The sequence below is a fragment of the Rhodoluna sp. KAS3 genome (assembly GCF_026000575.1).
Classification (GTDB): Bacteria; Actinomycetota; Actinomycetes; order Actinomycetales; family Microbacteriaceae; genus Rhodoluna.
In genome coordinates, this window is record NZ_AP026910.1 from 1,032,331 (window position 1) to 1,089,452 (window position 57,122).

The window sequence follows — 57,122 nt, forward strand, 5'->3', positions numbered from 1 at the left end:
CCTAAGTAGCAGGAGCACACTGGCTTCGCGAAGCTGATCGGCAATACCAAAGCGTTTTGGATCAAGCTGGTGAATGATTTCGAGGAACATCTTTTGCGAGTCCTCGAGAGCGTCTGGACCCTCAAGGCCTTTAGCCAATACCGCGGTTGCGGCCGAGATCTGCTCGAATAGGTCGGCTAGGTAAGGCCGTGGAACTCCATCACGAATCAAAAAATCAACGCGGCGAACAACAACGCGCAGATTGCGAGTCGCTAAATCCATGCCGCGCATTAGGCGCATCTGATCTGAGAGCTCGCCGCGGTGCTTGCGCAGCAATGGGGAAATTCGAGAAATCGAGACCGCGCTATCGAGGCTCATGCGCCAGTTATCGACCAGTGGCTGCGATCGGCGAACCCTAACCAATGCGGCATCGACGACCTTGACATCGACATTCTTAACCGCCGCGGCGAGCGCATCCACTGCGTCAAGGAAAACTGCAAAAAGTTTGCCCGCATCTTTAGAAGCCATGCCAATTGGGTCTCGCGGAATAAAGGCCGTGAACACTAACGCGGTGACACCACCCAAAAGACCATCGAGGCTGCGAACAAACGCACCCCCGTCAGGATCCGGCATGATTTGAACCAGCATCGCCTGGATTCCAACGGTCAACGAAAAAGCTGCTGTACCTGAAAGGAAGCGCGCCGAAACCAGTGCGACGAAGAGCACTATTGCCATTTGCCAGGCGCCCTTGCCCAGGGTCAAAACAAACACTTCACTCAGGGCAATTCCTACGACCATTCCCAAGGCGGTCTCAAAGACTCGCCTTAGTCGTGCATCTCGCGTAAAACCCAAAGCGGCGATGCTCACGGTAACAGCAAAAATAGGGTTCTGGTGGCCGAGAACAAAATATGCGAATAGGTAGGCCGTAGTTGCCGCGGCTACTATCTGGGTAATTGGCGGCAGCGATTCAAGCACCCGCTGGACTGAAGCGCGAAGTGTCCAATTGATTTTGGGCGCCCTGATACTCATTAGTGCTTGCCACCCATTAGCAAGTTGCGCTTTGGCAGATTCGCGGCCTTGCCGGCCGATGCCGGGACTATGACCTCTTGGCTGGCAGCGATTGGCCCGGTTGATGAATGCACGATCAAAGCGGCATCTTCAGGGACAGATCGACTCAGGATTGCCAGCGCAATTGGCCCCATCTCATAGTGATTTACAGCGATGGTGATCTTGCCGCGCGCCGATTCGGCATCGCCAATAAAAACCCCATCACCTGATTCTGGAAGAGCGTGCCCCGACCCATCGAGGTGCAAAAACGCTAGGCGTCGAGGCGGGTGGCCGAGGTTATGCACTTTTGCCACAGTTTCTTGACCCCGATAACAGCCTTTAGAAAGGTGGACAGCCGTTGACATCCAGTCATATTCATGCGGCAAAGACTTTTCATCTACTTCGGTCAACTGGCGCGGGCGGTGAGCCGCTACCCGAAGGGCATCAAACGCCATGGTGCCGGCTTGACCGTATTTTGCCAAGGTAGCTTCTAGCTCTTGGACCTCAACCAGGCACTCAAACCATGGCCATTTTGCCGGCCAGGTCAGTGCATACCGAACGCCGCCGGAGACCACACCAGGCCAAGGGTCCTGCCAAGCCAACGGGATGCCGTTTGAAGTGGCAACCCCATCAACCGGACTAACCATGTGGCCAACCAGTGCGTAGTCTTCACTTCTATCTGTAATGACAACCTGCATCCGGAAGACCATTTTGTTCAGCCAGTTCAGCAACGGCTCGCGAGATTCTGCCTCAACAATTAGCCACGCGGTTTGCCCGTCATCGATGAAGTGGATTACGTGCTCGATGTGCCCATGTGGATCCAGGAGCAATGCCTCGGCCGATTGGCCCGGTTCAAGATTCTTTAGATTCTGACTCAGCAAACTGTGCAGCCAGGTCAGTCGATCTGGGCCCACCACAGTGATGACTCCGCGTGGGCCGAGGAAGGTTGCAGATTCACCTTCGGCAAGCTCGCGCTGCTCAATCATCGGATTCGAAAAATGAAAAGCAGCCTGAATCAAAACTTAACCTACGCGTTCAAGGCGTGCCGAAGCGTGTGGCTTGAGGTCGGCACCTGGCAAAGCAATTTCCCACACCCACAGCAAGGCGTTTTCAACCAGGCCGTAAAGGCGGGTTGAATGGCGGTAGGTCTTTGATCCTTCAAACGCGATGCCGCTTGCCGAGGCTAGGTCGACTCGAGCACCTTTGATTTTTCCGTTGTAAAGCTCGGCGGCGCCACCCGGGTGCAACATTGACACCTGGATATCAAAGCCACCCTCTTTGTTTCGGAGCTTCTCGAGATCCTCGTGAGTTTTTAGTGATTTGTCACCGGTTCCAACCATGAGCCCCGGGCCGTGGTCGGCGCTTTCAGCCGGGCGGGCCATGCGCCAATAGCCAATTTCGCTGGGTAAGATTGTGCCCGCTTCATCGATAAGTTCAGCAGACGATACGTAGGTCATGGCATTGGAGCCGTCGTGGGCAAACTCCACGCGCTGCTTGAATTCGTATTCCACCGGAGTCTCGTCAGACTCGTTTAGCTTGTAGCTAATTACGCCGGTGCCCTCCCACTTGCCTACCAAAAAGGCAAATGGAGTGAGCTCCAGCGGAAGACCCTCTGGAAGAACGAACAACTACTTTTGCCCCTTGAACAGCTTGTACAGCACGAGTGCTGACACGCCAGCAATGGCAAGTGAGGCCAAAACGAGGAGGCCGGTAAAGAAGATTTCTAGAGCAAGAATCATGCTAAAAGTCTAACCCCTGACCACTAAGTACAGGGTTGCCACCGCGAGAATCAGATAACTTCCGCCGCCTACATAAACCAGCCTGCGCACGAAGCCTTCGGCCTGGGCTCGGAACAATTGAACCAGCGATACAGTCGCAATCGATCCAGCCAATATGGCCCCAAAGCGCGCTTCAATTTGATTGTTGTCGAGCTGCGGTTGCAGCAGTGAAATCACTGTCAGGCCGGCAACGGCAAGCCAGATGAGCAGAATTTCAGTCCAGTTAGATTTCACAAAACAATCATGCCCTATTCACTCGTAAGTAAAGGTCTAGACTTGACCTTGGGAAATGGAGAGAGACATGGCTCAAATCTTGGTTTTGTCGGCGTCAGCCGAATCCGAGATTTTGCCTGCCCTTGGGTTTCTAAGTCATCGAGTTCGCCAAATTGCGGCTGAGCCAGCAAACCTTGTTAACGCTCCGGGACACGACCTAATTTTTCTCGACGCTCGACGCGATCTGGCCAGCGCAAAATCCCTCTCAAAAATCTTGCAGACCACCGGGATCAGCGCTCCACTGATTTTGGTAGTGACCGAAGGTGGCCTTGCAGCGGTGACCGCTGAATGGGCCGCGACAGACATCATTCTTGAGAACGCCGGCCCAGGCGAAATCGATGCGCGCATTCGACTTGCAATTGGCCGCCAGACCCAGACCGAGAAGGTTGACAAGATCCATGCCTCAGGTGTGGTCATTGATGAGGGCAACTACTCGGCCAAGGTTCACGGTCGACCATTGGACCTTACTTATAAAGAATTTGAATTGCTGCGCTTTTTGGCTCAGCACCCGGGCCGCGTTTTTACCCGTGAACAATTGCTTAGCGAAGTTTGGGGTTATGACTACTTTGGTGGTACCCGAACCGTGGATGTTCACATTCGGCGCCTGCGCGCCAAACTCGGAGATCTTGAGGCGCTCATCGGAACCGTTCGAAATGTTGGTTACCGATTCAATTTGCCTGAAGACTCTGACGCCATGTCTTCAAGCATTCGTTAACTCTCTCTTTACCCAACCGTGGCAGGATAAAGAGTATGTCTTCTGAAGAAACCATGGCCATTGCTGTTCCTGACCTAGGCACCGAACTGCGCGCGGACCGCTTTTTAGACCGCGAGCTTAGCTGGCTGGCATTTAACCAGCGTGTACTGGAACTTGCCGAAGACCCAAACCTGCACCTGCTTGAGCGGGTTAACTTTCTGGCAATTTTTGCCTCTAACCTCGATGAATTCTTCATGGTTCGAGTTGCCGGCCTAAAGCGAAGAATTGCCACTGGTCTTGCTGTGACCTCTAGCTCAGGGCTTTCTCCTCAAGATGTATTGAGTGAAATTAGCCGCGAGGCACACCTACTGCAGAGCCGCCACGCAAGCCTATTTATCGACACCATCAAGCCAGCCATGCGCGAAAAGGGCATCCGGATTGTGCGCTGGGCTGCCCTCGATGAGGCTGAGAAATCTTCGCTCCACGATTATTTCCAGAACCAGATTTTCCCGGTACTAACCCCGCTTGCCGTTGATCCAGCCCACCCATTCCCTTACATTTCTGGTCTTTCGCTGAACCTAGCGGTCGTAGTGCGCAACCCTGACAACGGCAAGGAGCACTTTGCCCGCGTGAAGGTCCCGCCACTACTCCCGCGCTTTGTGCGCATTCCGGGCAACACCGGTGTTACCGATGCACGATTTGTGCCGCTCGAGGACGTCATCGGTGAATTTATGGGTCTGCTTTTTCCGGGCATGGATGTTCTTCAGCAGCACACCTTCAGGGTTACTCGAAATGAAGACCTTGAGGTTGACGAGGACGAGGGCGAGAACCTATTGGTTGCCCTTGAGAAAGAACTTTTGCGCCGCCGCTTTGGCCCACCGGTTCGACTCGAGGTGGCCAACGACATCAACCCTCAAGTTCTCGAGCTGCTGATTCGCGAACTTGATATCTCAGATGAAGATGTTTACCACCTACCGTCTCCGCTTGACCTGACCGGTCTTTTTGAGATCGCATCGCTCAAGCGAGCCGACCTGCACTATCCACCTCACCCGGTAATCACCAACCGATTCTTGCAGCCGGTTGAGGACAAAGATGTAAGTATTTTTGCGGCTATGCGCCAGCGGGATATTTTGGTTCACCACCCTTACGAGTCATTCTCAACCTCGGTGCAGGCGTTCGTCGAGCAGGCAGCGGCCGACCCTAAGGTGCTTGCAATCAAGCAAACCCTTTACCGCACCTCAGGTGACTCACCAATTGTTGACGCGTTGATTGATGCAGCAGAAGCCGGCAAGCAGGTCTTGGCACTGGTCGAGATCAAGGCCAGATTTGATGAGCAAAACAACATTGCCTGGGCACGCAAGCTCGAACAGGCCGGCGTTCACGTGGTTTATGGAATCGTTGGCCTCAAGACCCACTGCAAGCTTGCGCTGGTGATTCGCCAAGAAGGCAACCAACTCAAGCGCTACTGCCACGTTGGTACCGGAAACTACAACCCAAAAACCGCGCGTTTCTACGAGGACTACGGCCTATTCACTTCGCGCGATTCCGTGGGCGAAGACCTAACCAAGTTGTTCAACCAACTTTCAGGGTATGCACCTGACTCACAGTTCAAGTCATTGTTGGTTTCTCCGAACGGTGTGCGCCAGGGACTGCTCGAGCGCATCCAACGTGAGATTGATTTCAAGGCGGCTGGGCACGATGCTCGCATCCGTGTGAAGGTCAACTCACTGGTGGACGAAGAAATCATTGATGCTCTGTATCGCGCGTCTAACGCCGGGGTAAAAGTTGAAGTTCTGGTGCGCGGAATGTGCGCCCTTCGACCGGGTGTACCTGGATTGAGCGAGAACATCACCGTTCGGTCAGTTTTGGGTCGGTACCTCGAACACTCACGCATTTTTGGCTTCAATGGCGGGGGCGACCCAGCATTGTTCATCGGATCAGCCGACATGATGCACCGAAACCTTGACCGCCGCGTCGAGGCCTTGGTGCGAATTTCTCAGCCTGACCACATCAAAGAGCTCAACGGCTTCTTTGATTTGGCGATGGATGACAACTCGGCATCTTGGCACCTTGGCGCCGACGGCAAATGGTCTCGCCACCAGTACACCCTCGAGGGCACTCCCCTCACCGACGTTCAGGACCACATCATGGCGGACGTCTATTCAAAGCGAAAGTCGCGCGTATAGTGACGATTTTTGCGGCAGGCGCCGTTCTTTGGCGCGAGGTAGACGGCAAAATTTCGGTCGCAGTGATTCACAGGTCACGCCACAATGACTGGAGCTGGCCAAAGGGCAAAGTTGACCCAGGTGAGTCGCTTCTTGAGACCGCAGTTCGCGAGATCAAAGAAGAAACCGGCCTAAGCGTAAAACTCGGTCAGCACCTAAAGGTGGTTAGGTACAACGTTCCATCTGGCGCACCGAAAGAAGTCCACTATTGGGCAGCAAGGGTCACGGATTCTGCTTTGGCAAAATCAACTTTTGAGCCTTCAGAAGAGGTTGCCAAGGTTGACTGGATGTCGCCGAGCGAAGTCATGGGCTTACTGACCTACCAATTTGACCGAGACGTGCTTGAAGTGTTTCTAAAACAGCACGAAGCTGGCCTTTTGCATACCAAACCAATTCTGGTTTTACGCCACGCAAAGGCAACCCTGCGCACAGATTGGTACGGTGGCAAACCTAAGGATGACGGAAGTCGCCCTCTGCTCCCGGCAGGTTCGGAGCAAGCCGAAAAGCTCATTCCTGCCCTGGCAGCTTTTGGAATCAAGCGCGTTATTACCAGCCCTTGGCTGCGCTGCGTAAGGACCGTCGCACCGTATGCAAACGCTAGGAATCTGAAAATCATTGAACGTTCGCAGCTGAGCGAATTGGGCAATAAAAAGGGCCCAAAGCGCACTCAAAATGTCGTTCACGACATCATCGACGATGGTCGTCCGAGCATCATTTGCTCACACCGACCAGCCCTGCCAACCATTTTGAACACACTGGCAGAGTGTGCCGACGAAAAGTTGTCCAAGCGCATTCTTAATGCTCGCGACCTCAAACCGGCCGAATTTGTTGTTATTCACATGACCAAATTGGTACCCGGAAAAAAGCGCAAGGTGGTCTCGGTCGAGCGTTACACCGCACAGCCGCCGGCTGACTCAAACACCGAATCCGCCGTCGCTTAGACTGACACGATGAAGAAAACCTCATGGGCAGCACTTGCCCTAATTAGTGTTGCCGTCTCATGGGGTGCCGCATTTGTGCTGATGAAAGACGCAATTGCCGATCAGCCTTTTTATGATTTTCTAGCGATCAGATTTACCATCGCGGCGGCAGTGCTTATTGTTTTCAAGCCAAAGGTTCTGCTGGCTTTCGACAAGACCACCGTCAAACACGGAGTGCTGCTCGGTGCTCTCCTTGCTGTTGCCTACTTCACTCAAACTATCGGTCTTGAGCTGGCATCAGCTGCCATCACCGGCTTCATCACCGGCCTTTACGTGGTTTTGGTGCCGATATTTGGTTGGTTACTTTACCGCTCGAAGGTCAATAGGCGCCTCGTTTGGGGCGTGATTCTTGCAACCGGAGCACTTGCGCTGATCTCGATTAACGGGTTCTCCATCGGTGTTGGCGAACTATGGGTAATGCTGTGCGCCGCCCTTTTTGCCGCACACATTATTGGCCTCAGCAAGCTCAGCCCGGGCAAAGACGTGTACGCCTTGACCGTGCTTCAGCTGCTGACCGTTGCCGGCATGAGTTGGGTTGGCGCCCTGATCACCGATGGCTACGAGGCTCCGGTTGACGGTGCCGGCTGGTTTGCCGTTCTGTTCACTGCGATTTTTGCCACCGCGCTGGCCTTCTTGGTTCAAACCTGGGCGCAGTCGATTATGGATGCCTCACGCGTAGCAATTCTGCTGACCGGTGAGGTGGCTTGGACCGCAATTATCGCGGTTGCTGTCGGTCAAGAAGAGCTTGGGCTCAAGACTCTTATCGGCGGTGTGCTGATGACCGCCGCGATGCTAATTGTTGAGTGGCCCTCAAAGAATAAGGATGAGCCTGAGGTTCTTCTCGAGCCGCTTGTACACTAGTCGCTGGATTATCCGAAACGGCCTGAGATGTAGTCCTCGGTCATTTTCTCGCGTGGGTTACTGAAGATGACCTCAGTCTTATCAAACTCGATCAACTTGCCCGGAGCCCCAGTGGCTGCGATGTTGAAGAATGCGGTTTTATCGGAGATGCGGCTGGCCTGCTGCATGTTGTGAGTCACAATCACAATCGTGTAGCTGTCTTTTAGCTCAAGAACGAGGTCCTCGATGGCCTGCGTAGAAATCGGGTCCAAGGCTGACGTCGGCTCATCCATCAAAAGCACCTGAGGCTCAACCGCAATGGCTCGGGCGATGCAAAGGCGCTGCTGCTGGCCGCCAGATAGGCCGGCACCTGGGCGATCCAAGCGATCCTTTACTTCATTCCAAAGGTTTGCGCTTCGAAGCGAACGCTCCACTAGGGCATCTGCATCAGACTTTGACTGCTTCTCATTATTGAGTTTGAAGCCAGCCAAAACGTTGTCGCGAATAGACATGGTTGGGAACGGGTTTGGGCGCTGGAAGACCATACCAACTTCGCGGCGAACCAAAACTGGGTCCACCCCTGAACCGTAAAGATCTTTGCCATCAACCAGAACCTGACCCTTGGCTGAGGCCCCTGGAATTACCTCGTGCATGCGGTTTAAAGTGCGGAGCAGGGTTGACTTGCCACAGCCAGATGGGCCGATGAACGCGGTTACGCTCTTTGGTTCAATATCAAGATTCACACCTTCAACAGCAAGAAAGCTGCCGTAGTAGATGTTGAGGTCTTTGATTTCGATTCTCTTTGCCATGGGGTTCCCTATCGAGATAGCTTGCGGTTGAAATAAGCAGAAAGCGCCCGGGCCCCAAGGTTTAGGGCAAGCACCAAAACAATCAAAACCAGGGCTCCAGCCCAAGCACGATCAATGTAAGCCTGGGCATCGGCACCCTGGCTTGAGTAGGACGAGTAAACAAACACAGGCAGTGTCATCATTCGTTCGTAGAACGGGTTGTAGTTCATGCTCTGGGTGAAGCCAGCAACGATGAGGAGCGGCGCAGTTTCACCAATTACGCGAGAGATGGCAATCATGATTCCGGTGATGATTCCGGCTGAGGAGCTAGGCAACACGACCTTCATGACGGTTAGCCACTTCGGAACGCCGAGTGCGTACGAAGCCTCGCGAAGTTCGTTGGGAACCAGTTTCAGCATTTCTTCAGCAGACCTGATTACCACCGGTGTCATCAGCAGGCTTAGTGCAACCGCGCCAGCAAAGCCCATGCGCACACCTGGGCCAAACGCGATTGCAAACAGAGCAAAAGCGAATAGGCCGGCAACAATCGATGGAATACCGGTCATGACGTCAACGAATACCGTGACAGCACGGGCCAAGCGACCACGCCCATATTCGACCAAGTAAATTGCGGTGAGCAAACCAATCGGAACCGAGATGAGCGTTGCCAGCAACGTGATTTCGACCGTACCGATGATGGCGTGCAGCGCACCTCCACCAGCACCCACGACATTACGCATCGATAGGGTGAAGAAATCCAGATCGAAACGGGCAGCGCCCTGCGAAACGGCGGTAAAGAGTAGTGAGATGAGTGGAAGGATGGCCACACCAAAAGCCGCGAAGATGGCAACGGTAGCGAGTCGGTTCTTAAGGTGCCGGCGCTTTGCAAGGGTTAAGAATCGCATTAGTTGGCTCCTGAGAACTCGCGGCGACGGTTTACAATGGCTCGGGCAGACATGTTGACCACCAGAGTGATGGCGAACAAAACCAAACCTGACGCAATTAGGAGGTTTACGCCTAAGCCGCTTGCCTCAGGAAAATTCAAGGCGATGTTTGCTGCGATGGTGTTTGAGTTAGTCGACGTCAGCAACGCAAATGAGATGACTGCAGCCGGTGACAAGACCATTGCAACTGCCATCGTTTCACCCAGTGCTCGACCGAGGCCAAGCATCGCTGCCGAAATCAAACCTGGGCGCCCAAATGGCAGCACTGCCATCCGGATCATCTCCCACTTGGTCGCGCCCAAAGCCAGGGCAGCTTCTTCATGAAGTTTTGGTGTTTGCAAGAAAATTTCGCGAGCCATGGCGCTCATAATCGGCAAAATCATAATTGCCAGCACAATGGAAACCGTCAAAATTGTGCGGCCGGTGCCTGAAACCTGACCGGCAAAAATTGGCAAGAATCCTAGATTTTCGTTGAGCCAAACGTATGCCGGTTGAACTGCAGGCGCTAACACCTGGATGCCCCAGAGACCAAAAACCACCGATGGAATGGCGGCCAAAAGGTCGATTACATAGCCGAGGCTTTGAGCCAGTTTTCTTGGCGCATAGTGCGAGATAAATAGGCCGATACCGATGGCGAGTGGAGCCGCAATTGCCAAAGCAATTAGAGCGGAGAAAATTGTTCCGAATACGAATGGAACCACGTAGGCCAAGAAGCCATTTTCGGCGTTCGGCAGATCTGCCGGGTTAGCAATCAGCGCAGGCCATGCCTGAACCATCAAAAATATTGCAACTGCAGCCAGCGCTGCAAGGATCACAGAACCTGACCAGATGGTTAGACCGCTGAAAATACGGTCTGCCAAACGGATTTTGGTCTTCATCTCACTCCTGTTTACCTGAATCACGAAGCTGAAATCGGGGTAATAAACCTGTAAAACAAAGGTGCCTGCTTAAGACTACGCCCCAAGCAGGCACCCCCGCACTACTTACTTGATTGCTGAAATTACAGCGGTAACCTTTGCGGTTAGAGCAGCACTAAGTGGTGCTGAGCCGGCTGAGGTTGCAGCGTGAGCCTGACCATCAGTGCTTACTAGGTATGAGGCGTAAGCCTTGACCAAGGCACCCACGGCTGGGTCAGCGTACTCGTTGCAGCCGATAAGGTAGCTAACCAAAACCAATGGGTAGGCGCCTGATGCGGTGGTTGCACGATCAATCTTGATTGCAAGGTCAGTTGCATCGCGGCCCTCAACTGCAGGTGACGCGTCAACAATAGCTGCAGCAGATTCGTTGCTAAGCGCTACAAATTCTTCGCCAACTTTTAGCTTGGCGATTGAAAGCGAACCAGCCTTTGAAGCATCTGCGTAACCGATGGTGTTGGTTCCGTTAGTTACAGCATCAACCACACCCGAGGTGCCCTTGGCGCCTTCACCCGACTGGTACGGGAATACGTCGCTGACTTCGCCATCCCAAATTTCCTCTGCGGTCTTGCTTAGGTAGTCAGAGAAGTTTTTGGTGGTACCAGAGTCATCTGAACGGTGAACGGCAGTGATGTTAGCTGCCGGCAGGTTTGCCTCTGGGTTGAGAGCGACGATGGCCGCGTCATTCCACTTGGTGATGTCGCCCTTGAAGATTCCAGCAATTGTTGCAGCATCAAGGTTCAAGTCAGTGACGCCCTCAACGTTGAAGATAACGGCGATAGGAGAAATGTAAACCGGAACCTCAAAAGGGGTGGTTCCAGGAGCACAGGCGGCAAAGGTAAGCGCAAGCTCTTCATCCTTTAGGTATGAGTCTGAACCGGCAAAGTTAACAGCACCTGCAATAAATGATTCGCGACCAGCACCTGAACCGGTTGGGTCGTAGTTGATGGTGACTGCGCCATTGGCAGTCTGAAATGCCGCAATCCAGGCTTCCTGAGCACTACCCATTGCAGAAGAACCAGCGCCGTTTAGGGTGCCGCTTAGTGAGTCACCATTGGTTGCGCCTTCGTTTGCGGCACAGCCGGTGAGAGCAATAGTTCCAGCGATCGCAAGGCCTGCAATCTTCAGTGCTGATTTCTTGATCATTTAGTGTGTATTCCCTTTCATGTGAGTACATGAATAGGGTAAAAAGCCAAGGTTAATTGAGGCAGTTTGTTTGGTTAACAAAAGGTGTACAAATCGTTCATTTTTCAAATGGCGTCTGGATCGACCCAGCCGAGGGTCTTAGTGACAGCTTTTTGCCAGTCACGGTAGTACTGTTCCACTTGGGCCGATGGCATCGTCGGGTTCCATCGCTGATCTTCGTGCCAGTTTGTTCGAAGCTCGGCTAGCCCAGACCAGAACCCAACTGCCAATCCCGCAACATAGGCAGCGCCCAGGGCCGTGGTTTCGGTGACAACCGGGCGAACCACCGGAACGCCAAGAATGTCAGCCTGAAATTGCATCAGGGTTTCATTTGCCGTCATACCGCCGTCAACCTTTAGCTGGGTTAGCTTGACCCCAGCATCGGCATTGACAGCATCTAGAACGTCGCGTGTCTGGTACGCGGCCGCTTCTAGTGCGGCCCGAGCAATGTGTCCACGATTGACGAATCTCGTCAAACCGGCCAGCACCCCGCGAGCATCCGGGCGCCAATAAGGCGCGAACAGGCCCGAGAAGGCCGGCACAAAATAGGCACCGCCGTTATCCGGGACGGTTTTTGCTAGTTCCTCAACCTCAGCAGAAGAGGCAAAAAGACCTAGGTTGTCTCGGAGCCACTGGATCAGCGATCCGGTTACTGCGATTGAGCCCTCTAGAGCGTAGCGCGCTGGGGCATCACCCAATTTAAAGCCAACTGTGGTGAGCAGTCCATTCTTGCTCTGAACGATTTGCTCGCCGGTTTGAAACATCAAAAAGTTGCCGGTTCCGTAGGTGTTCTTGGACTCCCCTGCGTCAAAAGCTGCTTGCCCAAACGTTGCAGCCTGCTGATCACCAAGAATGCCGGCAATGGGGACGCCGGCCAATTCCGATTCGCCAGCTACGGCACCGTAAATTTCTGATGAGCTCACAATGCGCGGAAGCATTGAGATCGGGATGCCGAATTCCTGGAGCAGATCAGTGCGCCAATTCAAGGTTTGGAGGTCCATCAAGAGAGTGCGCGATGCGTTGGTAACGTCGGTCAGGTGCAGGCCGCCATTAAGGCCACCGGTCAGATTCCAAAGCAGCCAAGTGTCCATGGTTCCAAAACGCAGCTGGCCGGCGTCAGCCTTTTCTCTAGCGCCCGGAACATTTTCTAGAATCCAGATAATTTTGGTAGCCGAAAAATAGGTGGCCAGCGGCAAACCAAGGCTTGCCTTGTATCGGTCTACCCCCTCAACCCCCGCCAATCGATCAACAATTGCTTGAGTTCTGGTGTCCTGCCAAACCAGTGCGTTGTAGACCGGTTTGCCAGTCAAGGAATCCCAAACCATGGTGGTCTCGCGTTGATTAGTTATTCCGATTGCTGCGATGTCTGCAGCACCAAGGCCCGCCTCACGCAGAGCTCCAGAAATTACCGTTTGGGTGTTGGCCCAGATCTCAGCTGGATTGTGCTCCACCCAACCTGGATGCGGAAAAATCTGCTCGTGCTCTTTTTGACTCGAAGCAACCTTTTCACCGTCGCGATTGAAGACTATGGCCCTGGTGCTAGTGGTGCCTTGGTCTACAGCCAAAACAAAATTGCTCATGAGAGGCTCCGCTGAGCCTTTGTAATTTCTGCCTGCGTGCGCGGCTCCGACCATCCAAGTAATTGCTGCATCTCAGTAGCAACCTCAGTAATGACGGCATCGGTGGCCTCACCGGTGAAGGCAAGGCTGGTTCGGCGCATCAAGATGTCAACAAGGTGCACGGCCATTTCTTTTTCAACGATGTACCGCAACTCACCGGTTGAGAGTTTGTCGGTGGATTTGAAGGGTGAGTCGCCAACAGCGCTCAAAAACTCAATTACCTTTGCTGCTCGCGTGCCATAGCGCTCCAGCAATTGCAACGCCCGGTCTTGGCCAACAAAAGTGGCGTGCTCGGCAAGCCACACATCTCGGGCCTTGTCATTTTTCGGGAAATCCTTGGCGCCACCGATAGCCAAATTCTTGGTCGAGACTCGGCGATCGAGCCCGAGTGCAGCCAGAGCCTCTTTGGACAGGTGCTCTGCAAGCGCCCTAAAGGTTGTCCATTTGCCGCCCACCAGACTCAATAGTGGGGTCTCGGTGCCAGGCAGGAGACCTTCAACGATTCGATAGTCCCGGGAAACAAAACCCGGTGCCGTGTCTTCGTGCCGAGGCAAAGGACGCACACCTGAGTACTTGTAGACAATTTGACTGCGGTCAACCGCAATTCGCGGGAACACTTGGCCGATCAATCCAAAAAAGTAATCAATTTCTTCTTCGGTGCAAACGGCCGGTTCGTTGATGTCAGCTTCCAGGTCACTGGTTCCAACCAGCACCCGACCCTTGAGCGGATAAATCAACACAATTCGACCATCAGCATTTTCGAAAAACAACTCACGACCATCACACGCCGCCAACAGCTCGGGGTGATCCAAAACAATATGCGACCCCTTGGTGCCGCCCATAAATTGTGATTTCTCACCGAGAGCCTGATTGGTCAAATCGGTCCATGGGCCTGAAGCGTTTATGACCAGGTCTGCCTTGAATTCAAAAGCCTGACCAGTCTCACGATCCTTGAGCAATACGGAATTGTTGACAACTCCGACTGCCTCAACGTAATTGACCGCGCGGGCATTTGAGCCTTCGCTCAGGCCATCGAGCAACACGTCAAGAGCCAAGCGCTCGGGTTCATGAACCGAGGCATCAAAATACGTTGCTGTGTATTTCACGTTCGGGTCCAGCGCAGGCAACTCTTGAAGAGACTTTTTGCGACCGAGAAATTTGTGAGGCGGAACTGTTCCGCCGCCGCTGGAGAATGAATCGTAAATGCTGAGGCCAAGCTTGATCAGGAGAGCACCGCGTTGGGTTGGTTTGTTCTGTTTGTGAGTCAAAAATCGCATCGGCGCTGCAAGAATGCCCGAATATGTGGTGAAGATAGGAATCGTAGTCTGCAGCGGCTTGACATAGTGCGGTGCAATCTTGAGCAGCCCATTGCGCTCTGTTACTGACTCTCTTACCAGTCGGAACTCACCATTTTCGAGGTATCGAATACCACCGTGGATCATGTGCGAGCTAGCCGCCGATGCCCCTGACGCAAAGTCGTTGCGCTCGACGAGGGCAACCTTGACGCCCTGCAGGCTCAGGTCGCGAAAAGTGGCAAGGCCATTAATGCCACCGCCGATGATAAGCACTTGGGCGTGGTTGTCTGCCATCAGAGCCGAAACGTTTGGTCGCATAGTGCTATTCAACCTTAAAAACTTGAACCCAGACCGATTGCGGCTTGTTAGACTTGTAGGCGTTGTCATTCGTGACGCACATGGGCCTCTAGCTCAGTTGGTTAGAGCAACGGACTTTTAATCCGTGGGTCGTCGGTTCGATCCCGACGGGGCCTACCAAACAAAAATGCACCTCCATTAAAGGGGGTGCATTTTTGTTTGCTTGTCGTCCTGTGGAGAACCGCTCGGGGCCCCGATTGTCACTTGCGGCAAATGGGGCGTCGATCCCGACCGTCACTAATTGCCCAACAGTAGCCAGACGTGGGGTTCAAAGTACGGAGCGAGTGTGCGAGCAAATGTACCGGTTAAATGGTTCTCCCCGCGGTAAACCACCGCGTTTCCGATGACCGGCAGGCACTTGGTTTCAGTGCAATAAACATCATCGAAGTTCACCAAAACCACACGCTCTGAATCAATGCGGTTTACGGCACCTATTTGAGCATCGAAATCAAACGCGTCCTCACGACTGATGGAACAATCTGCATTTGGTTTGTTTTCGAGGCAACCCAGGACGTCATCGATGTGCTTTGGGCTGTCCTTAATGGCTAAAACGGGAATGCCAGCTGCCGTTAGCTGCCGCCACAATTTTGCCGTACCGGTAATTGCGTAGTTTTGCTCATCAGCACCTGCCGGCTCAGCCCAGTCAACCCCGCTCCACTGCGATGTAACCAGCAACGAGAATTTTCGGTCAATCACTTCTGCTTTCACGTTTGCTACCCATTTGGCGCATGCGGCAGTCAGAACTTGATCCTGAACTCGCTGCGCCAAGGTAAACGGGCAACCGCCTTTGGTGTAAACCGTAAGGCTCCAGTTGCGAGATTCGGCGAGGCGCTGGAAGGCACCGGCGTAGTGATTGGCATGCGAGTCACCCACCAACGCAATAGAGACATCACTGGTACCGACAACCAATTCACACGCGCCAGGCTGCGAGTCCCCGCGACTCAAACTGCCGCAAGCTTTGGTGGCAGCACTGGTGTCTGAAGGCGCCGAAATTACCGATGGATAAAGCCGGTTTAACTCGGGATTAGAGCAAGGATTCTGTCCAGGCGCGCGAGCTGCGGCACCAAAGCAAGACTCTGCTTCGACGGCCGTTGACACCAAAACATCATTGGCAATCACACGCTCAGCCTGAGCGGCGGCTGCCCCAGATACGGCCACCAAGGCGGCCGTTGCCAGAGCCAATGCGCTAAAGGTTTTTCTGCGATTGCTGCGCCCGAAAACACCACCTACTAAGAATGGTTTCTCGATGAATTTGGATGTGAAGGCGGCCAGCAAGAGTGTCATGCCGAGGACAATCAATTTTGAAGTCATCGAAGCGTCTAGGCTCAAGACAAATGGGGCCAGGATGAGTATTGGCCAATGCCAGAGGTAAATGGAATAGGAGCGATCGCCCACCCATTGAATTGGAGCTAGGCCGGCTACCCTTGCCAGCAATCCATCGTTGACATTGGCCCAAATGACTAGAGCTGTTCCGAGAACCGGAATCAGCGCCCATGAACCCGGGAATGGCAGAGTCGAGTCAAAAAAGAATCCGGCACCGATAATGGCAGCCAACCCAGTAACCGCCAAAGTCTGGGCAACTTTTTGCTTGGTCACAGCAGGAGCAAAGGCCAACAGCGCGCCGACACCAAACTCCCACGCTCTCACCGGGGTCGAAAAGTAAGCAATGGCCGGTTCAGCCTGGGTTTGAATAACTCCGTAAACGAAGGAGGCAAGGGTTAGTAGTAACAGCGCAGTAAATACCGAACGCTTCCGGGAGCGCTTTGAGAATTTTCCAACCACGAAAAGTGTGCTGGCAATTATCAATGGCCAAGCTAGATAAAACTGCTCTTCGACCGAAAGCGACCAAAAATGCTGGGTTGGTGATGAGGTATTACCAAGCGCCAGGTAGTCGACTGAGTCGGCCGCCAGAACCCAGTTTTCAAAATACAGCGCCGATGCCTGGATCTCTTCGAGCCACTGACCCCACAGGGACATCGGTGTTGAAAAATAGACCGCAATACCGGTAACTGAAAGCACAAAGAATGAGGCCGGCAATAGGCGGCGAACCCGTTTTGCCCAAAATTTGGTGATTGAAAACTTTGATTTAGCAATGTCTCGCAAAATGTGCGAAGTGATCAGGTAGCCAGAAATCACAAAGAAAACGTCAACTCCGATAAAGCCGCCAGTGAGGCGTTGGGGCCAAAGGTGGTAAATCACCACCAAGCCCACTGCGATCGTCCTCAGCGCCTGAATGTCGATGCGTATTACCGGAGGTCGACCAATCGATTGCGTTGGCAAAATGCTCCCTGTTGCGAAGTTTGGTTCAGGCCATCAGGCCACAAAGTTAATCAGATTTTTTGTTTGCAGCTTTGGTCTGCTTGTCTAGGCGCTTTTCTTTCAAGCTCTTAGCGGCAACTTTTTTAACGTTCTTTTGCTGCGATTTTTCTGCCATTTTGGACTCCGTTCGGAAGCCCGATTGACCTCTAGTTCAGACTAGTTGAGTTTGACGCTGAATCTAGCTCTTCTCAGCCTTTGCCCAGATTTTGATACCGAGGATGATCAGCAGCAAGCCAAGTGCCAGCGACAACATGATGTGCCCAAGACCGGCGATTCCGGCTATGGCTCCCGACTCGACCTCAGTGCCAAGCACGGACTGAATTCCGCGGAGGACCATGATCGAAGTGCTCAAAACCAAACCCGCGTTGTAAAGCCAAAAGAAAGTCTTGAAGCGCCAGTCATCAGAGATTTTGAAGGCATTGTCAAGCAACAGCACAATCAAGAAGACCAAGAAACCTAGGGTAAGTAGGTGGGTGTGAACCACGCTCAGTTGGGTGTACTGACCTGCCTCAAACTCATTCAGTTTGGTGAATTCACGGTAAAAGACGCCCGAGGCTAGCCCCAAAACAAGATAAATTGCCGAAGCAATAAAAGATTTCTTCAATTCAAACTCCTCGCTCCAATCCTGCCACGGAAATCTTTTTTGAACCCCGCCGGTTGGCATGCACAGGAGGCCGAAATGAGCGAACTACAGGGGCGACAAATATTGGTGGTTGGTGCCAGTGGCGCCTTTGGAAACGAATTTTGCACTCAGCTAGAGGCAGCAGGCGCGAAGGTTATCGGTACAGCTCGCAACGCAGATTCGGCTTCAAGGCTTCAACCCCAACTAGAGCAACGCTTGCTGTTGAATCTTGAGGACCCTCAATCGATTCAGACCCTCGCCACCTACCTGACGGCTAGCCAGACCACCATCGATGGAATTGTCTTGGCATCTGGATTAGTGGCTTTTGGTTCGGTGGCCGAAACCTCGGCAGCAGACTTGCAGCGATTGACGCAGGTTAATACGCTTGGGCAAATCGATTTGGTTCAACAGTTACTTCCTGCACTGGTTCAATCCACCGCAGCCGGCCGAAGCCCCTTTGTTGTTTCGATAAGCGGTGTAATTGCAGAGCGGCCCATGGCCGGGCTTTCGGCTTACTCAGCCAGCAAGGCAGCACTACACGCATACGCCACTGCCGCCCAGCGCGAGTACCAAAAACTTGGCATTCGGTGGCTGGATGCTCGTCCGGGTCACACCGAATCGGGGTTAGCGAATCGGGCCATTGCCGGAACCGCCCCTAACTTTGGGGTCGGCATGGCCGTAGAACTGGTGATTGGGCGCATAATCAAAGCAGTGCTCGATGACGAGAAGGACCTGCCAAGTGGAAGCTTCTAACCAAGACCTGCCATTACTGCGCTCTGCAGATGGAAAGCCCGCCCTGTGCTTGGTGACCGGGGCAACCGGCTACATCGGCGGTCGATTGATAGTTGAGCTCTTAAAACACGGATACCGCGTGCGGATTTTGGCGCGAAACCCAGAGCGGTTGAAGTACCACCCCTGGATCGACCAAGTCGAAGTTGCCGAGGGAGACGCTCAAGATCTAGCTGCCCTCGAACGTGCGCTGGCAGGCGTTGATGTTGCCTATTATTTGCTACACGCACTGATGTCCAAAGACAATTTTGAGTCTCAAGAACGGACGATGGCCGAAAGCTTCGGCGAAGTGGCTAAAGAATGCAAAGTGCGGCGAATCGTTTACCTCGGCGGCATCATTGCGCCGAATGAAGTTATGTCACCGCACCTGCAAGCCCGGGCCGATACCGGTGAGATCCTTAGAGCCTCGGGGGTATCAACAATCGAACTTCGTGCCGGCGTTGTGATCGGCTCTGGCTCAGCCTCTTTCGAAATGCTGCGCTATCTGACCGAACGTTTGCCTATCATGACGGTACCCAAGTGGGTCAACGTGCGAATCCAGCCGATTGCCGTTAGAGACGTATTGCGTTACCTCGTAGGCGCCGCAACAATCAATCCAACTATTAGCGGGGCATTCGACATCGGTGGCCCGCAGGTCTTCACCTACAAAGAAATGATGCAGCAGTATGCCGAGGCTGCTGGGCTTCGCCGAAGAATCATCATCCCCGTCCCAGTGCTCACGCCAAGGCTTTCATCGGGGTGGGTTGGTCTTGTGACGCCGGTGCCATACACTCTGGCCAAACGCCTGGTAGCCAGCCTCAAGAATGAGGTAGTGGCTGCTGATGACAGCATTCGCGGGCTGGTACCAGACCCACCCGGCGGCCTAACGCCATTCAAACGAGCGGTGCAATTGGCACTAACCAAAATCAAGGATGCCCGCGTGGAGACCAGGTGGAGTGACGCGTCAATTCCGGGAACACCATCTGAGCCACTTCCTACCGACCCAAGCTGGGCCGGCGGAACCCTCTACAAAGATGTTCGAACGGTTCATTCACCTGACTCGGTCGAGGAAGTTTGGAAGCGCGTTGAGGCCATCGGCGGAGACAACGGTTACTCAATAGCAACCTGGGCCTGGCAACTGCGAGGTTTTATTGACCGCATGTTTGGCGGGGTTGGTCTGCGACGCGGAAGGCGCGACCCGAACACCCTCCAGGTCGGCGATGCTTTGGACTTTTGGCGGGTCGAAGAGATTATTAAGCCAAAGCTTTTGCGCCTGCGTGCCGAAATGAAAATGCCGGGACTAGCCTGGCTGGAATTTGGCATCGAAGAAGACCCAGAGACCGGTGGATCAATTTTGACTCAGGTGGCCATCTACGCTCCGAAGGGGCTGCTCGGTCACGCTTATTGGTGGGCGGTTTGGCCGATGCACGGATTTGTGTTTCCTTCGATGGCCAGAACAGCCGCCCTCGCAAAAAAGATCTCCACGAAGCGTTAGTGGATTACAGCGTCAACCTGATCACTTACCGATTGGGCCATGTCCAACTGGATTCCATTTTCGTCGGACGCAAGTGGCTCAAGGTCTAGTAGTTGTGAGTCGAGCAGACTGACCGGCATGAAGTGACCGGTGCGCTTAGACAGCCGCTCTAAAAGCGCGATTCGCGAGCCATGCGGGTGTACAAAAAACGAAGTTGGCGCGATTGACCTGATTTGATCTCGATACTTGCGCTTTAGCGCAGAGCAGGCAATCACTAGATTCTCATCCTTGGCTGCCGCTTCGGCCAATTTGTGACCGACGGTTTCAAGCCATGGCGACCGGTCCTCATCAGTCAGCGGTTCACCGACTGTCATTTTGGCTACATTACCCACCGGGTGAAGGTCATCGCCATCGACAAAGTCACCACCGATGGCCTCAGCCAGCGCCTTGCCGAGTGTTGACTTTCCGCAACCCGAGACGCCCATAACGACGATCTGATCGGCCATCGAATGCCTAGAGAACTTTCTTAACCACGCTTGACTTGAGCATCATTGGTCCAAAGCCATCGACTTTTGCATCGATGTCGTGGCCATCAGCGCCGTTCACGAGGCGAATATTGCGCACTTTGGTGCCAACTTTTATCGCAGACGATGCGCCCTTGACCTTTAGGTCTTTGGCGATGGTAACAGTGTCTCCGTCAGCCAGAATGTTTCCGACCGAGTCTTTTACAACACGTGCTGCTTCAGGTGAATCGGAATCGCTATCATCGGCAGCAACCCACTCATGAGCGCACTCTGGGCAAACCAACAGGGCACCCATTTCATAGGTGTACTCGCATGCGCACTGAGGGCATGACGGAAGATTTTCTGCCATTACTTTAGGACCACTGCCTGGCCAACAATTACGTTTTCACCGTTAAACGTCATGGTTGGTGAACCGTAAAGCTGGTAGCCGTTTTCTAGATGCAGGCTAACTTTCGAACAAAACTCTGAGTTATCGATTCCGGTAAGCATTTTGTAAGGCTTGGTGAAATCTGGGGTTGCTGGGGCCTCAGGGTTTGCTGAGGGCAAAGCGCAACTCTCCCACTCTTGTGCGTCATTTTGTTCAGTCATGCTTCAAGTTTGCCACAGCGGCTAAAGAAAAACCCCGACCATTTGATGGCCGGGGTTGATCGATAAGCACTAATTAGCCCATGTGGAAATACGGAACGATTAGGTAGATTCCGTAAAGCACTGATGCGGCACAGATGGTGAACATCACGTAAGCACCGATTCGGAAAACCACCTCAAGCGGATTGGTCGAATCGCGCACCTCGAGCGATGGGCTCTTTTCAGTGGTTTCTAGAATGTGGCGGGCGTTGGTCAACCAACGCATGCCCAACGAAAATGCTGCTGTGATAAACACGCTGGCACCGATGGCTACTCCAGCCACCAGCAAAAGGGAATCCCACTTAATCATTATTTGCCACCCTTTGCACTTGCTGCTGCCTTTTTAGCTGCCGCAGCAGCTTTTGCCGCTGCCTTACGAACCTCACGCGGTGAGGCAATTACCTCAGACGCGCCTTCAACTTCACTCAAGACGTTGGTGTGAGTGATTCGGTTGCGACGTGAAATCTGGAAAATCGCGATTGAACCGGCAACCACCAAAACGGTGTCAGCCAAAAGGCCAACCGGGCCAGACAACACTAGGAGTGCAGAAAGAGCGCCGACACCACCAGCAGCAGGAAGGGTTAGCAACCAACCGGTCACAATGTGACCTGCCTTGGTCCAACGGATCTGACCACCCTTGCGACCTAGACCAGCACCCATCACACCACCAGAAGCCACCTGAGTGGTTGACAGCGCAAAACCGAGGTTGCTTGAAGCCAAAATTGTGGCTGCGGTTGAAACCTCTGATGCCAGACCCTGAGCCGGCTTGATCTCTGAAAGACCAGTTCCCATGGTCTTGATGATGCGCCATCCACCAGCGTAGGTACCGGCTGCAATTGCAACGGCAGCACCGATGATTACCCACCACTCAACGTGATCACCGGTGGACTGTAGGCCAGCGGCTACTAGAACCAAAGTGATAACACCCATGGTCTTCTGCGCATCGTTGGTTCCGTGAGACAGTGCAACAAGTGATGAGGTGAAAACCTGACCAACCTTGAAGTTGGCACGACCGGTTCCAATGCCTGTGGCCTTGCGGGCCTCTTGCGAACGAGCGGTTAGGAAGTAAGCCACGCGGGTAGCCAAGAAAGCCGCCAAACCGGCAATCACCGGAGCGAATAGCGATGGCAAGACCAGCTTTTCGAGCACGGCTGGGTAGTTGACAGCAGCAAAACCGCCGTAAACCAAAGCTGCACCGATGAGGCCACCGAAGAGAGCGTGTGATGAAGATGAAGGAAGACCTAGCAACCAAGTGGTTAGGTTCCAAAGAATGGCGCCGGTCAGACCAGCGAAAACCATTTCAGGGCCGATGTTTACGCCCTCGCTGATCAACGAAACCGAAATTGCCTTGGCAACAGCGGTTGACAGAAACGCACCGGCAAAGTTCATCAGCGCTGCAATTAGAACGGCAGTGCGAGGCTTGAGTGCACCAGTCGCAATAGCGGTGGCACTCGAGTTTGCGGTGTCGTGAAAACCGTTGGTGAAGTCAAAGAAAAGCGCAAGGCCAACAACGAGCCCTACTACGAGTATTGGATCCACGGGATACTTTCTACTTAGTGACCGGGAGATTGACGCTTAGCAAACGGAAGCCAAACATCCTGTTTACCTTAGAAACTGAAGGTTAACGGAAGGTGAACAACGGCTACCTATTGAATACTGTAATACCCCAGCTGGCACCCCAGATTTGACCGGGTAACAGCCAAATCAGATCTTGCCCCGTGTTGAAAGAATTTGCCGCCGATGTCTGCGGCTCAATGGCAATGGCCTTGATTGTGCCGTCAGCAGCCGGGTAGTTATCTGGGCTAAAAATGCAGGTGTGCTTTAGCTCACTGGATTGCCAAAGGCCAACCACCGTACCATCGGGGGCTTCGAGGTAGGTGTGAGCCCTGGCGTCTTCATCAAATACCAAATCAGTGAACGAATTATCTAGGTGAGTTTTACAGAGCGGGCGCCCTGCGGACAGATCAAAGTCGGTACCGGCTGTGGCGATTTTCTGCACCGGCAGCATGCGTTCATCGGTGAGCACCACCGATGCGGCTGTTGTTGTCAGAACCAAATCAGCAGTATCAAAGGGGCTAATTTGCAGGTACGGGTGGCTTCCGATAGCAAATGGCGCCTCTGATGCCGACTGGTTTAGAGCCTCAAATTCAACGGCTATGCCGTCATCGGTGAGTGTGTAGGTGACCCGGATTTCTAGCTCGAAGGGGTAACCAGAAGCTGCAGGAAGCTTTCCCATTAGAACAATCGCATCCTCAGCCCTATGCATAACGTCATACTCGTAATCCAAGAGCAGTCCGTGATTAGACAATCGATTAATTGGATCTGTGATGGGCAGTTGCTGCGGTCCAGTGCTGGACATCCAGCGCGCCTCATCCAGGCGATTGACCCACGGGGCCATGACCACTCCCTCGAGGAAAGCGGTGCGGGTGCGATTTGGGCCTGGAACCAAGAACTCACGGTCGTCGATTTGAAGTGAAACCAATGCCGCTGCGACACTCGAAATAACGGCAGAGAGTTCTCCGTTAGGGCTGGTTTTTTTGAGGCTAAACTGTACCCCAGAGGCAGATGGCATGCCTCTAGCCTAGCCAGCAAGCTGGGTCTATCTGCAGATAAAACTTTAGGAAAAGGGCGCATGACCAGCTCAAGAAAGCTTTCAACCAAACTGGCTGACGGCCGTGACCTTTTTTACTTCGATGATGCCGGCTCCACGCTGCCTGCTGATCGCCGTCCAGACTCTCGTGAACTCGGCGAGCGCCCAGCGGTTGCCCAGATGCGACTGGATTCGCTAACCGGCGAATGGATCTCAGTTGCCGCTGCAAGACACAACCGAGCATTCTTGCCACCAGCTAACCAGTGCCCACTGTGCCCAACTACCGAGAGCAATAAATCGGAACTGCCTGACAACTTTGATGTTGCGGTTTTTGAAAACAAGAGTCCCTCTTTTGGTCCTTCACTACTTGAGGTTGACGACCCAAACTATTCAGTCATCGAAAACCTCGAACTTGGCAGCACCCGCGATTCAATTGGCCGCTGTGAAGTTGTAGTTTTCAGCCCGGAGCACCTTGGTTCACTTGGCCAGATGCCAGTTTCTAGAGTGCGAACCGTAATTGATGCCTGGACCGATCGCACCGCCGAACTCAAGTCCCTACCGGGTGTTCGTCAGGTGTTCCCGTTTGAAAACCGCGGCCAAGAAATTGGTGTGACGCTCCACCACCCTCACGGACAGATTTACTCATACCCTTACGTGACACCGCGCACGCGCAAAGTTCTTGACTCAATCAAGGCCTACGGACCAGATCTGTTTGCCGACACCCTGGCGTTTGAACAGAATAGCGAGCGAGTGGTGATTGCAGGATCACACTTCACCGCCTACGTGCCTTTCGCAGCACGCTGGCCGATTGAGATTCACCTGCTACCTCACCGCCATGTCAATGACTTCACCGGCTTGACCGATGAAGAACGCGACGAACTAGCTGTAATTTATTCACGTTTGCTTCGAGCCCTCGACCGCATCTATGACACTCCAACTCCATACATTGCGGCTTGGCACCAGGCTCCATCTGTACCTGGCGGAGAAAACGTCAGACTGCAGCTTCAAATCACCTCACCGCGCCGCGCAGAAGACAAGCTCAAGTACTTGGCTGGCTCTGAGAGCGCAATGGGCGCATTTATTGCGGACTTCCCGCCAGAAGTATCAGCCGAGCTAATTAGGGGCGCACTTAAGTGACCAACGAACTTGTTTCAAAAACATCGATGGGCTTTACCGAGCTTTATGGCTACCAGCCGACTGGCGTTTGGTCAGCACCTGGGCGAGTAAACCTCATCGGTGAGCACACCGATTACAACGAGGGCTTTGTCTTTCCGTTTGCCATCAACCGCCGCACATTTGCGGCAATTGCTCTGCGTGATGACAACCTAGTGCGCGTCTCATCCAGCTTTTCACCGGTGATTCATGAAACCGACGTAACCAACATCACCAAAACCGATGACAACGATTGGGCCGCCTACCCATTCGGTGTGGCTTGGTCGATCCAGCAGTTGTCGAAGGTAACTGCCACCGGTTTTGATTGCTACATCGAGTCTGATGTTCCAGTTGGTGCCGGCCTGTCTTCATCAGCTGCGATTGAATGTGCAGTTTCTTTGGCCCTCAATGACTTGTGGAATGCTGGTTTGGACCGCCGGGCGTTGGCTCGCGCCGGACAGATGGGCGAGAACGAAATTGTTGGCGCACCTACCGGAATCATGGACCAGTCAGCATCACTTCTCGGTGAAACCGACCACGGAGTGTTTCTGGACTGCCGCAGCCTAGAAGCAAAGCCGATTGCCCTTGGATTTGCTGAAGCCGGACTTGAGCTTCTGATTATCGACACCAAGGTGGCTCACCGCTTGGTCGATGGCGGGTACGCGGCTCGACGCGCAGCCTGCGAGGCTGGCGCTGCAGCCATGGGCGTAAAAAGCCTGCGTGAACTTAGCGCCGATGATCTGGCCAAGGCCAAAGAGCTTCTCGACGACGTGACTTTCCGCCGAGTACGCCACGTAGTGACCGAGAATCAGCGCGTTCTAGACACAATCGACACTCTTGCCAAGCAGGGGCCACGAGCTGTTGGCGAGCTGTTGCACGCTTCACACGTTTCGCTGCGCGATGACTTCGAAGTTTCGGTAGACGAGCTAGATACAGCCGTTGAGATTGCCATGCGGCACGGCGCCATCGGTGCTCGAATGACCGGCGGCGGTTTCGGCGGTGCAGCAATTGCGCTAACCCCGGTTGAGCTAATCAGCGAGGTAACCCTTTCGGTCATCGCCGAGTTTGAAGCCTTGGGCTACGCCAAGCCAGACATTTTTGCCGTATCACCGGCACCTGGAGCCATTCGCGAAATTTAGAGGAATGGATCTGGAGTCATTACGTACTTAGTCTCTAGGTACTCTTGAATTCCCTCAAGACCACCCTCACGGCCGGTTCCTGACTCTTTTACGCCACCGAATGGTGCTGCTGCGTTAGAGACCAAACCGGTGTTGAGACCAGTCATTCCTGTGTCAAGCGACTCAACCAAACGCAAGCCCCGCTTTAGGTCTTGGGTGAAGGCGTAGCTGATCAAACCGTATTCGGTGTCGTTGGCCAGCGCTACAGCCTCGTCTTCAGTTTTGAAGCGCACGATTGGTGCCACTGGGCCAAAGATTTCTTCTTTCAAAATCGTCGAGCCAGGCTGAACGTTATCTATAACGGTAGGGGTAAAGAAATATCCGTCACCGGCAACCGACTGACCACCGGTAATCACCTGGCCACCCTCACGAACAGTGGCCTCAACTAGGCGCTCCATGTTTGCCCGCGCCCGCTGATCAATAACCGGACCACAGGTGGTGTCAGCATCGAGACCGCGGCCAAGCTGCAGTTGGCCCATGCGAGCCGCAAACCGGTGAGCAAATTCTTCTGCAACAGATTCGTGAACAATAAAGCGGTTGGCTGCGGTGCAGGCCTGGCCGATATTGCGCATCTTGGCCAACATTGCGCCGTTGACCGCAGAATCCAGATCAGCGTCGGCAAAGACCAGAAACGGCGCGTTGCCACCAAGCTCCATGGATGTCCGAAGCACCCGCTCGGCAGACTGTTCCAGCAACTTTCGACCCACAGCTGTAGAACCGGTGAAGGTGATTTTGCGCAGTCGGCGGTCGGAGATTATCGGTGCTGAAGTAGCTGCCGAAGTGGAGGTGGTGATTACGTTGATGACGCCGGCTGGCACCCCTGCTTCTTCAAAGGTCTTGACCAAAAGCAGTGTGGTCAGCGGGGTTAGTTCGGCCGGCTTAACAACGATGGTGCAACCCGCGGCCAAAGCCGGACCGATTTTGCGCGTTGCCATTGCCAGCGGAAAGTTCCACGGCGTGATTGCGAATGCCGGGCCAACCGGTCGCTTAGCGACCAGCATGCGACCGGTTCCTTCAGGAGAAGAGCCGTATCGGCCAGTAATGCGAACAGCCTCTTCGCTGAACCAGCGCAAAAACTCGTTACCGTAAGTCACCTCGCCGCGCGCCTCGGCAATAGGCTTTCCCATTTCGAGTGAAATCAGCATGGCAAACTCTTCGGCTCGCTCACGAACCAGATCAAAAGTTCGGCGCAAGATCTCGGCCCGCTCACGTGGCGCTGTCTTGGCCCACTTAGCCTGAGCTGCGTCGGCGGCGGCAAGCGCCGCGAGTCCGTCTTGAGCATTAGCATTGGCTATTTCAAGTAGCACTTTGCCGGTAGCAGGGTCTTCAACTTCGATGGCGTTGTCGCCGCGCCCCTCGACCCACTGCCCATCAATGTATAGCCCAGTTGGGACTTTAGCGAGTAGTTCTGCTTCAGATAGCGTCATTGCTTTTCCTTCTTCTTCAACTACTCGTTCGAGAGTTGATCTCCGCATCGATAAAAACCTGTAACTAAGTCGTCGATGGCCTTTTTGGCCTCTGAGGTTACGTTACCCAGAGCGTAGACCGCGAAGGTCAGGCTGGTGCCATCTTTGGCATCGATAAATCCTGCGAGCGTGTAGCCGCGCTTAATCCATCCGGTTTTGGCATGAACCTTGCCGATGGCATCAGAGTTTTCACCCTTGAAGCGGCTCGCGAGTGATCCCGATTCTCCGGACACCGGTAGCGACTGATTGATTAGCGAGAAAACACCCTCACCCTTTTGGACAAAGAGCATTAGATCAGCGATGTATTTTGGTGAAACAGAGTTTAAGTCGCTAAGACCGGATCCGTCTCTAAAAGTCATGCTCGTAGCATCAAGCTCGGTGCCCGCGAGGGCCTTTTTAAAGGCGGTGTTAATTGACGAGAATGAGCCGTCAAAACCTAGGTCCAATGACACTAGTCGAGCCAGCGCCTCAGCCTGGGTATTGTCCGAAACCTGCAGCATGTGGGTAATCCACTTACTAATTGGCTGCGATGAAACCTTGGCAATTTGCGTGGCACCTGCGGTCATCGCGCCTTCAACAACAGTGGCGCCAGTTGCCGCGCTGCCTAGTGCTTGCTTGAAGTACTTTCCGGCGTTAGCAACCGGCTTGGCGCTGCGCCAAGAAGTTTCGGCTGCCGGGTTTGAGCGGTCACCGTCTACCTGTAACGCGGTTACCTCAGACATGTAGCCCTCAGTTTGTTCGCTGCGCTCCCAGCTGGAATCCCACTTGGGACCGGTGAAGAGGGTGGAGTCAAGGATGATTTTGGTGATTGGCACTCCGGCCATTTTTTGCTTCACAGCCACAGCCAGTGTCGAAAGCTTTGGCGCATCGCGATAAACAGACTGCGAGCCAGCTGCTGTGCGGGACAAAGTTACATCACCGCCACCCACCAAAATAATGGTTCCAGGGTCGGTTGCATCTTGATAAACCCGGGTTTCAACACGATAGTTTGGCCCAAGGGTCAAAAGCGCTGCAGCGGCGGTTACGGTTTTCATCACCGATGCTGTTGCCGCCGGAGTGTCTCCGTTGCGGTCAAAAAGAACTTCTTTGGTTTCGGCATTCAAAACTGTTGCCGAGAGCGTTGCTAGCCGAGGATCGGCCGCCAACTCAGCCACTGAACAGGCACGAACATCACTTGGCGACGGGCTAGGGCTGGCTGAAGCAGAGGTCGAAACTGTTGGAGTGCTGCTTGCGGTTGGTTGGGCACCGAAACCAGTAAAGGTAAAGCCGCCGATGATTATTGCCAAAACACCAACTCCGGCGCCAGCACCGATTAGAGCCTGCTTTAGATAAGGGAAGCCGCCCTTTGAATCTGCCAATTATTCTCCAAAAAATCGTTCAGTACACTTCTAGTATGAACCGTCTTTCGAAGTTTTTTACCGCGCTTGCCCTAACAGTCGTGACCATTTTTGGCACTCAATTGGTGGCAAATGCACACACCGATGAACTGGTCACCTATCCTGAGGCGGACTCAATTGTCGACGGCGGGTACATCCCGATTGAAATGACCTTTGCAGAGCCACTCATGATCATGGAAGACGGCTCTGGACACGAGATTGCCGTTACCGACCCAAACGGTGATGTCGTCACGCTTCAGTGTGCAATTCGCACCGGTGTTGACTCGATGACCACCACCATTGCCAGCAACGTGGAGGGCCAGCACACTGTGGCCTGGCGCTCAGTATCAGAGGACGGCCACCCGGTTTCTGGCAGCTTTGCTTTTCAAGTACGTGCGGTGCCAGATTTTGAGGTGCCAGCAAACACCAATCTGATGTGTCCAGAGGGTGAACCGACTGATGTGGATGACCCATCGGTTATTAGCCAAGCGGATGACGCTGAAGTAGACGGCCTAGCTGGTTTTCTTACCGTATTAGCAATTGCCCTACCGCTGGTGGCAATCCTGGGCATCATCGTGGTTTTGATTCGCCGCAAGAAGGCCTAGTCCGCTATTCGGTTAGGTTTGCACCGCAGGTGTAAAACCTGGTTGCCAACGTATCTATGGCTCCGCGAGTGGCTCCGTTGACGTACTTGCCGTCTGCGGTTCTGGCAAAAATTGAGTAGGCCAATCGCGAACCATCGGCTGCGTCAATCACACCAGCCAGACTGTAAAGCCCTGGGATAAATCCGGTTTTACCCTTTACGGCGCCGCGTGCGCTGACGTTCTTGCCGGTGAATCGGTATGCCAAGCCACCCTTTACGCCCGCAACCGGAAGGTAACTCTCCAGTGGTGCAAGAGTTGGATTACCCTTGGCAACGCTGACCATCAACTCAGTAATGAGCTTGGGCGTAACTCGGTTTGCTTGCGCCAAGCCCGAGCCATCTTTCATGATCAACTTCGATGAATCAATGCCGAGGTCGGTAAGCATCTCTTTGACCATCGGCTCGATCGAGGCAAACGAGGCCGGGCGCCCAGTAGCTTTTGCAGCGTGACGAGCGATGAATTCGGTTTCGGTGTTGTCTGAAACCACAGTGGCGTGATCCAACCAGGTGGTAATCGGTTGACTAGCAATCGAAGTCAGGAGCACTGCACCGGCAGGAGTTTTACCTTCAACGAGTTTGGCTTTCTTAGCCAGACCCCCTAGTGCGGTTTTGAACAGGCTTCCGGTTCGACCAATCGGGTCAGTGCTTCGATATCCGCTGTAATCGGTTTTCGAAAGATCAGGACTAGCGCGGTCGGCATCGGTCTGAAGAGCAGTAATTTTTGAGATGTATCCGTTGGTGCGGTCCGAGGGTTTCCATGCTGGGTTGTAGCTTGGCCCCGAGAAGAAACTGCTGTCCAAAATTATCTTGCTGATCGGCACCTCGGCTGTCCAATTGCTATAGACCTTATTTGCCAGCGTGAACATTCGGGTGGCTCGTTCGTAGGTCGTAAACCCATCCTTGGTCACCTGACTCAAAGTGTGGTCTCCCCCGCCCTTGAGCACAATTGTGCCGGGCTCGCCGGGTACCGTAAACACTTTGGTGGTTGCTTTGTAGTCCGTCGGCAAATAGGTCAGTGCCGCCGAAACGCTCAGTACTTTTAACACCGATGCCGATGGCGTTTGATAGGTTCCCCGCTCGTTGATCAAGACCTCGCCGGTTTCAACGTTCACAACGTATGCGTACAGCTTTGCTAGATCTGGGTTAGCCATCGCGGTATTGGCCGAACAGGGCTGAGCCGTTGCCGAAGCCGAAGGAGTTGGCGTTGCGGTTGGCGAGGCACTTGGGCTTGGCGATGCCTCATCAACGGCCGCAGCCGGCCCCGCCACGGCAGCCAGAACTAGGGCCGCTGAGACAGTGACCCCTGCTATTGCTCTGCTGAACTTAACCATTTGGTTCCAGTTTGCCCAACCACAAGCCTAAAGTTCGACTGCCTCGCCGTCTTCGGGCGCATGGCTCTTCCAGCCGAGTTGCGTCCGGATTCGGTTGCTAAACACGTCAGCCGCGCCAGCCTCACCGTGAACCACCAGAACCTGACCAGGCTCCTCCGAGATGGTCTTGAGCCAATCGACCAGCTCATCCGCATCTGCGTGCACAGAGAATGAACCCATTTGCTCGATCTGCGCCTTGACCGGAACAAAGACGCCGTGCATTTTGACCTCTTGCTCGCCATCTGCCAATCGACGGCCTCGAGTACCCATGGCCTGAAAACCAACCAGGATTACCGTGTGAAGTTGGTTTGGAAGCATGTCCCTTAGGTGGTGCACAACGCGCCCACCGGTAGCCATACCCGATGCAGAAATGATGATGCAGGGTGACTTTGGGTTGTTGATGGTCTTGGATTGCTCAACTGTCTCAAGCTCGACCAGGGTGCCTGGGTTGAACGGGTCTTTACCGCGCCACTCGGCAACGATCTCGGGGCGGATCTCGGCAGACCCCTCATCGATGGCTTCGCGGTAAAACCGGAGCGCCTTGAGGGCCATCGGTGAATCGGCGTAAACCGGAACCCTAGGTATGCGGCCCGCTTCCATCAGTTCGCGAATTTCCACCAGGATTACCTCGGTGCGGTCTACCGCAAACGCAGGAATCAAGACCGAACCTCCGCGCTGGATTGTCTGAGTGATTGCCTGCTCAAAATTGGTGCTTGGCTGCACGTGCTCACGGTCACCGTAGGTTGACTCTGTGATTACCGCATCGTATCGCTGCTGCGGAATGTCTTCAGGTGGAGCAAGCAGAGGGTGGTGTTCGCGACCCATGTCACCGGTGAAAAGCAGTTTTTTACCAAAGAACTCGACCACTAGAAATGCTGCGCCAAGGATGTGGCCAGCAGGATAAAAAGTCACGTAGGTTTCTTCGGCTACCTTGATGCGTTCGCGAAACGGGTGAACGGCAAACTGCTCAACAGCCTGCGCAGCGTCTTTCTCTTCGTAGAGCGCCTGTGGTGGGTTGTGCTTTGAGAATCCCTTTTTAGCCGCATACTTGGCGTCTTCAGTTTGAATTCGCGCAGAGTCTCGAAGCACCACTTCGGCCAATTTTCCGGTGTACTTCGATAGGTGAATCTTTCCGCGGAAACCATCCTTGACCAGCTTTGGAATGTAACCGCAGTGATCGAGGTGTGCGTGGGTCAAAATAACGGCGCTCAACTCGGCCGGGTCAATTGGCAGCGGGGTCCAGTTTTTGAGCCTCAGCTCCTTTAGCCCCTGAAATAATCCGGCGTCAACCATTACTTTTGTCTGCCCGCAAGAAAGTAAGAATCGGCTACCGGTTACTGTTCCGGCCGCCCCCAAAAATCGAATCGAAACTTTGCTCATAGCCTGAGTCTAAGTCTGACCACCCTTAAGTGGGACACTTGAATTATGAGCAAGGTTTTTAGAAACAATTATTTCTTGGTGGGTGCGACCCTGCTCAGCCTTGCCATCGGACTTACCCTCCAATATGTAGGCAGCGAATTCTCAGGACAAGTTGCATTTGGTGTAGGCGCTTCGATTGGCCTTTACCTGTCGTCATGGCTGCTTATTAGAGCCATCAAAAATCGCGAGATGGGTAGCGACGTACTGGCGTTGATTTCAATCCTGGCCACCATGCTCACTGGCGAATGGCTGGCGGCAAGTGTGGTTTCAGTGATGCTGGCATCGGGGCGGGCCCTCGAGACGTGGGCTGAGGGCCGAGCCCAAAATCAACTCAAGGCGCTACTTGATCGAGCACCACGGGTAGCCCACGTAATTCGTGCAGATTCAGAAATTGTCGACATCGGCATCAACGATGTCCAAGTTGGCGACCGCCTTTTGGTGAGGTCCGGAGAAGTTGTTCCGATTGACGGCAAGCTCGTCAACGCGGGAACCTTCGATGAGTCAGCGCTGACCGGTGAACCCCTGCCGGTTTACCGGGCCGCTCAAGAGGCAGTTCAATCTGGTGTTCTGAACTCTGACGGGCAGGTCGAGCTAGTCACGACGGCAACCTCGGCCAACTCAACCTATTCGAACCTAATTCGGCTGGTTCAAGAAGCTCAGGCAAATACGGCCAATGGAGTGCGGGTGGCAAATCGTTGGGCGGTTGCATTCGTGCCCTTTGCAATTGGCCTATCTCTCTTGACCTGGGTCATCACCGGTGAACTATCTACGGCGGTTGCGGTAATTGTGGCTGCTACCCCGTGCCCCCTGATCTTGGCCGTGCCAGTGGCTGTTATTTCTGGCATGTCACGAGCAGCCAGTTTGGGCGCAATCATCAAGGGTGGTGCAGCGCTCGAGCAGTTGGCCCGAGCTAAAACCGTCTTGCTCGATAAAACGGGAACTCTGACCCAGGGCGGGCCTGAAATCAGCACGATTCGATTTGCCGACGGCACAGACGGTGATCTGGTTCTTAATTTGGCAGCCTCGCTCGACCAGAGCAGCCCTCACGTGGTAGCCAGGGCGCTGGTAACTGAGGCAAAGCGCCGCGGTCTCAGCCTGAGCCAAGCAACTGAAGTCAGCGAGGTGCACGGGCACGGACTCAGTGGCACAGTGCAGGGCCACCAGGTTACGGTCGGTCAGCCGAGCATCGAGCTACCCGAATGGGCCAGCCTCCAAAACGCTCTTCTGGTTGCGGTGACCGTAGACGGCAAACTATCAGCCATCATTGGCCTCGATGACCCACTTCGAGATGAATCAAAAACTACGGTTCAGAACCTTCGCAAACTTGGGGTTGACCGTGTGATTTTGGTTTCGGGCGACCGCCAAACGACTGCCACCGATGTTGGCCAGGCGGTTGGCGCTGACGAGGCCTACGGCGCTTGCAGCCCAGAGCAAAAACTTGTAATTCTGCGGAGCGAAATGTCCAACTCCAAAGGTGCCGTTATTGCTGTCGGTGACGGCATAAATGATGCTCCGGCACTTGCCGCTGCCCACGTTGGTGTGGCGATGGGTGCTCGCGGCGCCACTGCTGCCAGTGAGGCCGCCGATGTGGTGATTGTTGAGGATTCGATCAGGCACTTGGCCCTAGCAATTGATGCAGCCCAAGGTGCCAGAAAACGTGCGCTTCAGGCAGCCGGTGTTGGAATGGGCCTAGCCATGGTGGCTATGTTTGCTGCAGCCTTCGGATTTATAAATGCCACCGGAAGCGCGGTGAGCCAAGAGGCTATTGACGTTGCCGCAATCTTGTGGGCGCTGGTGCCACCCAAAAAACGCGTTTAGTCCAGCTGCACGAATTCGTCCAGCGGAGCCTTGCGACCTGCCACAACCAAGAAGTCACCGGTGTTCAAAACGGTGTCTGGGAAAGCCGGCGAATACTCACTGTCACCGTGGCTGGTTGCCACAACGGTCACGCCGTAGGTGCTGCGAATCTTCAGGTCGGCAAGGGTCTGACCGCTGAATGACTCTGGGCAAACCGCCTTGACCATTACAAAGTCTTCATCGATGTGAACATAGTCGAGAGATTCACCCGAGACCATGTGGGCCACGCGGCGACCCATCTCGTACTCTGGGAAAATCACGTGATGCGCACCAAGCTGCTGCAGAATCTTGCCGTGAGACTTTGAGTTTGCCTTGGCCCAAACCTGCTTGATACCTAGCTGCAGCAAAAGTGATGTGGTCAAAATGCTGGATTCAAGATCAGCACCGATGGCCACCACCGCTGAGTCAACATCTGCAAGACCGAGCTCTTTAAGTGTTTCTTCGTCAGTGGTGTCTGCCGTAACCACGTGGGTCAGCTGACCAGCGAGCGACTGAACCAAGCGCTCATCGGTGTCAATACCAAGAACCTGGTGACCGCCATTTACCAACTCAATCGCTAGGGCAGAACCAAATCGACCTAGGCCGATGACGGCAACGTTAGCCGCGTGAAAGCCACGCTTGCGAGTTGGTTTGTTTGACTTAGGCATTAGGCCACCTTCTCTTCAATCATTACTGTAGTTGCGCTAGCCAATTAGAGGCCTCTCGCGAGGGTATTCGAAGTGTCGTTTTGTCTTGCGGAGGGCCAGCGATGTTGCCACCACAATCGGACCTAGACGCCCAAATAGCATGAGCAGCGATAGCAAGAATTTTGCGTGATCAGGCAGTTGCATCGTGATTCCGGTTGAGAGACCGGTGGTACCGACTGCCGATACAACTTCGAACAGAATTTGGTCGAGGCTAAAGTCAGTGGTTAGTCGAAGCAAAACCGTGGCACCGATTACCACTGTTGCCGAAAGACCCACGATGGTTAGGGCCTGGCGTTGCATAGATCGAGGTAGGCGACGGTTACCGATGTTGACAGCAGCTTCACCTCGAATTTCGGTGTAGATGACGTAGAACAGGACCACGGCGGTACCAAGCTTGATACCGCCGGCAGTTGATGCACTGGCACCACCGATAAACATCAGGATGTCCATGATCAGCCACGAGCTCGGGTAAACCCCAGCCATGTCCATGGCGTTGAACCCGGCGGTTCTTGGCATAACCGCCGCAAAGATACTGTCGAGAATTTTGTCAAAGGAATTCAACGGCCCCAAGGTCTTTGGGTTATTCCATTCCAGCACGGCGATAAATACGGTTCCGACAATCAGTAGGACCAAAGTTGCCCAGAGCACGATTCTTGAGTTGAGCGACCACTGAGCCGGAAGGCCGTAGGACGATGGCAGGCCTCGGTGGGAGCGCCATTTGTCTTTGGCGCGGTCGCGGATTTCAACAATCACCGGAAAGCCCAGGCTGGCAATAATCACGGTCATAAACATCGGAATTAAAATCCAGCCGTCTCGGGCAAAGCCGATCATGCTGTCTGCGTACAGCGCGAAGCCTGCGTTGTTGAAGGCCGAGATAGCGTGAAAGGCTCCGTGACCTAAGGCTTTATCGAATTCATAGCCGTAGTGGGTGTAAAAACGAATGGCCAAGAACACAAACAACAGGCCTTGGAAGAACAGCATTAATTTGGCAATGTTCTTTAGCAATCCCTTTACGTCTGGAGCCACGGCCAGCGATGCTTCTGAGGTGGTGAGCATCTTGTTCGACAGCGAAATACGGCCATCGAGAAGGTAACCCACCAAGGTTGCAAAGCCGATGATTCCGAAACCACCGATTTGAATCAAAACAGCGATGATCCAGTCGCCGAGCTGATTCCAGTGATTCTCGACATCTAGGGTGCTAAGGCCAGTTACTGTAACGGCCGAAGTCGCCGTGAACAGGGCATCCAGAAAGGGAGTTGAAACTCCAGACTTGGTGGCTGCCGGCAGCATCAAAACAAAAGTGCCGAGAAGAATAATTACGGTAAATGCGAGTGCGACTAAGCGACTCGGTTGCAGTCTTTGGCGACTGGACATTCAGATACCTCTTCCGGAGACATCCAAAAGCCTACTCCTATGGAGCGCCTAAAGAGCCTCAGAGCCACCTTGGGGAATTGAACCCCAGACCTGCTCTTTACGAGGGAGCTGCTCTACCAACTGAGCTAAGGCGGCGCGCTGCTAATTGCAACTGAAAAAGTTTACTGCTGCGGCAGCGCTCCGATGCGTTTTAGGCGGTCAATTGCGCCATCTTCAATTGGGCTCTCCGGGCCAATCGCGACTCGCATGGCACGCAAAACAAAACGGGTTAGCGGCTGAATAATCCACCTTGGCTTGGCTTTCAGACCGAGTTCGGCTCTAAACTCTGGCCGCATCGAAACTACTGCTGCGTCGAACAGCAGGTTGTAGATGGGCTTGGCCAGACCGGGTAGTGGCGGATTCTTTATAAATTTCACAACATCGATGGTGTCTTCGGTCGCTGCCAAAATCCCGGCATCTCGGATTTCATCGATTGCCGCGGTTAGCTCAACCTGGTTCATCGGGGTGCTCTTCAAACCGAGCGGAGCAACCGAGACACTCCACTGCGAAATGTAGTTATCGGCACCCGAAGCCGCCTCACCCTTTGGAATCGGTCGTGAAGCAAACATTTCGTGCGCCACCAGAAAAGACTCCATGAAAGCAATGTGCACCCACAGCAACAAGTCTTTATCAGCAGCCCGATAATCACGCACCTCACCCGCACCGGTTTGATAACGACCAGTAACGGTTTTGTGCAGGCGGTTTACCCGCCCAGCCTCATTCATTACCGCCGCTTTTGAACCAAAGGTAGTTACCGTGAGCCAACGAATTGTTCCGGCCAGCCTGCCGAGGGGGTCCTGCTCATAACGCGAGTGATTCTTGACCCCGGTTAGTGAGCCAGGATGCAACGCCTGCATCAACAGAGCACGTATTCCACCGACCAGAGTTCCGAAATCTGCATGGACTACCCATGGGGCATCGGTCGGCACAAAGAATCCGGGTTCGTCACCAGCAGCGATTGCCTCAAGCCAAGGCGGAACACCATCTGGGTCGCCAGAGAGCAGGCGGCGAAACCGTTTGGAAAGGTTTTCTTGTAATGCATTGTTTGACAAGTAGTTGCGCCTAACCTTATTTACGACATCTCGAGAAAGAGCAACCATGAAAGAACTAGATCTAATCCAGCTTTGGGTAAAAGCCCGCAATCACATCATTGTTTCTCAACTGGCGCCAACCGCTCTGCTAATTTTTGCCATCGCAATTTTGCCAAGCATGACCATGGCCTCACTCACTCACCAGATGGCGTTCATCTTGGTACTACTCTCGAGTGGTGTTCTAGGTGCCGCAGCTCAGATTTCTTCGGCAAATGAAGCCACCGCCATTGCACACGACCTGCGCAACCTCGAATCAAAATCTGCTGTTTCAGCACGGATTGGGGCAACCGCACCGTGGCTTGCAATCGTTAAGTTTGGTACCCCGGCAATTTTCACACTCACCTACATCGCAATTTTGATGCAGCTTTTCTTGGGCTACATGCGCTACTAATCAATACGACAGAAACCCCCGACCTCGGTTGAAAAACCAAAAGTCGGGGGTTTCTTTTTGTCTTAGTGCTGGACCGCCTTGCCAATTGCGGCGCCGGTCATTGAGCGAACCTCAAGTTCGGCGTACTTAGCGGTGTTGTTCTCGTTGGAGGTGATGGTGCCCAACCAACCCATAAAGAAACCGAATGGGATTGAAACAATACCCGGGTTATTCAATGGGAAGTAGTTGAACTTCACACAGTCAACAGCGTCCGGCAAACACTTAATAAAGCTGGTCTCGGCACCCGATACGTTGCCTGAGAACACCAACAGAACCAGCGCCATGCCAAGGCCGCCGTAAATTGCCCAGACTGCTCCGCGAGTATTGAATCGCTTCCAGAATAGTGAGAACAGCACGGCAGGCAGGTTAGCCGATGCCGCGATGGCAAAGGCAATAGCCACCAGGAAGGCAACGTTCAAGCCCTGCGCACCGATTGCCAGAACAATCGAAACCGCACCAATCAAAATGGCTGCAATTCGAGCCACGTTGACCTCTTTTTTAGGGTCAACGTTGCCCTTCTTGATCACGTTGGCATAGAAGTCATGCGCAAACGATGACGAGCTGGCTAGGGTCAATCCAGCCACCACAGCCAAGATGGTCGCGAAGGCAATTGCACCGATAATCGCGAGCATGGTTGCACCGCCGGTTTCGCCGGCTATGTTTGTGCCCAGTTCTTTTGCCAGCAGAGGTGCGGCTAGGTTGCCGCCCTTGTCAGCCTCTTTGATTGCCGTGGACCCCACCAAAGCGGCAGCGCCAAAGCCTAGGGCAATAGTCATCAGATAGAACACACCGATGTTTCCGATTGCCCAGTTAACCGAGGTGCGGGCCGCTTTTGCCGTTGGCACGGTGTAGAAGCGGATGAGAATATGAGGCAGACCTGCGGTTCCGAGAACCAAAGCCAAACCAAGTGAAATTAGGTCCAGCTTGTTCATCAGGGTCTTGAATGGGTCACCCTCAACCTCAACGCCATACTTATTGCCCGGGTTCAACAACTCTGGGTTGCCGCTGAGTTTTTGCGCCTGACCAAGCATCGCGCTGATATCAAAGCCAAAGCGGGCCAGCACCATGATGGTCAAGACCGTGGCACCAATCATCAGCAGGAATGCCTTGACGATTTGCACGTACGTGGTGCCCTTCATGCCACCCACAGTTACGTAAACAATCATCAAAATGCCAACCACACCGATAATCAGGTTTTTGGCTGCCGTGTCAGTTGGGTCAATTCCTAGCAGCAGCGCAACCAGGCTTCCGGCACCGACCATTTGGGCCAGTAGGTAGAAGATTGAGACCACAACGGTTGAGGCCGAAGCTGCTGAGCGCACTGGGCGCTGCTTCATTCGGAAAGCAACTACGTCACCCATCGTGAAGCGGCCGGAGTTTCTAAGCGGCTCGGCAACCAGCAGCAGGGCCACCAGCCAGGCAACCAAGAAGCCGATTGAATACAAGAAACCGTCGTATCCGGCGAGCGCAATCATTCCAGCAATTCCAAGGAACGAGGCCGCCGACATGTAGTCGCCGGCAATGGCCAGGCCATTTTGGAAACCTGAGAACGATGCTCCGCCGTCGTAGAAGTCCGAGGAGTTCTTCTTGTTTGACTTACCCGCCCGAATTACCAGGACCAGCGTGAAGAGTACGAAGACAACAAACAGGATTGTGGAGAGAGTTGTCGAGTTCATGCTTTGTGCCCAATCTGCTCGTTGATCTTGTCTCTCAGCGAGTCAGAAGCAGCATCGAGGTGCTTACTGGAGTGGCGCTCGTAAAGCCAAGCAATAAAAAAGGTTGATGCAAACTGCAAAACGCCAAGGATGATGGCGATGTTTATGTTGGGTGCCACCTCTGTGCTTACCCAATCACGGGCAAACGCTGTGAGGAGGATGTAACCGAAATACCAAACCAGGAAGGCTACTGTGACCGGAAACGCGAAGCCGCGGAACCGACGCTTTAGATCCTGGAATTCGGGGCTGGCCTGAGTTTCGGCCCAAACCCTTTCATTCTCTGAAGATCCCAATTGAACTCCAATGTCCAAGAAATCACGCCGAGGCATCTTTGCCAGAGCGTAGGGTGCTGGGGCACTCTAGCCTGAGCCTATCCAAAATTGGAAAAGATTTTTACAAAATCTGTTTAGGTAACAATTTCGTTATCGATTAGCAATTTGGGTCTTCGGTTGGCACTACATCCTTGATGAAATAGCCATCAACCACCTGCTCAATACAGGTGCTGCCCTGACCGTAAGCGGTGTGACCCTCACCATTCCAAGTGATTAGCTGGGCGTTTTCAAGAACCTCGTTGGCAAGTGCAACGGCATCGGTGTACGGGGTTGCCGGGTCACCGGTGGTGCCGATTACCAGGATGGTTTTAGAACCTGAAGCAGCGTAGCTGTCTGGGCGGTCGGCAACCGGAATCGGCCAGACCTCGCAGCCCAGCGCGCCGTTTTGCCAGTACCTGCCGAACACACTGCTGGCTTCCAGAGCAATAGCGTTTTGAGCGGCCATAGAAGCTGCGTCACTGGCAGATCTAGAATCCAGGCATGAGATGGCAATATTGGCTTCCATCTGGTTTGAGCCATACTGGCCGTTCTCGTCGCGTTCGTTGTAGGTGTCAGCCAACAGGATGAACGTTGTGCCGTCACCAGCCTTTAGCTCACTGAACGCCTGACTCAAATAGGGCCAGTAACCCTGACTGTAAAGCGGCATAATCATGCCGGTGATGGCTCCCCAAATGGTCAGCTCTCTACCGTCTTGAGTTGCAACCGGATTCTTCTCAAGCTTTAGCAAGAGTGCCGAAATCTGACTCAGTGCCGAACTCATGCTCCCGGTAAAAGGGCAGTCCGATGTTTCCAGGCAATCGGCGAGAAAGTTCTTGAGAGCTTGATCAAAACCAATTAGCTGCCCGATGCTCTGTTCTTCGTCCGATTTGGTCGGGTCAATAGCTCCGTCCAAAACCATCCGACCAACCCTGGCTGGATACAGTTCGGCATAGGTGGCACCCAAGAAGGTTCCGTAGCTGAAACCCAGGTAGTTGATTTGCTCTTCGCCAAAAACCGCTCGCAAAATGTCCATGTCACGAGCCGCCGAGACAGTATCGATGTATGCCAGCTCTGGGCCGGTGTTAGCCAAGCAGGCGTCGGCAAAAATCCGGTAGGCCTGACGAGTTAGCGCAATGTCCTCGGCACTGTTGAGTTCGGCATCATTTTGGCCGTACAAGAGGTCATCGGTGTCTTTGGCATTTAGGCATTTGACCGTGGGCTCGCTGGCACCAACACCGCGTGGGTCAAAACCCACAAGGTTGAAACTGTTGCGGAGGGTATCGGTGCCCAGCTGCTCTGCCGAATTCATAATCCAGCTGTAGCCAGAACCACCCGGACCACCTGGGTTGAAGATGATCGAACCGAGAGATTCGGCTTGGTCGGCTTTGCGATAGGCAACTGCCAGAGTTAGTGAACCGGCTGATGGGTCTTGCCAGTTGAGCGGAACCTCAACCTCTCCGCAATAGGTTTGCTCGCCACCGCACGCTGACCAACTGACCGATTGGGTATAGAAACTTTTTAGATCTGCCGATATCGATGGGTCATCAAGTGGCTCAGGACCCTGAACCGGAGCGGCACAGCCGGTCAGCAACATCACCGAGGCAACTGCAGCGGTAAGCAGCTTTCGGAACCTTGGCACTAGACACCCTTTCGACGGAGAGCCACGGCCAGTGCCTCTAGGGCCATCAAGTCACGGACATTCGAGTCGATGCGAATTCTCGCGGTAGCGATTGCTTCGAGTTTTTTAATCGTTTCGGCACTCGTAGTTGAGTTTGCAACCTCGGTCACACCCGGGCGCATCTCTTCATTAACCAGAGGAACGTTTGCTGAAATCTGCAGTGTCAGAATGTCTCGGTATAGCGACATTAGGTCTACCAAAATACGATCTAGGCCATCGCGCACACTTCGAGTTGCACGACGCTTTTGGCTTTCTTCCATGGCCTTGAGGTCAGACTTTAGGTTATTCGGAATAGCATCGCCCGGCTGCAACCCGAGCGACTTGAGCATGGCGGCCTTTTCTTCGGCATCTCGCTCAACCGTTAGGGCCTCGGCATCTTTTTTAGCAATTTCAAGCCAACGTTCGGCCGTGTTCACAGCTGATGTGACACCGGTAATGGTCAGTGCCGCCATCAGAGTTTCGCGACGCCGACTTCTGGCCTCGCTGCTGGTTGCCAAACGGCGTGCCATACCGATGTGGCTTTGGGCCTCGGCAGCCACCTGATGGGCCAACTTGGCATCAATTCTATTGCCCTCGATGAGCAGACGTGCAACCTCTTCAATTGCCGGAACCTTGAGCCCAACGCGGCGCACGCGCGAGCGAATGGTCGGAAGCATATCTGCTTCAGACGGTGCGCAAAGTAGCCAGATGGTTCCAGCAGGCGGCTCTTCGAGTGCCTTCAAAAGCACGTTGGAAGAACGCTCCTGCATTCGGTCGGCGTCTTCAATCAGCATGATTCGAAGCTTGCCGAGCGAACCACCAAACTGTGAATTAGCAACCAGTTCTCGAACCTCATCAATCGAGATGACCACGCGCTCAGTGGCTAGTACAGAAATATCTGGGTGGCTACCCGCAGCGGCCATCACGCAACTTTTACACTGACCGCAACCGTCATCGGGGCACAGCAGAGCAGCAGCAAAGGCGTGGGCCAGATTTGATCTACCCGAACCTGGCGGGCCCGTCATTAACCAAGCGTGGTGCACGCCCTGGCTCTTGTGCTCAACCGCTTGCTGAAGTTGACCGACAGCCTCGGGCTGACCCAAGAGATCACGCCAGACCGGCTTAAAGTCTTGAGTTTGAGTCATCTACTGAGCCAAAAGTTGGTCTACGCGGGCACGGATACTGGTTTGCATTTGCTCAACGGTTTGGCTGGCATCAACCACAAAGAATCGTTCCGGCTCAGCCGCAGCTAGGTCTAGAAACGACTGGCGGACAGCTTCAAAGAACTCGATTTTTTCGCGCTCGAGTCGGTCCGGCTCCTGGCCGGTTTGGTTGCGGCGTAGGCCAGCAGCGCTGGCATCAAGATCTAGCAAAATAGTCAGGTTTGGCAAGAGGCCATCTGTGGCAAAAAGTGAAAGATCGCGAACCTGCTGAGCTTTGAGATCGCGGCCGGCACCCTGATAGGCAACCGATGAGTCTAGATACCGATCGGTGATGACTACCTGCCCGGCTTCTAGTGCAGGGCGAACTTTGGTTGCGACATGGTGGGCGCGGTCTGCGGCGTAAAGCAGGGCCTCAGCGCGTGGAGCAACATCACCCTTGCGGTGCAGCAGAAGGTGACGAATTTCTTGACCCAGCTCTGTGCCACCGGGTTCAAAAGTGCGAACAATTTCATGACCGAGGTCACGCAAGTGTTGTTCAAGCAAGTCGGCCTGAGTGGACTTGCCGACCCCGTCAATGCCCTCGAAAGAAATAAACCAACCCGGCATTACTTCTTCTTTCGCGTTCCGGCCTTTACAACCTTGGTTGTGCTCGCGATCTTTTTCTTTGGCTTGCCAGCTTTGGCTGGTGCCTCACCCGGCTCGAGGCCAAGCTTTTCTCGACGAATCGCCAACAGCTCAAACGCAGTATCGGCAGACATCTCTTCAAGATTTTCATCCTTCGGAACAGTTGCGTTCACAGCGCCATCGGTTACGTAGAGACCGAATTGGCCAGTCTTGGCGAATACCGGCAAGCCCGACGCTGGGTCTTCGCCAAACTCCTTGAGCGGTGTTGCCGCGGTACGACGGCCTCCGTACTTAGGCTGGGCAAAAATCTCGAGCGCTCCGGCTAGGTCGAGAGAAAATAGCTGATCCTCAGAGGCCAGCGAACGCGAGTCCTTGCCCTTCATTAGATACGGGCCAAATTTTCCGTTTTGAGCCGTGATTTCGGTTCCAGATTCTGGGTCCACCCCGATGGTGCGAGGCAGCGATAGCAGCGCAATTGCATCTTCAAGCGTCAAGGTCTCTGGACTCATGGTCTTGAACAGCGATGCGGTTTTTGGCTTCGCAGCGTGCTCGTCATCCAGGGTTACGTATGGGCCGTAGCGGCCATCCTTGAACAAAATGTTGAAACCGGTAGAAGGGTCAACGCCCATAACGCGGTCGGTAATCACCGGTGCATCGATGAGCTGCTGGGCCTTTGCCGGGGTTAGCTCATCGGGTGCTAGACCCTCTGGGATGTTCACGATACGACGGCCGTTTTCGTCGGCGCCTTCAGCTTCTGGTGACCCCATTACCTCGATGTAAGGACCGTACTTGCCGGTACGAAGCGTGATGTCTGGGCCGATTGAGATTGAGTTGATGGCTCTAGGGTCGCTATCGCCAAGGTTCTCAACCGTTGGGCGCAAGCCTTCAGTTGATCCGCCACCGAAGTAGAACTGCTTGAGCCAGTCACTTCGATCAAGTTCACCCGACGCAATGCGGTCTAGGTCCTCCTCCATCTGGGCGGTGAAGGCATAGTCAACTAGGTTGCCAAAGTTTTCTTCGAGGAATCGAGTAACTGTGAACGCAATCCACTCGGGAACCAACGCCTGACCGCGCTTTGAAACGTATCCCTTGTTGATGATGGTCGAAAGGATCGCGGCATAAGTTGACGGTCTGCCGATTCCGTCTTCTTCAAGCGCCTTAACCAAAGATGCTTCAGTGAAGCGAGGTGGAGGTGAAGTCTGGTGGTCTTTAGCCACAACATCGATGGCCTTCAAAGCCTGACCGACAGTTAGGTTCGGCAGCTTCGACTCTTTTTCATCGCCGTCGCCATCTCGAGATTCATCCTGGCTTTCCTCATAGGCGGCCATGAATCCGCGGAAAATTACAACTGTTCCCGAGGCGGTAAATTCAGCCGCTGTGCCACCCGAAATCGGTGTGACGCCAATTTTTGCGGTGGTGGTCGAGACCTTGGCGTCTTGCATCTGTGATGCAACAGTGCGCTTCCAGATCAGGTCGTAAAGATCAAAAGCACGGCCACTCAAGACGCTGGCTAGCTCAGATGGGTGCTTGAAAACCTCACCGGCAGGACGAATAGCCTCGTGGGCCTCTTGAGCATTTTTAGATTTACCCTGGTAGACGCGCGGCTTGTCTGGAACGTACTCAGCACCAAACATTTTTGAGGCCTGGCTGCGAGCTGCATTGATGGCCTGGGTCGAAAGCGTTGGAGAGTCGGTACGCATGTAGGTGATGTGACCGTCTTGATACAGCGACTGCGCGGTATCCATGGTCTGCTTTGCCGACATACGGAGTTTGCGGGACGCTTCTTGCTGAAGGGTCGAGGTGGTGAACGGTGCTGCCGGACGACGAGTGCTGGCCTTTGATTCAACCGACGAAACCGAGATTTTGGCGGTACCGGCCTTGACCGATTCGGCGAGCGCCTGAGCCTGGTCAGCACCCAAGAGAAGTACATCTGCCGTTAGCTGACCGGCATCGTTAAAGCTCTGACCGGTAGCAATGCGCTTTCCATCGATGCTCTGAAGCTTGGCAACGAATTGAGGTTCTCCGGCTACCTGCGAGTCAAAGGTTGCCTCAACGTCGTTATACGAAGCCGAAACAAAGGCCATGCGCTCTCGCTCACGCTCAACCACCAGGCGCATTGCTGGCGACTGAACTCGACCCGCACTTAGGCCACGGTTGATCTTGCGCCAAAGAATCGGTGAAATCTCATAACCGTATAGGCGGTCGACTACACGACGGGTTTCTTGGGCCTGAACCAGGTTGTCATCTACCGCGCGGGTGTGCTCAAGTGCAGATTGAATAGCCTCTTTGGTGATTTCGTGAAACACCATGCGCTTGACAGGAACTTTTGGTTTCAAAATTTGAAGCAAATGCCACGCGATGGCCTCACCCTCGCGGTCTTCATCGGTAGCGAGATAGAGCTCCTCAGCGCCAACCAGAGCCTTTTTTAGGTCTGAGACAGTTTTGCTTTTGCCTGGTGAAATTGCGTAGTACGGCTCAAAGTCGTTTTCGATGTCAATCGAAAACTTGGCTAGGGAGCCCTTCTTTTTGTCTGCTGGCAAGTCCTTAGGGTCGACAAGATCACGGATGTGGCCGATTGAAGCCAAGACCGTGTAGTCGTTGCCTAGATACTTTGAAATCGTTTTGGCCTTAGCCGGCGACTCAACGATTACCAATTTGTGGCTAGCAGCCAAATGATGCTCCTCTTTATATGCAGTTCAGGTTCAATAACTTGGACCCGCCCTTGCCTTTGCGGTTAGAACTATACCTAACCCATCAAGGTGGGCAGAAATCATTACCTCGAGTCCGACAATACGACACTCATCAACAATCGCCATATTCTTTAGTGCAATCTCATTTGCTTCAACGCAAGGAAAACCGGTGGTTAAACCCCTGAGGGCATCGGTTGCCGCAATCGCCATCGCCTCAGTTGCCGCCTGCAATCGGTTCTGATTTAGCACGTTGTGGGCAACAATTTGCATTCCGCCAAACAGAGCGGTCGAAGCAACCACGGCAGCCAACGCCAGAATAGTTCCTGACCCGCGATCGGTTTTCACAATCCATTCCTTCGGGCACACTGCGTTTCAGAAAGGCTGAACATAGATTCGGGAACATTCATCAACTGGACCTCTTTATAGGCGGTCACACAGAGCAGCTCCCCCGCCTCGCTCGGCTCGATGCGGACACCGCTTTGATCAAAGGCTTCGATGAGCTGCGCTGGATCTTCTCCGCGCGCCAAGGCCCTGGATGCCGTGGCGGCCAGTGAAACCAAATTTATGCGCTCCATTTGAAGCCCTAGGCCACCGATGGTGACCGACATCACCAGCGCAAGTGCCGGCAACGCCAGTGCAAACTCAGCGGTAACCGAACCTCGATCATTCGGCTGACTGACCATTTGGATTGGTGAAGGTAAGGGCACTTCTGACCAAATCAAAAAGGATGGTTTTCACCTCTTCGCTTCGCATGATTACCACCAGCATTCCCGCAAAGCCAACCGCCGCCATCGTAGCGATTGCGTACTCAGCGGTTGCGGCTCCGGTTTCGTCCTTGAGTACCCGAATTAGTGCTTTCATCTCTTCTCCTTTATTTATGTGTGGGTGAGCATGCCGATTGCCATTGGAGCAACGGCCAGTAAGACAAATGCCGGCAGCGTCAGCAAACCAAGGGGCAACATCAGGCGAATTTGTAATTTGCTAATGGCTTGCGCCTGATGGTTTCGGTGAGCTGCCCGAATTGCTTGCGCTGCATCAAGCAGCAGGCCTCTAATTGAACTTCCGGTCTGATGGGAAAGCGCCCGGCATTCCTCGAGTGAAGCCTCGGCCTCTGGGTCGGGGGCTCCGATTCCCTTTAGTGACCGAGCTTCGGATTCAGCTCTTTCTGGGCTAAGACCGGCGCTCAGCCCGATGGCAACGGCATCGAGAAAAGCCCCCGCATCACTGTATTGAGGGCGAGCCTTTTCGAGAAGGTTTTGCACCCACATTTGCCCAACTATCAAAAGGGCGATTCCGACCAGAAACGACAGAAACCCAAGAATTGATCCGGTGATGGAGCCAATTGGATTCAGCCCGATCAGCTGGCCGATTACCAAAGCCGCAAAAGGCAAACCCATGATCAGCTTGGCGGTTGCTCTGGGCGCCGCATAGGCCAATTGAATGCTAGTCGCCTGCGACTGTTGAGACTCAATCACCTCGGCCAGCCGCAGCAGGGTTGGCGTGGGTGACCCTCCGAGGCGATTGGCCAACTCCCAGGTAAGTTCAAAACGCTCGGCCACATCGGGGTGGAATTTGGCGATGTCTTGCTCGAGATGCCCACGCGCTTGACGCGCCGGAACACCCGCCGCCAACAGGCTGGCCAACTTTCGAATGACCTCAGTTGTGCGATCAGGCTGGTGCTCGAGAGCCCCAGCTGCCGGCGGGATTGGCTTTCCCAAGAGTTTAGAAATCACGAGGTACCACCTGGAGGGACCGGCCAGCATCGATGGAAAAAGCGCCAATGGACGACACAACCCTGGAATTGACCTGAATTACCCACGAAAATGCCGATTGCACCGACTGAACAAAGCCTTCGCGGTCAAGCGTGCTTGCAGCACCGCCCGCCAAACCACCAGCCGAAACAATGGACTGCAGGCGAGAAGGTACATCTGCGATTGAATTTGCGTGGATGGTAGCGCCGGCGCCACTGTGGCCAGTGTTCATGGCCTGAAGCAGAGTCAGCAGTTCAATGCCACGCACCTCACCAATGGCCAGCCGATCTGGGCGCATGCGCAGCGCTTCACGAACTAATCGATCTAGGTTGACCTCACCCTTGCCCTCAATATTGGCCTGCCGAGTTTGAAGCGAGACAAAGTTTGGGGTGGGCAGGCCAATCTCGGCGACGTCTTCGAGCGCAATCACGCGCTCGGCGACGCATTCGGCCAAAAGGGCACGCAGCAGGGTGGTTTTGCCGCTACCGGTTGGCCCGGCGATCAGAAAATTTTGCCTGGCCGCCAGCATTTGCCGAAAAAATCCGAGTTCACGTAAGCCGAACATGCCAAAGTCGGCTAGCTGATCGAGACCAAACAAGCGCTCGCGATGAATACGAATTGATAGGTGCGTTTTGGGATTGCAAACCGATCCGATTGCAGCGTGCACGCGAATGCCGTCTATCACGACGTCGGCAAAGGGGTTGGCTTGGTCTACGTGGCGCCCGCCGAGACCAATAATTTGCTGGGCTAGCGCCGCGAGCTGGCCTTCAGATTGAAAGGGGCTGACCACTGATTCAAGAGCCCGCGATGACCTCTGAACCCAGACCTGTTGATAACCGTTGACCAAAATGTCGGTGACCCCCGGCATAGTCAGTAGCGAATCAAGTTGGGGCCCAAGGCTTTGAAAGGTCATGGCACCAGCCTGATTTGCCAACCTACTTTATTGGGTGGTGGCGGCAAATCTGTGCATAACCATGGCACAGCTCAAAAGAAACACGGGGGCTGCCGAATGACCGTTAAATTAGGGGGCCCCAGGATCTTGGGGGAAGTTCCTGGGGCCAGGCGATACCTGATTGGGGGAATCGGTATCGCAGGTTAGGTTCTAGACCTAACGGATAAATAATAATCGGTTTCCCTCTTGTTTCATTCCCATCGAAACAGAAAATTTTATTTTTATGGCAGGATAACGACAAGGTATTCAAAATAAAGGACAAAGATGTCTCAAGAAATCGACAACCTACTCAGCGAAACTCGCCATTTTACGCCAACCCCTGAGTTTCAGAAGCAGGCCAACGCCCAGCCCGAACTGTATGAACAAGCCAAGGCCGACCGCCTAGGTTTCTGGGCCGAGCAAGCCAACAACCTCCACTGGCACGAACCATTTACGCAGGTTTTGGACTGGTCAAACCCTCCATTTGCGCGCTGGTTTCACGACGGCAAGATAAACATCTCTTATAACTGCCTTGATCGCCACGTTCTAGCCGGAAACGGCGACCGCGTTGCCCTCTACTTTGAAGGCGAACCAGGCGACACCAAGGAATTCACCTACGCCCAGCTAACTGAAGAGGTCAAGAGGGCCGCAAACGTCCTTATCGGTTTGGGCATCAAACCGGGCGACCGCGTTGCTATCTATATGCCGATGATCCCTGAGGCAATCATCGCAATGCAGGCCGTTGCCCGTATCGGTGCCGTTCACTCAGTAATTTTCGGCGGTTTCTCTGCAGAATCTCTTCACACGCGCATCGAAGACGCCCAGGCCAAACTTGTTATCACCGCGGACGGTGGGTACCGCAAGGGCCGCGCCAGCGCGCTGAAGCCGGCGGTTGACGAGGCTCTCGGCGGGGGCAAGTGCCCATCGGTGAAAAATGTTTTGGTGGTCAAGCGCACCGGCCAAGAAGTTGGCTGGGTAGAAGGCCGCGACCTCGACTGGGCTGAGTCACTTGGCAAGGCCGAGCCAGAGCATGAAGCTCAGGGGTTTGAGGCCGAGCACCCGCTCTTTATTCTTTACACCTCTGGCACCACCGGCAAGCCAAAAGGTATTTTGCACACCACCGGTGGCTACCTAACTCAAGCCGCGTACACCCACAAGAACGTCTTTGACCTGCATGCTGACACCGATGTCTACTGGTGCACGGCAGACATCGGCTGGATTACTGGCCACAGCTATGTGACCTACGGCCCGCTGGCCAACGGCGCAACCCAGGTAATTTACGAAGGCACCCCTGAGAGCCCAGATTGGGGCCGCTGGTGGAGCATCGTAGAAAAATACAGGGTCTCAATTCTCTACACCGCCCCGACCGCAATCCGCAGCTTCATGAAGTTGGGTAGCCAAATTCCGAAGCAGTATGACCTCAGCACCATCAGGGTTCTGGGCTCGGTTGGTGAACCAATCAACCCTGAGGCATGGATGTGGTACCGCAACGTGATCGGTGGCGGCAGCGCCCCGATTGTTGACACCTGGTGGCAGACCGAAACAGGTGCGATCATGATCTCACCGCTACCGGGTATCACAACACTAAAACCGGGTTCAGCCCAGCGCGCTCTGCCGGGCGTGAGCATTGCGATTTTGGATGACGACGGCAACGAACTCGGAAACGGTCACGCCGGCCTGCTAACCATCACCGAACCGTGGCCATCAATGCTGCGCGGAATTTGGGGCGACCCTGACCACTACAAAGAAACCTATTGGTCAAAGTTCAAGAACATCTACTTTGCCGGAGACGGCGCGAAGTTTGATGACGAGGGTGACCTCTGGTTGCTTGGCCGAGTCGACGACGTGATGAACGTCTCTGGCCACCGCCTGTCGACTGCCGAAATTGAATCAGCCTTGGTCTCGCACCCGTTTGTGGCTGAGGCAGCTGTGGTTGGCGCTAAGGATGAGACAACTGGCCAGGCCGTTGTTGCCTTTGTGATTTTGCGCCAAAACCAATTGGCCAACGCAGGCACAGATGCCGATGTGAGCAAAATCTTGCGCGACCACGTGACCCACGAAATTGGCCCAATCGCCCGCCCTCGAACCATCATGGTGGTGGCCGAACTGCCAAAGACGAGGTCCGGAAAGATCATGCGCAGATTGCTTCGCGATGTGGCTGAAGACCGCCCAATCGGTGACGTTACTACGCTGGCAGACACAAGCGTGATGGACATCATCAGCGGTAAAATCGCCGGAGGCGCGAACGACTAGCAAGTCGCTACAATAAATGTCGAAGCCCCCAGCTCACTCTCTCTGTGCTGGGGGCTTCTCAAGTAATAAGAATCTAAACCAAGTTCAGAAATCTCGCCGACCGATCAGGCACTATGCTTTTGTGATGATTGCCAAATCAAGCCTATCTTTAGCATTAATTCTGCTCTTTTCATCGCTCTGTTCTCCTGCCACCGCATCCGACTTATCCATCATTGATGCGGAAATTCTTAGTGAGTCAGTTCCGCAAGATTTAGACTACCTATCCCATTCCGAAGGTTTTCCTGCAGCCACGGGCGTTGAGAATGTCAAATTGGGTAAATCTGGTGCCGGTCAAGTCGCGGCAACTATCACGATGCGTGACACTGAAGGTCATGAGACTGAATTTTCAATGGCTCCTGTGGGTCTTGGTAAAAGTTTTGCTGAAGGACAAGGCATTGCAACGAGCACAGACCTTGGCGGTGGTGTGACGCATGTAGCTGAAAGCGAAGGTTCAACATTTAGATTTCTGGCAGAGAGCGACTCGATTGCCTCGGCCCGAAGCATTAATTACGAAATCACCTTGCCGAAAAACACATATTTACTCGAGCTGGTTACAGGTGAGTATCAAATTCTCGACCCATTAGGTGAATACTTCGGGACACTATCCAAACCCTGGGCAATAGATGCAAACGGGGTTCGTTATGAGTCAAGATTTGACATGAAAAATGGCACACTAACTCAGATAAATCAAATACCTCAGTCTGCCGAAGCGCCAATTTTAACTGACCCGTCTTGGTCCTACCAGATGGATTTTTCCCAGCACATCGAATCAGATGGTTCGACGGGAATTCCCCCTACGATTTATTACTCCAAGCGAAGCCCTCTCTACGTGACTTCCCTATTGAAGAAATGTCTTAACTGCTATTTTCCCGTCTCGGGCGCCCCTTCAACCTACCCTTACGTAGGTCAGGTAATGCCTCTGTACGTGCTAAATCCAGTGTTATTTGGCTTAGTAACTTACAACATGAAGGTTAAAGTAACTCGAACATTCAATTACGGTTGGGAGTTTGCCGCAATGTCGGGCCACGTAGATGGCATTGGATCGACAATTAAGTTTTTGTGGTACCCAGATGCCTACGAAAGGTTACACCTCAAGGTATCGGCCTACATCGTGGAGGAAAACCCGATTGATATGCCGTTCACAAGCCTTGAATTTGACCAGAACCTCTACAGAAATGAGGCTCGTGCAACTTGGCAAAGCTTTTTCAACGCGGTGACTTAGGGGGCCTTCTTGAAATCATTCGTGCAGTTAATCCTTGCGCAATTTGTAAGCTACGGTTTCACGATATCTTTGTTCGGTAAGGGCAAACCATGGGGTATTGAACTAGGCACCAACTTAATGTTTTGGGCGTTATTTTCACCCGCAATACTTGTTTACTTAACGTTGGCGAGCCTCATCGTTACCCGCGTTTCTGAATCAACGATAAGCAATTCGAAACCAGTATTACTTCTTCAGATCTGCGCTTATGGGCTGTTCGGCGCCTTGGGTGTTTATGCTCTCGGCTTCACGATTTTCTCGTGGCTTTTTGACGAGTCCTACTCAAACTTCACTATCGCTGATTTGTGCTTTGTGATGCTCATACCTGGGTCCAGTTTCTTGATAACTAAGCGATTCTCGAGACACCTCTTACCCACCAAAGCGAGACAAAACGATTTCAGTGAATAGATTTAGCAACTTGCTTAGGGTCACTTAAATTCAGCGATGAGTTCTACTTCAACAGCTGAATCAAGCGGCAATACCGGCACACCAACGGCTGATCGAGCGTGCACTCCAGCGTCGCCGAAGACCTCGCCCAAAAACTCGCTGGCGCCATTAATTACGCCAGGCTGTCCGGTGAATTCAGGCACCGATGCCACAAAGCCAACAACCTTAACGATTCGAGTTACACGGTCAAGGTCACCGATAGCCAACTTGAGGGCAGCAAGCGCGTTAAGGGCGCACAAACGCGCAAGGTCCTTAGCCGCAGCTGGATCAACCAACCCCTCGGTTTCGCCAACCTTTCCGGCGGCAGGCAATTTGCCGTCAACAAAAGGCAATTGACCTGAGGTGAAGCATAGATTTCCGGTAACAACCGAAGGCACATAGGCTGCCACCGGCAGCGCAACGGCAGGTAGCGGGTAGCCAAGTTCAATTAGTCGGGCTTCAATACGTGACATTACTTAGACTCCTCGGCGATTGGGCGCTTGAAAAACGCGATGTTGCCGCCCATGTTGTTGGCAACAATCTGAACCAACTCCCAGCCTTCAGAACCCCAGGTGTTCAAAATCGCAGTTTCTTTGTGTAGCAACAAAGGGGTGGTTATGTACTCCCACTTCAACATTTACAGAGTCCTCTCAGGTGATGTCCGGTAACCTAGAGTTTATGTCTGGTTCACAGAACAAGTCCGAATCTAAAACGAGCGGCATCCTAAAATTTACCGGTTTGTCAGCCCTAGTTGGCGTACTTGGAGTCCTTCTTTTGGCTCCAATTGGCCTAGTTGGTGGCTCAGCTGCCACAACTGGCCTCAACCTCTTTGAGAACCTGCCAACCTACCTAAAGCCAGTCACTGGCTCGCAGGCGTCTACCCTTTATGCCAACGACGGCGATGAAAAAGTCGTGGTGGCAAATTTCTACCACGAGAACCGAATCTCGATCTCTTACAACGAAATGTCAACCAACATCCGCAATGCGGTTGTAGCCACCGAAGACCCTCGATTCTTCGAGCACGGTGGCGTTGACTGGCTTTCCCTAGCGCGCGCTACAGCAACCAACGCAATCTCTGCCGGAAACGGCCCTGGTGGTTCGACCATCACCATGCAGTACGTCAAGAACTCGCTTGTCGAGGCAGCCAACTTGGCTGGTGACAAAGAGGCCATCGCGGCGGCAACCACCGCCAGCGGCATCGAAGGTATTGCCCGAAAGTTCAAAGAAATCCGGATGGCGATTGCGCTAGAGGGTGTTTCGACCAAGCAGGACATCCTGGCTGGTTATTTGAATCTGTCATTCTTTGGCAACCAGATCAACGGTATTGAAGCCGCGTCAAACTATTACTTTGGCGTCAAGGCCAGCGAACTAAACATTCCTCAGGCAGCACTTCTGGCGGGTATGTTGAAGTCACCGAACGACTACAAGCCTGACGAAGAAGGCAACCTCGAGCGCGCCAAGGGCCGCCGCGACTACGTTATCGACAACATGGCCGCCGAGGGTTACATCACCGGTGCCGAGGCTGACGCAGCAAAGGCCACCCCGATTGAGGTCAACCTGACCCACACCCCTAGCGGTTGTGAGGCCAACCAGACCACCGCGTTTTTCTGTGACTTCACCGTCTGGACCATTCGAAACAATGTCGAATTTGGCGCCACCCCAGAGGACCGCGAGAACCTGCTTCGCCGCGGTGGCCTTCAGATTTTCAGCACCCTAGACCTCGATGCCCAAACTGCCGCACATGAGGCAACTATGACATGGGCGCCTTACGACGACCCGAGCCAGATTGGTTCGGCAACGGTTTCGGTTCAGGCCGGTACCGGTCGAATTTTGGCAATGGCCGAAAACCGAGTTTTTGACCAGACCCAAAGCGATGAGCTTGGCCACACCTCGGTCAACTACGCGACCGACCGCGAATACGGCGGTTCATCGGGCTTCCAAACCGGATCTACCTACAAGGTGTTCACCCTGGCACAATGGCTTACCGCCGGGTTCCACCTCAACGACCACGTTGACGGCCGAGTCAAAGAATGGGGTCCGGGAGACTTCTCAGCACGCTGTGGTGGCGTGGGCGGAACCTGGAAGCCCAACAACATCGTCAAGGAACCTGAAGACCTAACCGTTGTCCAGGCCACCACCATGTCGGTTAACACCGCATACGTTGACATGGCCAGCCAGCTTGACCTGTGTGATATTCGCGACACCGCGGCACGCTTTGGTGTGCACCGAGCCGATGGCGCCGAGCTTAGCTACGTGCCTTCATCAGTGATTGGTGTAAACGAAATTGCGCCGCTGACTATGGCAGCCGCCATGGCCGGTATTGCTAACAAGGGCGTTTACTGCTCGCCGGTTGCGATTGACCGAATTGTGATTCGCGAGACTCAGGCCGAACTTAAGGTACCAACCAGCGATTGTTCAGCAGCGGTAACCCCTGAGGTAGCTGCCGGAATGACCTACGCCATGCAGCGCGTAATCTCTGGCGGTACCGGTGGCGCTTCATCAACCGGAGACGGCACTCCCCTAGCCGGTAAGACCGGTACCACTGACTCTGGTGTTCACACCTGGATGACCGGATTCTCTTCTGCAGTCGGAACCGCTACCTGGGTTGGAAACGTGGTCGGAAACAAGTCTTTGGGCGCGTATCGACTAAACAACAAAGCGGCCAACACCGTGCGTCACGACATTTGGCGAACCACCATGAAGGCAATCAACAAGTTGTACCCTGGGTCGGCATTCGACGCCCCACCGGCCTCAATGGTTGCTGCAACCATGATTACTGTTCCGGCAACCGGTGGGCAAGACCCTGCTGCGGCCGAGGAGCTAATCAATGCTTCTGACCTGAATGCCAAGATTCAGACCCGCACAATAGTGTCGAACCAGCCTGAGGGCACTGTTGCTCGAACTGTGCCGGGTGCAGGCCGCAGCGTGCCACGCGGCAGCCAGATCTTGATCTACATCAGCAAGGGTGGCACCCTCAAGGTGCCGGATGTTGCAGGAATGTCAGTTGTCGACGCCAAGTCAACCCTGTTGGCAGCCGGATTTGCCGCGGTGAGTGAGCCTCAGCCTTCCCAAACTCAGTTCTTTGTTCCGTCAGAGACTATCCCCGCCGGATTTGTGGTTGGGACCAGCCCAGCGGCTGGAACGAGCGCTACGGCAACCGGGGCCATTCTGCTGATACTGAGTACGGGTCCGTAGTTGGAATATTTGGCAGCCCTGGTCGGCCTTGGCGTAGTCGCGGCCATCTGGGGCATTGCTGTTGAGCGGCACCTTTTTGTAATTCGGCGCGAGACCGTGGCAGTTTTGCCTGCTGGTGCACCGGCAATTACCGTGCTGCACATTGGTGACATCCACCTAGCCCCATGGCAAAAGCGCAAGGCGCGCTGGGTTCATTCGCTTGGCCAGCTAAAGCCAGATTTGGTAATCAACACCGGCGATAACCTTGGCCACCCCCAAGCAATTGGCCCAGTTTTGACGGCACTGGCTCCGCTAACCGAACGACCTGGCGTATTTGTAAATGGATCAAACGACTATTACGCACCGGTTTTACGCAACCCGCTTGGCTACCTGGCAAAGCCATCCGAGCGAAGCAGCGGGCAAAAATTGGACACTGCCCGACTCCTCAACGGATTCCAGTCTGCAGGTTGGCTAAACCTTAATAATCGTGGTGGCCAACTTTCGATTCGCGGGGTGCAGCTGGGGTTTATCGGTGTTGATGATGCCCACGATGATCTTGACGACATTGCCAGCCTGGCCGGCCAGGCAAACGCATTGAAGAACTGCGATGTGATTTTGGGCGTGAGCCACGCGCCATACATGCGTGTTTTGGAATCGATGTCCAACGCGGGTGCTGACATGCTGTTTGCCGGGCACACCCACGGCGGTCAGGTTTGTGTGCCGAGCTTCGGTGCACTGGTTACCAACTGCGATTTGCCAGCAAAAAATGCCAAGGGTTTGAGTGCTTGGAAGTTTGGTGATCGGGATCTGATTCTGAATGTTGTTGCCGGTTTAGGCCATTCAATATTCGCGCCAGTGCGTTTTGCCTGCCGACCAGAGGTTCGACTAATTACCCTCGTGGCAAAAGGTTAGTTGTTTAGCGACCAAACCTGAGGACCAAGGGCAATCCACTGACCTGAGCTGTTGTCACAGCGAGCCGTGACGTTCTCGACAAAACAAGTAAAGCCAGCAGCGGTAACACTCTGACCGGTTAGCAGGGTCTTGGCCTGGCTGGCATCTGAGTAAAAACCGCCGGAGCAAGCAAATTCTGCGGTCTCGCCGGACTCAGGCTTGGCTGACCAGAGGCGAACCTGGTAGCCGTAACTGTAAACACAAGAATCTGGAGCAGGAATTGGCGCGTAAACCGCGGCAGCTTCATTTTGCTCGCAAA

54 protein-coding genes and 2 tRNA genes (2 of these 56 only partly in view) are annotated in these 57,122 nt (G+C 53.9%); 16 read left to right on the forward strand and 40 right to left on the reverse strand.

Annotated features, from left to right (window positions below; translation table 11 throughout):
- The 4 genes from OO731_RS05195 to OO731_RS05210 form a co-directional block, all read right to left on the reverse strand.
- Positions 1–1,008, reverse strand: the 5' portion of a protein-coding gene (locus OO731_RS05195; protein WP_264889899.1) for an FUSC family protein. It extends 75 nt beyond the left edge of the window; the window shows 1,008 of its 1,083 coding nt (coding positions 1–1,008); the start codon lies at positions 1,006–1,008; its stop codon lies beyond the left edge, outside the window.
- Positions 1,008–2,012, reverse strand: coding sequence for a folate-binding protein (locus OO731_RS05200; RefSeq protein WP_264889900.1), 1,005 nt, complete (start codon positions 2,010–2,012; stop codon positions 1,008–1,010). The genes OO731_RS05195 and OO731_RS05200 overlap by 1 nt, the downstream gene beginning before the upstream one ends.
- Positions 2,013–2,048: 36 nt before the next feature.
- A complete protein-coding gene (locus OO731_RS05205; RefSeq protein ID WP_264889901.1) occupies positions 2,049–2,654 on the reverse strand; it encodes an FABP family protein in 606 nt (201 codons plus the stop codon).
- Between the two features lie 120 nt (positions 2,655–2,774).
- On the reverse strand, positions 2,775–3,038 hold the full coding sequence (locus OO731_RS05210) for a hypothetical protein (protein WP_264889902.1): 264 nt from the start codon (positions 3,036–3,038) through the stop codon (positions 2,775–2,777).
- 67 nt (positions 3,039–3,105) lie between these two features.
- On the opposite strand from OO731_RS05210, the gene OO731_RS05215 reads away from it, so the two are divergent.
- From OO731_RS05215 to OO731_RS05230, 4 genes are read left to right on the forward strand one after another with little or no spacing between them, the layout of a single operon-like run.
- Positions 3,106–3,792, forward strand: coding sequence for a response regulator transcription factor (locus OO731_RS05215; RefSeq protein ID WP_264889903.1), 687 nt, complete (start codon positions 3,106–3,108; stop codon positions 3,790–3,792).
- Positions 3,793–3,827: 35 nt separating this feature from the next.
- Positions 3,828–5,957: an RNA degradosome polyphosphate kinase gene (locus OO731_RS05220; RefSeq protein ID WP_264889904.1), complete on the forward strand. Its 2,130-nt coding sequence runs from the start codon at positions 3,828–3,830 to the stop codon at positions 5,955–5,957.
- Positions 5,957–6,937, forward strand: coding sequence for an NUDIX hydrolase (locus tag OO731_RS05225; RefSeq protein WP_264889905.1), 981 nt, complete (start codon positions 5,957–5,959; stop codon positions 6,935–6,937). Before OO731_RS05220 ends, OO731_RS05225 begins: the two co-directional genes overlap by 1 nt.
- Before the next feature lie 9 nt (positions 6,938–6,946).
- Positions 6,947–7,837, forward strand: a complete 891-nt coding sequence (locus OO731_RS05230) for a DMT family transporter (RefSeq protein WP_264889906.1) — start codon at positions 6,947–6,949, stop codon at positions 7,835–7,837.
- A gap of 8 nt (positions 7,838–7,845) precedes the next feature.
- On the opposite strand, the gene pstB is transcribed toward OO731_RS05230, so the two are convergent.
- The 6 genes from pstB to OO731_RS05260 all read right to left on the reverse strand — a co-directional run bounded on the left by pstB (position 7,846) and on the right by OO731_RS05260 (position 14,879).
- Complete coding sequence (gene pstB / locus OO731_RS05235; RefSeq protein WP_264889907.1) at positions 7,846–8,625, reverse strand: phosphate ABC transporter ATP-binding protein PstB; 780 nt, start codon at positions 8,623–8,625, stop codon at positions 7,846–7,848.
- A gap of 8 nt (positions 8,626–8,633) precedes the next feature.
- The gene (gene pstA, locus OO731_RS05240; protein ID WP_138315756.1) at positions 8,634–9,509 is read right to left on the reverse strand and encodes a phosphate ABC transporter permease PstA; all 876 of its coding nucleotides are present in this window, start codon (positions 9,507–9,509) and stop codon (positions 8,634–8,636) included.
- Positions 9,509–10,426 (reverse strand): phosphate ABC transporter permease subunit PstC, encoded by a 918-nt coding sequence (gene pstC / locus OO731_RS05245; RefSeq protein WP_264889908.1) that lies wholly within the window; start codon positions 10,424–10,426, stop codon positions 9,509–9,511. Before pstC ends, pstA begins: the two co-directional genes overlap by 1 nt.
- Before the next feature lie 105 nt (positions 10,427–10,531).
- On the reverse strand, positions 10,532–11,608 hold the full coding sequence (pstS, locus tag OO731_RS05250) for a phosphate ABC transporter substrate-binding protein PstS (protein ID WP_264889909.1): 1,077 nt from the start codon (positions 11,606–11,608) through the stop codon (positions 10,532–10,534).
- Positions 11,609–11,712: 104 nt separating this feature from the next.
- Positions 11,713–13,227, reverse strand: coding sequence for a glycerol kinase GlpK (gene glpK, locus OO731_RS05255; RefSeq protein ID WP_264889910.1), 1,515 nt, complete (start codon positions 13,225–13,227; stop codon positions 11,713–11,715).
- Positions 13,224–14,879 carry a glycerol-3-phosphate dehydrogenase/oxidase gene (locus OO731_RS05260; protein ID WP_264889911.1) on the reverse strand — a complete coding sequence of 552 codons (1,656 nt, stop codon included), beginning with the start codon at positions 14,877–14,879 and terminating at the stop codon, positions 13,224–13,226. Before OO731_RS05260 ends, glpK begins: the two co-directional genes overlap by 4 nt.
- Positions 14,880–14,961: 82 nt before the next feature.
- Between OO731_RS05260 and OO731_RS05265 the strand changes: the two genes are divergently transcribed.
- Positions 14,962–15,038, forward strand: a tRNA-Lys gene (locus OO731_RS05265).
- Between the two features lie 117 nt (positions 15,039–15,155).
- Here the strand turns inward: OO731_RS05265 and OO731_RS05270 are convergent.
- On the reverse strand, positions 15,156–17,198 hold the full coding sequence (locus OO731_RS05270) for an acyltransferase family protein (protein WP_264889912.1): 2,043 nt from the start codon (positions 17,196–17,198) through the stop codon (positions 15,156–15,158).
- Positions 17,199–17,415: 217 nt separating this feature from the next.
- Positions 17,416–17,841 carry a DUF2871 domain-containing protein gene (locus OO731_RS05275; protein ID WP_264889913.1) on the reverse strand — a complete coding sequence of 142 codons (426 nt, stop codon included), beginning with the start codon at positions 17,839–17,841 and terminating at the stop codon, positions 17,416–17,418.
- Positions 17,842–17,916: 75 nt separating this feature from the next.
- On the opposite strand from OO731_RS05275, the gene OO731_RS05280 reads away from it, so the two are divergent.
- Positions 17,917–18,612, forward strand: coding sequence for an SDR family NAD(P)-dependent oxidoreductase (locus OO731_RS05280; protein ID WP_264889914.1), 696 nt, complete (start codon positions 17,917–17,919; stop codon positions 18,610–18,612).
- Entirely contained in the window at positions 18,599–20,122 is a 1,524-nt protein-coding gene (locus OO731_RS05285) for an SDR family oxidoreductase (protein ID WP_264889915.1), read from the forward strand. The genes OO731_RS05280 and OO731_RS05285 overlap by 14 nt, the downstream gene beginning before the upstream one ends.
- Here the strand turns inward: OO731_RS05285 and OO731_RS05290 are convergent.
- From OO731_RS05290 to OO731_RS05315, 6 genes are all read right to left on the reverse strand, one after another.
- The gene (locus tag OO731_RS05290; RefSeq protein ID WP_264889916.1) at positions 20,119–20,607 is read right to left on the reverse strand and encodes a gluconokinase; all 489 of its coding nucleotides are present in this window, start codon (positions 20,605–20,607) and stop codon (positions 20,119–20,121) included. The two genes, OO731_RS05285 and OO731_RS05290, sit on opposite strands and share 4 nt — an antisense overlap.
- 7 nt (positions 20,608–20,614) lie before the next feature.
- Positions 20,615–20,974, reverse strand: coding sequence for a zinc ribbon domain-containing protein YjdM (locus OO731_RS05295; RefSeq protein WP_264889917.1), 360 nt, complete (start codon positions 20,972–20,974; stop codon positions 20,615–20,617).
- On the reverse strand, positions 20,974–21,213 hold the full coding sequence (locus OO731_RS05300; RefSeq protein ID WP_264889918.1) for a DUF1737 domain-containing protein: 240 nt from the start codon (positions 21,211–21,213) through the stop codon (positions 20,974–20,976). Before OO731_RS05300 ends, OO731_RS05295 begins: the two co-directional genes overlap by 1 nt.
- Before the next feature lie 73 nt (positions 21,214–21,286).
- Positions 21,287–21,559, reverse strand: a complete 273-nt coding sequence (locus OO731_RS05305) for a hypothetical protein (RefSeq protein ID WP_264889919.1) — start codon at positions 21,557–21,559, stop codon at positions 21,287–21,289.
- A complete protein-coding gene (locus OO731_RS05310) occupies positions 21,559–22,788 on the reverse strand; it encodes an inorganic phosphate transporter (RefSeq protein WP_264889920.1) in 1,230 nt (409 codons plus the stop codon). Before OO731_RS05310 ends, OO731_RS05305 begins: the two co-directional genes overlap by 1 nt.
- A 103-nt stretch (positions 22,789–22,891) precedes the next feature.
- Positions 22,892–23,821: a hypothetical protein gene (locus tag OO731_RS05315; protein ID WP_264889921.1), complete on the reverse strand. Its 930-nt coding sequence runs from the start codon at positions 23,819–23,821 to the stop codon at positions 22,892–22,894.
- 60 nt (positions 23,822–23,881) lie between these two features.
- Between OO731_RS05315 and galT the strand changes: the two genes are divergently transcribed.
- Both galT and galK read left to right on the forward strand, forming a co-directional pair.
- Entirely contained in the window at positions 23,882–24,976 is a 1,095-nt protein-coding gene (gene galT, locus OO731_RS05320; RefSeq protein WP_264889922.1) for a galactose-1-phosphate uridylyltransferase, read from the forward strand.
- A gap of 26 nt (positions 24,977–25,002) precedes the next feature.
- The gene (gene galK / locus OO731_RS05325) at positions 25,003–26,130 is read left to right on the forward strand and encodes a galactokinase (protein WP_264890676.1); all 1,128 of its coding nucleotides are present in this window, start codon (positions 25,003–25,005) and stop codon (positions 26,128–26,130) included.
- On the opposite strand, the gene OO731_RS05330 is transcribed toward galK, so the two are convergent.
- Together OO731_RS05330 and dacB (OO731_RS05335) are read right to left on the reverse strand one after the other, a co-directional pair.
- A complete protein-coding gene (locus OO731_RS05330) occupies positions 26,127–27,596 on the reverse strand; it encodes an NAD-dependent succinate-semialdehyde dehydrogenase (RefSeq protein ID WP_264889923.1) in 1,470 nt (489 codons plus the stop codon). The two genes, galK and OO731_RS05330, sit on opposite strands and share 4 nt — an antisense overlap.
- A 20-nt stretch (positions 27,597–27,616) precedes the next feature.
- Positions 27,617–28,993: a D-alanyl-D-alanine carboxypeptidase/D-alanyl-D-alanine-endopeptidase gene (gene dacB, locus OO731_RS05335; protein ID WP_264889924.1), complete on the reverse strand. Its 1,377-nt coding sequence runs from the start codon at positions 28,991–28,993 to the stop codon at positions 27,617–27,619.
- Positions 28,994–29,028: 35 nt separating this feature from the next.
- On the opposite strand from dacB (OO731_RS05335), the gene OO731_RS05340 reads away from it, so the two are divergent.
- On the forward strand, positions 29,029–29,616 hold the full coding sequence (locus OO731_RS05340) for a copper resistance CopC family protein (protein ID WP_264889925.1): 588 nt from the start codon (positions 29,029–29,031) through the stop codon (positions 29,614–29,616).
- A gap of 4 nt (positions 29,617–29,620) precedes the next feature.
- On the opposite strand, the gene dacB (OO731_RS05345) is transcribed toward OO731_RS05340, so the two are convergent.
- The gene (gene dacB / locus OO731_RS05345; protein WP_264889926.1) at positions 29,621–30,985 is read right to left on the reverse strand and encodes a D-alanyl-D-alanine carboxypeptidase/D-alanyl-D-alanine-endopeptidase; all 1,365 of its coding nucleotides are present in this window, start codon (positions 30,983–30,985) and stop codon (positions 29,621–29,623) included.
- A gap of 27 nt (positions 30,986–31,012) precedes the next feature.
- Entirely contained in the window at positions 31,013–32,404 is a 1,392-nt protein-coding gene (locus tag OO731_RS05350) for an MBL fold metallo-hydrolase (protein ID WP_264889927.1), read from the reverse strand.
- Positions 32,405–32,449: 45 nt separating this feature from the next.
- Here OO731_RS05350 and OO731_RS05355 point away from each other — a divergent pair, with 45 nt between their 5' ends.
- On the forward strand, positions 32,450–34,261 hold the full coding sequence (locus OO731_RS05355) for a heavy metal translocating P-type ATPase (RefSeq protein ID WP_264889928.1): 1,812 nt from the start codon (positions 32,450–32,452) through the stop codon (positions 34,259–34,261).
- Here the strand turns inward: OO731_RS05355 and OO731_RS05360 are convergent.
- The 4 genes from OO731_RS05360 to OO731_RS05375 form a co-directional block, all read right to left on the reverse strand.
- Positions 34,258–34,947: a TrkA family potassium uptake protein gene (locus OO731_RS05360; RefSeq protein ID WP_264889929.1), complete on the reverse strand. Its 690-nt coding sequence runs from the start codon at positions 34,945–34,947 to the stop codon at positions 34,258–34,260. The two genes, OO731_RS05355 and OO731_RS05360, sit on opposite strands and share 4 nt — an antisense overlap.
- 36 nt (positions 34,948–34,983) lie before the next feature.
- Entirely contained in the window at positions 34,984–36,360 is a 1,377-nt protein-coding gene (locus OO731_RS05365) for a potassium transporter TrkG (protein WP_264889930.1), read from the reverse strand.
- A gap of 62 nt (positions 36,361–36,422) precedes the next feature.
- Positions 36,423–36,495, reverse strand: a tRNA-Thr gene (locus OO731_RS05370).
- Positions 36,496–36,521: 26 nt separating this feature from the next.
- Positions 36,522–37,451, reverse strand: a complete 930-nt coding sequence (locus tag OO731_RS05375; protein WP_264889931.1) for an oxygenase MpaB family protein — start codon at positions 37,449–37,451, stop codon at positions 36,522–36,524.
- A gap of 46 nt (positions 37,452–37,497) precedes the next feature.
- Between OO731_RS05375 and OO731_RS05380 the strand changes: the two genes are divergently transcribed.
- Entirely contained in the window at positions 37,498–37,881 is a 384-nt protein-coding gene (locus OO731_RS05380; RefSeq protein WP_264889932.1) for a hypothetical protein, read from the forward strand.
- 62 nt (positions 37,882–37,943) lie between these two features.
- Here the strand turns inward: OO731_RS05380 and OO731_RS05385 are convergent, their stop codons facing one another.
- From OO731_RS05385 to OO731_RS05435, 11 genes are all read right to left on the reverse strand, one after another.
- Positions 37,944–39,596 (reverse strand): cation acetate symporter, encoded by a 1,653-nt coding sequence (locus tag OO731_RS05385; RefSeq protein WP_264889933.1) that lies wholly within the window; start codon positions 39,594–39,596, stop codon positions 37,944–37,946.
- Positions 39,593–39,964 (reverse strand): DUF485 domain-containing protein, encoded by a 372-nt coding sequence (locus tag OO731_RS05390; RefSeq protein ID WP_264889934.1) that lies wholly within the window; start codon positions 39,962–39,964, stop codon positions 39,593–39,595. The genes OO731_RS05385 and OO731_RS05390 overlap by 4 nt, the downstream gene beginning before the upstream one ends.
- A gap of 100 nt (positions 39,965–40,064) precedes the next feature.
- The gene (locus OO731_RS05395; protein ID WP_264889935.1) at positions 40,065–41,585 is read right to left on the reverse strand and encodes an alpha/beta hydrolase; all 1,521 of its coding nucleotides are present in this window, start codon (positions 41,583–41,585) and stop codon (positions 40,065–40,067) included.
- Positions 41,585–42,748, reverse strand: coding sequence for a DNA polymerase III subunit delta' (locus OO731_RS05400; protein ID WP_264889936.1), 1,164 nt, complete (start codon positions 42,746–42,748; stop codon positions 41,585–41,587). The genes OO731_RS05395 and OO731_RS05400 overlap by 1 nt, the downstream gene beginning before the upstream one ends.
- On the reverse strand, positions 42,749–43,372 hold the full coding sequence (gene tmk / locus OO731_RS05405) for a dTMP kinase (protein ID WP_264889937.1): 624 nt from the start codon (positions 43,370–43,372) through the stop codon (positions 42,749–42,751).
- Complete coding sequence (gene topA / locus OO731_RS05410) at positions 43,372–46,062, reverse strand: type I DNA topoisomerase (RefSeq protein ID WP_264889938.1); 2,691 nt, start codon at positions 46,060–46,062, stop codon at positions 43,372–43,374. The genes tmk and topA overlap by 1 nt, the downstream gene beginning before the upstream one ends.
- 30 nt (positions 46,063–46,092) lie before the next feature.
- Positions 46,093–46,425, reverse strand: coding sequence for an Rv3654c family TadE-like protein (locus tag OO731_RS05415; protein ID WP_264889939.1), 333 nt, complete (start codon positions 46,423–46,425; stop codon positions 46,093–46,095).
- Positions 46,422–46,763, reverse strand: a complete 342-nt coding sequence (locus OO731_RS05420; RefSeq protein WP_264889940.1) for a hypothetical protein — start codon at positions 46,761–46,763, stop codon at positions 46,422–46,424. Before OO731_RS05420 ends, OO731_RS05415 begins: the two co-directional genes overlap by 4 nt.
- Positions 46,744–46,941 (reverse strand): DUF4244 domain-containing protein, encoded by a 198-nt coding sequence (locus tag OO731_RS05425; protein ID WP_264889941.1) that lies wholly within the window; start codon positions 46,939–46,941, stop codon positions 46,744–46,746. Before OO731_RS05425 ends, OO731_RS05420 begins: the two co-directional genes overlap by 20 nt.
- Before the next feature lie 14 nt (positions 46,942–46,955).
- Positions 46,956–47,813, reverse strand: coding sequence for a hypothetical protein (locus tag OO731_RS05430; protein WP_264889942.1), 858 nt, complete (start codon positions 47,811–47,813; stop codon positions 46,956–46,958).
- Positions 47,803–48,744, reverse strand: a complete 942-nt coding sequence (locus OO731_RS05435) for an ATPase, T2SS/T4P/T4SS family (protein ID WP_264889943.1) — start codon at positions 48,742–48,744, stop codon at positions 47,803–47,805. The genes OO731_RS05430 and OO731_RS05435 overlap by 11 nt, the downstream gene beginning before the upstream one ends.
- A gap of 303 nt (positions 48,745–49,047) precedes the next feature.
- Between OO731_RS05435 and acs the strand changes: the two genes are divergently transcribed.
- Positions 49,048–51,015 carry an acetate--CoA ligase gene (acs, locus tag OO731_RS05440; protein WP_264889944.1) on the forward strand — a complete coding sequence of 656 codons (1,968 nt, stop codon included), beginning with the start codon at positions 49,048–49,050 and terminating at the stop codon, positions 51,013–51,015.
- A gap of 124 nt (positions 51,016–51,139) precedes the next feature.
- Positions 51,140–52,276 (forward strand): hypothetical protein, encoded by a 1,137-nt coding sequence (locus OO731_RS05445; protein ID WP_264889945.1) that lies wholly within the window; start codon positions 51,140–51,142, stop codon positions 52,274–52,276.
- 464 nt (positions 52,277–52,740) lie between these two features.
- Here OO731_RS05445 and OO731_RS05450 read toward each other — a convergent pair whose 3' ends face one another.
- Together OO731_RS05450 and OO731_RS05455 are read right to left on the reverse strand one after the other, a co-directional pair.
- Complete coding sequence (locus OO731_RS05450) at positions 52,741–53,211, reverse strand: RidA family protein (RefSeq protein ID WP_264889946.1); 471 nt, start codon at positions 53,209–53,211, stop codon at positions 52,741–52,743.
- On the reverse strand, positions 53,211–53,375 hold the full coding sequence (locus OO731_RS05455) for a hypothetical protein (protein WP_264889947.1): 165 nt from the start codon (positions 53,373–53,375) through the stop codon (positions 53,211–53,213). The genes OO731_RS05450 and OO731_RS05455 overlap by 1 nt, the downstream gene beginning before the upstream one ends.
- A gap of 41 nt (positions 53,376–53,416) precedes the next feature.
- Between OO731_RS05455 and OO731_RS05460 the strand changes: the two genes are divergently transcribed.
- Positions 53,417–55,933 carry a transglycosylase domain-containing protein gene (locus tag OO731_RS05460; RefSeq protein ID WP_264889948.1) on the forward strand — a complete coding sequence of 839 codons (2,517 nt, stop codon included), beginning with the start codon at positions 53,417–53,419 and terminating at the stop codon, positions 55,931–55,933.
- On the forward strand, positions 55,934–56,824 hold the full coding sequence (locus OO731_RS05465; protein ID WP_264889949.1) for a metallophosphoesterase: 891 nt from the start codon (positions 55,934–55,936) through the stop codon (positions 56,822–56,824).
- Here OO731_RS05465 and OO731_RS05470 read toward each other — a convergent pair.
- Positions 56,821–57,122, reverse strand: partial view of a hypothetical protein gene (locus tag OO731_RS05470; RefSeq protein ID WP_264889950.1) — the 3' portion only. 271 nt of this gene lie beyond the right edge of the window; 302 of the gene's 573 nt are visible here — the last part of the coding sequence; its start codon lies beyond the right edge, outside the window — the gene reads right to left on this strand; the stop codon is at positions 56,821–56,823. The genes OO731_RS05465 and OO731_RS05470 overlap by 4 nt on opposite strands.

Bases quoted from the DNA above. Each gene is read 5' to 3' on its own strand.
- OO731_RS05200 (WP_264889900.1), bottom strand. From the start codon at position 2,012: ATGATTGAGCAGCGCGAGCTTGCCGAAGGTGAATCTGCAACCTTCCTC.
- OO731_RS05215 (WP_264889903.1), top strand. From the start codon at position 3,106: ATGGCTCAAATCTTGGTTTTGTCGGCGTCAGCCGAATCCGAGATTTTG.
- OO731_RS05220 (WP_264889904.1), top strand. From the start codon at position 3,828: ATGTCTTCTGAAGAAACCATGGCCATTGCTGTTCCTGACCTAGGCACC.
- OO731_RS05230 (WP_264889906.1), top strand. From the start codon at position 6,947: ATGAAGAAAACCTCATGGGCAGCACTTGCCCTAATTAGTGTTGCCGTC.
- pstB (WP_264889907.1), bottom strand. From the start codon at position 8,625: ATGGCAAAGAGAATCGAAATCAAAGACCTCAACATCTACTACGGCAGC.
- pstA (WP_138315756.1), bottom strand. From the start codon at position 9,509: ATGCGATTCTTAACCCTTGCAAAGCGCCGGCACCTTAAGAACCGACTC.
- pstC (WP_264889908.1), bottom strand. From the start codon at position 10,426: ATGAAGACCAAAATCCGTTTGGCAGACCGTATTTTCAGCGGTCTAACC.
- pstS (WP_264889909.1), bottom strand. From the start codon at position 11,608: ATGATCAAGAAATCAGCACTGAAGATTGCAGGCCTTGCGATCGCTGGA.
- glpK (WP_264889910.1), bottom strand. From the start codon at position 13,227: ATGAGCAATTTTGTTTTGGCTGTAGACCAAGGCACCACTAGCACCAGG.
- OO731_RS05260 (WP_264889911.1), bottom strand. From the start codon at position 14,879: ATGCGACCAAACGTTTCGGCTCTGATGGCAGACAACCACGCCCAAGTG.
- OO731_RS05280 (WP_264889914.1), top strand. From the start codon at position 17,917: ATGAGCGAACTACAGGGGCGACAAATATTGGTGGTTGGTGCCAGTGGC.
- OO731_RS05290 (WP_264889916.1), bottom strand. From the start codon at position 20,607: ATGGCCGATCAGATCGTCGTTATGGGCGTCTCGGGTTGCGGAAAGTCA.
- OO731_RS05295 (WP_264889917.1), bottom strand. From the start codon at position 20,974: ATGGCAGAAAATCTTCCGTCATGCCCTCAGTGCGCATGCGAGTACACC.
- OO731_RS05300 (WP_264889918.1), bottom strand. From the start codon at position 21,213: ATGACTGAACAAAATGACGCACAAGAGTGGGAGAGTTGCGCTTTGCCC.
- OO731_RS05305 (WP_264889919.1), bottom strand. From the start codon at position 21,559: ATGATTAAGTGGGATTCCCTTTTGCTGGTGGCTGGAGTAGCCATCGGT.
- OO731_RS05315 (WP_264889921.1), bottom strand. From the start codon at position 23,821: ATGCCATCTGCCTCTGGGGTACAGTTTAGCCTCAAAAAAACCAGCCCT.
- galT (WP_264889922.1), top strand. From the start codon at position 23,882: ATGACCAGCTCAAGAAAGCTTTCAACCAAACTGGCTGACGGCCGTGAC.
- galK (WP_264890676.1), top strand. From the start codon at position 25,003: ATGGGCTTTACCGAGCTTTATGGCTACCAGCCGACTGGCGTTTGGTCA.
- OO731_RS05330 (WP_264889923.1), bottom strand. From the start codon at position 27,596: ATGACGCTATCTGAAGCAGAACTACTCGCTAAAGTCCCAACTGGGCTA.
- OO731_RS05340 (WP_264889925.1), top strand. From the start codon at position 29,029: ATGAACCGTCTTTCGAAGTTTTTTACCGCGCTTGCCCTAACAGTCGTG.
- dacB (WP_264889926.1), bottom strand. From the start codon at position 30,985: ATGGTTAAGTTCAGCAGAGCAATAGCAGGGGTCACTGTCTCAGCGGCC.
- OO731_RS05350 (WP_264889927.1), bottom strand. From the start codon at position 32,404: ATGAGCAAAGTTTCGATTCGATTTTTGGGGGCGGCCGGAACAGTAACC.
- OO731_RS05355 (WP_264889928.1), top strand. From the start codon at position 32,450: ATGAGCAAGGTTTTTAGAAACAATTATTTCTTGGTGGGTGCGACCCTG.
- OO731_RS05360 (WP_264889929.1), bottom strand. From the start codon at position 34,947: ATGCCTAAGTCAAACAAACCAACTCGCAAGCGTGGCTTTCACGCGGCT.
- OO731_RS05365 (WP_264889930.1), bottom strand. From the start codon at position 36,360: ATGTCCAGTCGCCAAAGACTGCAACCGAGTCGCTTAGTCGCACTCGCA.
- OO731_RS05380 (WP_264889932.1), top strand. From the start codon at position 37,498: ATGAAAGAACTAGATCTAATCCAGCTTTGGGTAAAAGCCCGCAATCAC.
- OO731_RS05385 (WP_264889933.1), bottom strand. From the start codon at position 39,596: ATGAACTCGACAACTCTCTCCACAATCCTGTTTGTTGTCTTCGTACTC.
- OO731_RS05390 (WP_264889934.1), bottom strand. From the start codon at position 39,964: ATGCCTCGGCGTGATTTCTTGGACATTGGAGTTCAATTGGGATCTTCA.
- OO731_RS05400 (WP_264889936.1), bottom strand. From the start codon at position 42,748: ATGACTCAAACTCAAGACTTTAAGCCGGTCTGGCGTGATCTCTTGGGT.
- tmk (WP_264889937.1), bottom strand. From the start codon at position 43,372: ATGCCGGGTTGGTTTATTTCTTTCGAGGGCATTGACGGGGTCGGCAAG.
- OO731_RS05420 (WP_264889940.1), bottom strand. From the start codon at position 46,763: ATGGTCAGTCAGCCGAATGATCGAGGTTCGGTTACCGCTGAGTTTGCA.
- OO731_RS05425 (WP_264889941.1), bottom strand. From the start codon at position 46,941: ATGAAAGCACTAATTCGGGTACTCAAGGACGAAACCGGAGCCGCAACC.
- OO731_RS05435 (WP_264889943.1), bottom strand. From the start codon at position 48,744: ATGACCTTTCAAAGCCTTGGGCCCCAACTTGATTCGCTACTGACTATG.
- acs (WP_264889944.1), top strand. From the start codon at position 49,048: ATGTCTCAAGAAATCGACAACCTACTCAGCGAAACTCGCCATTTTACG.
- OO731_RS05445 (WP_264889945.1), top strand. From the start codon at position 51,140: ATGATTGCCAAATCAAGCCTATCTTTAGCATTAATTCTGCTCTTTTCA.
- OO731_RS05450 (WP_264889946.1), bottom strand. From the start codon at position 53,211: ATGTCACGTATTGAAGCCCGACTAATTGAACTTGGCTACCCGCTACCT.
- OO731_RS05455 (WP_264889947.1), bottom strand. From the start codon at position 53,375: ATGTTGAAGTGGGAGTACATAACCACCCCTTTGTTGCTACACAAAGAA.
- OO731_RS05460 (WP_264889948.1), top strand. From the start codon at position 53,417: ATGTCTGGTTCACAGAACAAGTCCGAATCTAAAACGAGCGGCATCCTA.